This window comes from Frankia sp. R82, from assembly GCF_023716925.1.
Taxonomy (GTDB): Bacteria; Actinomycetota; Actinomycetes; order Frankiales; family Frankiaceae; genus Frankia.
In genome coordinates, this window is the sequence record NZ_JAMQQG010000285.1 from 1 (window position 1) to 53,536 (window position 53,536).

A 53,536-nucleotide genomic window follows, 5' to 3' on the forward strand; every position below is an offset into this window, starting at 1 on the left:
GACGGTGCGGCGGCGGCGCTCGGGGTGGCCCGGCGGCGCCCGGAGCCGGCCGGCGCGGCCAGCGTGATCTACACCTCGGGGTCGACCGGACGGCCGAAGGCGGTCGTCGGTACCCACCGTGGTCTGGCCAACCTGTTCGGTTCGCATGCCGTCGACCTCGTCGCCCCGGCGCTGCGCGCCGCCGGGCCAGAGCGGGACGCCCTGCGAGTCCTGCACGCGGCCTCGTTCAGCTTCGACGGCTCGTGGGAGCCGCTGCTGTGGCTGCTCGCCGGGCACGAGGTACACGTCGTGGACGAGCGGACCGCCCGCGACGCCGCCGCCCTCGTCGCCCACCTCGAGCGGATCCGCGTCGACGTGCTCGACCTGACCCCGACCTACCTGCAGGAACTGATGAAGAACGGCTTCCTGCGCCCGGACGGCCACCGGCCCGGCGTGCTGCTCGTCGGTGGCGAGGCGACTCCGCCACCGCTGTGGGAGCAGCTGCGCGCGATCCCCGGGATGGCCGTGCACGACCTGTACGGCCCGACCGAGTACTCCGTGGACGCCTACGGCTGGCACAGCACCGGCGACGCAGCCGGTACAGCCGGCGCCGGGGCAGCCGGGACGGCCTGGGCGGCGCCGATCGCCAACACGCACGCCTACCTGCTGGATCCGGCGCTCGAACCGGTCGCCGACGGAGTGCCCGGTGAGCTGTACCTGGCCGGGCCGGGCCTGGCCCGTGGCTATCTCGGCCGGCCGGAGCTGAGTGCGGGCCGGTTCGTCGCCGACCCGTTCGGCGCCGCGGGTGAGCGGATGTACCGCACCGGGGACCTCGCCCGCCGCCGTCCGGACGGCTCGCTCGCGTTCCTCGGCCGCGGCGACGACCAGATCAAGCTGCGAGGCCTGCGCATCGAACTCGGCGAGATCGAGCGGGCGCTGGAGGCGGCGCCGGACGTCCGCCAGGCCGCGGTCTGCCACCGGCCGGACGCCCCACCCGCGCTGCAGCTGGTCGGCTATGTCGTACCCGCCGAGGTCGTAGCCGCCGAGGTCGTACCCGCCGAGACGGCGACCGCCGTGGCCACGGCATTGGGCGAGACGGCCCGGGACCATGTCAGCCGCGTGCTGCCCGGCTACATGGTGCCGCAGGCGGTCGTCGTCCTGGACCGGCTGCCCCGCACGACCAACGGCAAGCTGGACCGTGCGGCGCTGCCCGAACCGGTCGCCACCGCGTCCACCGCCGGCCGCCGGCCGCGGGACGCGCGCGAGGGGCTGCTCGCCGAGCGGTTCGCCGCCGTCCTCGGCGTCGACCGGGTCGGCGTCGACGACGACTTCTTCACCCTCGGCGGCCACTCGCTGCTGGTGATGCGGCTGTGCGCGGCGATCCGGGCCACCTTCGGCGTGGAGATCACCCCCCGGGCGGTCTTCGAGGCCCCGACGGTCGCCCGCCTGGCCCGTCGGATGGACACCGCCGGCGCCGCCCGGCCGGCGGTGGGTCGCCGCATCCGCCCGCAGCAGCTGCCGCTGTCCCACGCCCAGCAGCGGATGTGGGTGCTCGGCCAGCTGGAGGGGCCGAGCCCCACCTACAACATCCCGCTCACCTGGCGACTGACCGGCCCGCTTGACCTCGCCGTCCTGCGCACCGCCGTGGACGATGTGGTGGCCCGGCACGAGGCGCTGCGCACCGTGTTCCCCGCCCTCGCCCCGGAGGGCGAACCGGTCCAGCGCATCCTCGATCCGGCGCAGGTACACGTCCCGTTCGAGGTGATCGACCGGACGGCGCCGGCTCAGCCCGGGCCGCAGGATTCGGAGCTCGCGGACCTGCTGGTGGCAGCGGCGGCCCACCCGTTCGACCTCGAACGGGAGGTACCGATCCGGGTGACCGTCGTGCGCCGCACGCCGACGCTGCACCTCGCCCAGCTGCTCATCCACCACATCGCCGCGGACGAGGGCTCCGACCTGCCGCTCTCGCGTGACCTGTCGACGGCCTACCGGGCCCGGGCTGCCGGCGGCGCCCCGGACTGGGCGCCGCTGCCCGTCCAGTACGCCGACTACGCGCTGTGGCAGCGTGACCTGCTCGGAGACGAGTCCGACCCGACCAGCCCGGCGGCGGTGTCCCGGCGGTTCTGGCGGGCCACGCTGGCCGGCCTGCCCGTCGAGCTTGCGCTGCCCACCGACCGGCCGCGCCCCGACGAGCCGACCCACGCCGGCGGGATCGTCACGGCATCCATCGACGCGGACCTGGTCACGGCGCTGCGTGCCCTCGGCCGGGAGCATGACGCGAGCCTGTTCATGGTCGTGCGCAGCGCGGTCGCGACGCTGCTGCACCGGCTGGGCGCGGGCGTCGACGTGCCGATCGGCACACCCGTCTCCGGCCGGGTCGACGCCGCCCTGGACGACCTGGTCGGGTTCTTCCTCAACACCCTGGTGCTGCGCACGGACCTGTCCGGCGACCCGTCGTTCGCCGACCTGCTCGGCCGGGTCCGGGCCGCTGACCTGGCCGCCCTCGACCACCAGGACCTGCCGTTCGACCGGGTGGTGGATGCGGTCAACCCGCCGCGGCTGCTGGCCCGGCACCCCCTGTTCCAGGTGATGATCGTCTATCTGGCGGCGTCCGACGTCGCGGACGGGCTGGACCTCGCCGCCGCGATCGGCCAGCCCGAGCCGGTGCGCCGGGCCACCGCGAAGTTCGACCTGTCCTTCGACGTCGTCGAGCGGCACCCGGACGCCGGTGGCGGCCTGACCATCGGCGTCGCCTACAGCGACGACCTGTTCGACCGCGCCACCGCCGAGCGGCTCGCCGCCTGCCTGCGCCACCTGCTCGCCGCACTGGCCGACGCCCCCACCGCACCGATCGGTGCCCTCGAGGTCACCGACGATGCCGGCCACCCGGTGGTCTTCCCCACCCGGCAGCTCGCCGCACCGATGCTCGAGCGTCCCATCGACACCGCTGGGACCGCTGCGGCAGAGACCGAGGCCAGGATCGGTGCCGAGGCCGGTGTCGGCGTCGAGGGACCGCCGAGCCGGCGGGCGGCGGCGAACGAGATCGAGTCGGTCCTGGTCACGACGTTCGCGTCGGTGCTTGGGGTCGACGAGGTCGGCGTCGACGATGACTTCTTCGCCCTCGGCGGCGACAGCATCGTCGCGATGCGGCTGGTCACCCGCATCCGCGCCGCCGGGTTCACCGTGACCCCGCGGCAGCTGTTCGGCCATCGCACCCCGGCGACCCTCGCCACCGTCACCCGTCGCCGCGCCGTCCGTCCGGCGCGTCCCGCTCCTCCCGCCGCGGAACGCGCCGCCCACCCGGACACGTTCGCAGCCGGCACCTCCGCCAACGGCACCTCCGCCGGCACCGGGTCTGCTGGCGCCGGGACGGGCGGTGAGCAGGTGCTGCCGCCGACGCCGGCGTTGCAGTCCGCGCGGGGACGCGACGAGCGGACCGGGTCGCGGCCGGCGTTCGCGTCGTTCACCTCACCGGTGCTGCTGCGCACGCCGGCCAGGCTGGACCTCGACACCCTGGTCGCGGGGCTCGCCACGGTCATCGACCGGCACGAGGTCCTGCGGGCCCGGCTGGTGCGGGTGGCCGGGGCGGGGGCCGACGGCGGCCCGGCCTGGTCGCTGGCGATCGCCGCACCCGGCAGCGTGGACGTGCCCAGCCTGGTCCGCCGGGTCGACGCGACCGAGTTCGCCGCAACCGTCGGCCACGATGCCGGCCACGATGCCGGTTTCGGCAGCCGCAGCGGGCTGGCGATGCTGGCGGGGCTCGCCGCGACGACCAACGCCGAGATCGACCCGGACCGCGGCCGGATGCTGCGTGCCGTCTGGCTGGACGCGGGCACCGCGGCGCCCGGTCGGCTGCTGCTGATCATCCACCATGCCCTGATCGACGGGGTGTCCTGGCCGGTCGTGCTCGAGGATCTGGCCACGGCGGTCACCGCGCTGCGCGCCGGGGCGTCCCCGGATCTCGCGCCCGTCGCCGTCGCGTTCGGTGACTGGGCCCGCCGTCTCGACGCCCGGGCCCACGATCCGCGCACCGAGGAACGCCTGCCGTTCTGGCAGGACCTGCTCGCCGGTGCCACCCCGGTCACCTGGTCGTCCGCCGTGCCCGCGGCGCCGGACCCACCGCCGGCTGGGTCGGCTGGGTGGTCCGGGTCGTCCGGGTCGTCCGGGTCGGCTGGGCCGTCCGAAGGAGCAGTGGCAGTGAGCGTGCCGCCGGCACGGGCCACGGCGCTGCTGTCCACGGTGCCGGCCGCGCTCGGTATCGGCGTGGACGAGCTGCTGCTCGCGGCGCTGTCGCTGGCCGTCGCCGAGCAGACCCGGCCGGACGCCACCGGCCGGTCGGGGCTCGTCGTCGCGATGCAGGCACACGGCCGCCAGGAGCATCTCGTTGACGACGCCGATCTGACCCGGACGGTCGGCTGGCTCGCCGAGATCCACCCGTTCCTGCTTGAACGGTCCGGTGCCGACGACGGCGACGAGAACCTCGACGGGACGGTCGCGCGGGTGCGGGCGCTCATGGCGCAGATCCCCGACGGCGGGACCGACTACAGCATGCTGCGCTACCTCAACCCGCGCACGGCGCCCCAGCTCGCGACCGCGGCGGCTCCCACGATCTACCTGAACTACGTGGGGCGGCTGACCCGCGGCCAGGTCACCGACTGGTCGGTCGCGGCCGAGGACGAGGCGCTGTTCGCCGACTGGAACGCGGACCAGCCCGACCCGTTCCCGCTGAGCCTGATCGTGCGGGTCCTCGACGGTCCGGACGGCCCCGAGCTCACCGCCCGGTGGACCACCGGCGACGGCGCACCGCCGGCCGCCGTCGTGTCCGCTCTGGCCGCCGCCTGGCAGCGGGCCCTCGACGCTCTCGCCGACCGCGCCGGCCGCCTGGGGACGGCACCGCCCGCGCCCTGACCTGCCAGCCGATGAGGCCGAAGAGGCCGATGAGTCCGAAGAGAGAGAACCAGTGCCAGATCCGACGCGATCCCTGGGGGAGACCATGGCCAGCTCGTCCGACGCCTACCGTGAGTCCGTCCAGGATCTGACCCTCGGACCGCTGCCCAGCTGGGGCACCGACTGCGTCCGCACGATGATCGACACGCTGACGTCCACCGACGAGCTGTTCCCCTGCGTGTTCGCCGTGGCCGCGGCCAACCGCGGCGGCCTGCGGTTCGGCTTCGTCGACGACCTCGACGACTCCCGGACCTGGTCGGTCCTGCCGGACATCCTGGCCACCTACCTGGCCGTCTACCAGGGGATCTCGCGCAACACGTCGCTGGTCGTGTTCTTCGGCTCCGGCCGGGACGAGGCCCGGGACGGGGCCCGGGACGAGGCGGCGCGGGTGCTGGACAAGGCGCGGGCCCGCGACATCCTCGCCTACGAGCAGCGGTTCTGGTCGCTGCTGCAGTACCTGCACGACGGGGACGGCGAACCCTGGCCGTTGGACGTCCCGACCGACACCGACGATGCCGGCTGGGAGTTCAGCTTCCGCGGCTCCCAGCTCTTCGTCGTCTGCAACACGCCGGCCCACCAGCGGCTGCGCAGCCGGAGCAGCCCGGTCTTCACCATCACCTTCCAGCCGCGCTGGGTCTTCGAGGGCCTCGAGCCCCACACCCCACGCGGTGCGGCCGCCCGCCGGACGATCCGCGCACGGCTGCGCACGATGGACGAGGTCGACTCGACCCCGTTGCTCGGCGCGTTCGGCGACCCGGCGAACCGGGAGTGGAAGCAGTACTTCCTGCGCGACGACGCAACGGTCGCCGACGGCTGCCCCTTCCTCGCCAGCCGCCGTCCGGCCGGTGTGACCAGACCCGTGCAGGTGACCGCACGGCCGGCCGCGGTGCCGACGTCCGTGCCGCTGGCCACGTCCACGGCGGGTGTGGGGGTGACGGCCGGAGCGGAGCCGTCCGCCCGGCTTTTCACGGTGGTCGTCAACGCCGAGCAGCAGTACTCGGTGTGGCCGGCGGGACGGGCCAACGCGCTCGGCTGGTTCGACACGTCCGTCACCGGAACGCGGGAACAGTGCCTGGACAGCATCGCGGCGACCTGGTCGGACCTGCGCCCACGCAGCCTGCGCCGCCGGATGGCCGGCGCGGCGGACGCCACGGTCAGGGACACCGGAACCCGCGCCGGCGCCGGCGCCGGCGGCCAGCCGCTACTGCCCATGACGACCATCGAACGCGCATCGGTCTCGGCCCCCTCCGCCTGACGGCCGGGGCGCCACCCCGTGCATGTTCACCGTGAGACACGGTCATCGTGAAACCGAAGGGAAACCCTGGCGATGGTCGCGAACCCGCCCCACTCCGTGTCGCCGCCGGACGGCACATCCCGGCCGGACCGGGCGCCGCTGTCGGGCGCCCAACGCCGGTTCTGGTTCCTGCACCAGCTCGACCCGACCGGCCACACCCATCATCTGACGCTCGGCCTGCGCCTGACCGGGCCGCTGGACGTCGTCGCCCTCACCGCCGCGCTGCATGACGTCGTCGACCGGCACGAGATCCTGCGCACCGTCTACCCGCCGGACGCGGTGGGGGAGCCGACGGCGCTCACCCTCACCCGGCTCGGCGTCGACCTGCTGACCGTCACCATCCGTGACCTTTCCGTCGACCTGCGGGCTGCCGCGGCAGCCGGTGCCCCACTGGACGCCACCGCCCAGGTTGACCCGATCGACCTCATCGACCCGACGGACGAGGGGGCGCTGCGGGCGGTGCTGGCCGCGTTCGAGCAGAATCCGATCGAGATCACCGACGAGATTCCGCTGCGTGCCCAGCTCGTCCGGGTCGGCCCGAACGACCATGTCCTGCAGCTGGTGCTGGCCCGGATCGCCGGTGACGAACCCAGCTTCGAGATTCTGCTCACCGACCTCGCCGCCGGCTACGCGGCCCGGTGCCAGGCCCGGCGGGCCGAGCTCGGCCCGCCGTCGGCCCAGTACGTCGACCACGCCCGGTGGGCGGCCACCGCCGAGCGGCGTGCGGAGGTCGCCGACCAGCTTTCCTGGTGGCGCGAGGAGCTCTCCCCGCCGCCGCCTCCGCTCGTCCCCGCCCTCGCCGGCGGATCACCCGCAGTCAGTGGGACCGGCCCGATCGGCCCGACCGATGTGGGCGGGGTGGCGGCGGGCGGGCGCGTCACGGTGCAGCACCGGGTGACCCTCACCCCCGAGGTCACCGGGCGGCTGCGGGCCCTGGCCGCCGCCCGCGGGACCGAACTGTCCGAGGTGCTGCTCGCCGCCGGGATCGTCCTGGCGCACCGGTGCACCGGCCAGTCGGACATCGCCGTCGGCACCTGCCTGCCGGGCCGCGACCGGTCCGGGTCCGCCGATGTCGCTGGCAACTTCGACAACCTCGTCGTGCTGCGCACCCGGGTGGACGCCCAACAGACCTTCGGCGATCTGGTGGACGTGGTCCGCGAGCGCGCCCGGGCCGCCCGGGCTCACGGGGACGCCCCGTTCGACGAGGTGGTCCGCGCGGTGCGCGGCGAGACCGCCGGATTCGGCTCCTCGGCCGGGCGCCTGGTGTCCGCCGCCGCCCGCGGCACCGCCGCCCTCGGCACCGCGGCCGGTGGGGGACTCGTCGACGTGCTGGTCGGCTACCAGCCCCGGCTGCCCGGGGAGGTCACCCTCGAGGGTCTGCACGTCGAACCGCTGCGGCTGCGCACCGGCGGCGCCGGCCTGCCGCTGGCCCTGCTCGCCGAGGACGACGGCAACGCCGCGCCCGGCACGCCCGGCACGCCCGGCACCGTCACGCTGACCGCCGTCGTCGACACCGGTGTGTTCGCGGCCGCCGACGCCGAACGGTTCGCCGGCCGCCTCGCCCGGCTGTGCGAGCAGATCGACGCCGCAGCCGTCCTCGGTGAACTCGACACGATGACCGCCGCCGAACGTCACCTGGTCGTCGACGAATGGCCCAGTGGACGGGCGGACCCGCTGGTCGACCGCTCGCTCACCGCCCTCGTCGCCGACCAGACCCGCCGAACCCCGAACGCCGTCGCCGTGGTCGCGCCTGGCGTCACAGCCCCTGGCGTCACAGTCCCTGGCGTCACAGTCCCGGCGGGCTGCGCGCTGCCAGGCGCGGCCGTCATGCTCACCTATGCCGAGCTCGGACGGCGGGCCGAGGCGGTGGCCGCGGTGCTGCGTGACACCGGGGTCGGCCCCGAGACGACTGTCGGAGTGTGCGTGCCACGGTCGGCCGCGCTGATCGTCGCGTTGCTCGGCGTCCTGCGGGCCGGCGGTGCCTTCGTCCCCCTGGAGCCGTCCTGGCCGGCGCGCCGGATCGCCGAGGTCGCGCAGAACGCCGAGATCACGGCCGTCATCACCGCCGCGGACACCCCGGCCTTCGCCGGTGCGCCCGCCGCCGTCCTGCGACTCGACCTCACCGGCCGACTCGACCGTCCCGACAATGCCGACAATGCCGATGGTGCCGATGGTGCCGATGGTGCCGCCCGGACGGAAACGGTTCCGCGGAACACCGTGATCGCCGGCTCCGACGGGGACGCGGATGTGGACGCCGAGCCGGGCGTCGACCTGGAGAACCTGGCGTACGTCACCTTCACCTCGGGATCGACGGGGGAACCGAAGGGGGTGATGATCCGGCATCAGGCGATCTGCAACCGGCTGCGCTGGCAGGTCGACCTGCTCCGGCTGACCGGGGACGACGTCGTGCTGCACCGCGCGCCGCTCGGCCTTGACATCTCGATCAACGAGATCTTCCTGCCGCTGGTCGCCGGGGCCCGCCTCGTCGTCGCCCCGCCGGGAGCGGAAAGCGATCCCGGTGCGCTGCTGGAGATCGTTCGCGCACATGCGGTCACGTTCTGCTATGTCGCGACGTCCATGCTCGAGGCGATGCTCGACCATCCGGGCGCAGCGGCGGCGGGACGGTCGCTGCGCTACGTCTGGTGCGGCGGCGAGACGATGGACGACGAGCTCTACCGCCGCTTCCGCGAACGATGGAACGCCTGGATGTTCCACGGCTACGGGCCCGCCGAGGCGACGATCGGCGTGTCCTGCCGGGTGTTCGAACCGGCGACGGCAGCGGCCCATGTGACGATCGGACGGCCGAACCCGAACACCCAGCTGCGGGTCCTCGACGCCGACTACCACCCGGTGCCGGTCGGCATGGTCGGCGAGCTGTTCGTCAGCGGCTTGCCCCTGGCCCGTGGCTACCTCGGCGACCCGCGCCGCACCGCCGACCGGTTCGTCCCCGACCCGTTCGGCACGGCGCCGGGCAGCCGGATGTACGCCACCGGCGACCTGGCCCGTTTCCGCGCCGACGGGGAGATCGAGTTCCTGGGCCGCGCCGACACCCAGGTGAAGATCCGCGGCTTCCGGGTCGAGCTCGCCGAGATCGAGCACGTGCTCGGCCGTCATCCCGGTGTGCGCCAGGCCGTCGTTGTGCTCACCCACGGTGGCGGCGCCGCCAGCGGCGCTGGCAGTGGCCTCGGAGCCGACGAGTCGGGCGGCGACGAACTGCGCGCCTACTGGACGCCCGACCCCACCGCCGCCGTCCTGCCGGATGCAGCGGACCTGCGGGAATGGCTCGAACGGCGGCTGCCGGGACACATGGTGCCGGACGTGTTCGTGGCCGCCGCGGGTCTGCCGCCGACGTCCGGGGCCCGCACCGAGCACGTCGAGCCCGCCCCCGGCCTGCAGCGGCAGATCGCCGACGTCTGGTCCCAGGTGCTCGACGCCACCCGGGTCGGTGCCCGGGACGACTTCTTCGCCCTCGGCGGCCACTCGCTGCTGCTCCCCCAGGTCCAGGCCCGGCTCGGCCGTGAACTCGGCCGCCGGGTCCGACTCGCCGAGCTGTACGCACACACCACCGTCGAGGATCTCGCCCGCTGCCTGGGCGCCAACCCGGCGGCCGCAACCGGCGCCCCCGCCGGAAACCACCCCCGCCGGAAGAGGATCTGATGACGGCCGACAACGCCACGACCCTGCCCGATCCGACCACCCCCCTGGCCGCCGACCCACCTCCGGTCGCTCCGGCGCCGGATCCGGCTGACCTGGCCGGCCAGGTGATCGCGGCCCAGCACGGGTCCGACGCGCATGCGCTGGTCCGGTCGTTCGCGACCAACCCGGCGTTTCGGGCGGCGCAGTGGGAGGAGCTGACCACCGAGGGCAACCCGTGCCGGCGGCCCGTCCGCCCGGCGGACCTGACCTGGCTGAACTACGCCGCACCGCTGCGCGGCGACCAGCTGCTGAAGCTCTCCGGCCTGCTCGGCCACCGGATGCTGCGCAACATCTACGACGCCGACCTGCTCTACCTGCCGGCGCGGCGCAGCGATGCCGCCGACCGGGATGCCGCCGACTTCTACCACCCGGACAACCGGCTGCGCGGCGCCCTGGCCCGTCCGGTGCTCGAACGCCATCTGTTCTCGTTCCTCGAACCGCAGCGACCCGACCTGGCGACGACCACGCTCGACGCGGTGCGCGCCGAGCTGCACGGCTACTGGGAGCAGCGCCGCGACCATCCGGGGGACGCGTTCGTCGTGCTGCGCGGCACCCGCGACCGGCGGGAGGCGACGACGTTCGCGTTGCTGCAGCTGGCCGCCTACCTGCCGGCCACGCGCAACGCGACCGCCCGGGCGGCGCTCGGCGAGTACGACCTCGCCCAGCCGTCCGCGCGGGCCCTGCTGCTCGACGACTACCGCCGCTGGGCGAGCGACGGGCCGGCCTGGGCGGCACTGCTCGCCTCCGCCGGGCTCACCACGACGGTCGGCGCCTACTGGCAGCTCTACCTGAACACCTCCCTGGCCCGGGGCAACCACCTGCACCAGCTGTCCCGTGCGCCCGAACGGCATGCCGAACTGCTCGGCGCCTACGTCCACCAGCGCATCGACGATGCCGCTGTCGCCGGGGTCTGGGCCGACGCGGTGGAGGAGGCCTTCGGTACCCGCCCGGCCCTGTTCACCCCGGACGGGGCGCCGGCGGTGACACCCGCGGCGCTGGACGAGCTGGTGAACGCCCTGCTCGCCCCGCTGCTGACGGTGGGGGGTGAGGACGCGGTGCGGGCCTTCCACGGCGGGTTCGCCGACGCCGCCCATCTCGCCCGCCGCCACGACCGGGATCTCGCCGAGCAGCTCGCCTGGGCGGACGCGATCGATGAGCACAAGGCCAGGGCCGAGGCGATCAACGCCTACCTGGCCAACGAGCGGATCGAGGTCGATCTGGACACCTTCGTCGAGTCCTGCGACGAGACGTCCACGACCCACGTCCACGACGAGCACCGCCTGGTGATGATCGAATCCGGGGACATGCACTTCTGGAACAACGTCACCCACAAGATCTCGCTCAGTGACGGCGACAAGATTCTGATCCCCAGGTCCAGGCTGCACGGCTCCACGGTGCTGTCCGGCTCCTGCACCTACCACCAGCCGATCATCCCCGACGAGATGTACGCCCGCTTCTGATCCGGCCTGGGGGCCGGCCTCGCGTCCCCCGCCGGTCCCGATCCGCTCCGCCCGCGCTGTCGTGCCCGCCCTCGCCGTCCTGCCCTGCCGGTGCCGTCCTGGCTAGTACGGAAGGTAACCACATCTCCGGACAGGGATGTTAGGTAAGGTTTCCTTGCATAGGTAAACCTTACTTGCTAGCGTCCCCTTCGACCGCCTCTGTCTGGGACGTCGCCCTGGAAACGTGCTGCTCAGAGGCAGGCGGTGTGGTCTGGGTCGGTGTCCGGCGCGCGGGACGGTCCGCGGCGCGGACGCTGCCACCGCCGACGCCGACGTGGAACAGAGGGGAGTGGCTGTGCAGCTGAGCGTCAAGGGCTCCGCTCCATGACCAGGGCCGACGCCGCGGGGGCGGGTGCCGCTGCCGGCGGGCCGGAGACCCTGGCCTACTGGAACGACTACAGCGCACCCCGCTCCACCACGACCGTCGTCGCGATGTTCGCCGACCAGGTGCGCCGCCGCGCCGACGAACCGGCACTGGTCGCGCCGTCCACCGGCGAACAGACGGTCCGGCTCACCTATGCCGAGCTCGGCACGCGGGTGTTCCAGCTGGCCCGCGCCCTGCGCGCCCGCGGCCTCGGCCCGGAGGACGTCGTCGGTATCCGGCTCGCCCGCTCGGCCGAGATGGTCGTCGCGGTGCTCGCCGCCGTGGTCGCCGGCGGCGCCTTCGTCCCCGTCGAACCCGCCTGGCCCGAGCAGCGCCGCCGCCGGGTGCTCACCGACGCACACACCCGCCTCGTCATCACGACCGCGGATGCTGGCGCTGCTTCTGCTGGCGGCGCTACCGCCGGTGGCGGGGCGGTCGAGGTCGACGGGGTGCCGGGCGTCGTGGTGGAACTGGCGGCCTGGGCGTTCGGCGACGAGTCGGCCGCGCCGCTGGACCTGCCGATCCCGGGCGACGGGCTCGCCTACATCATGTTCACCTCCGGATCGACCGGAGCGCCCAAGGGCGCGATGATCCGCCACGACGCGATCGCCGAGCGGCTGCGCTGGCAGATCGAGGACCTGTTCGACTTCGGCCCGCAGGACGCCGCCCTGTTCAAGGCCCCGCTGTCGTTCGACATCTCGATCAACGAGATCCTGCTGCCGCTGGTCAGTGGCGGCCGGCTCGTCGTCGCCGAGCCGGACGGCGAGCTCGACCCGGGCTACCTGCTCGACCTCATCGCCGACGAACAGATCACCTTCGTCTACCTCGTCTCGTCGATGCTGGATGTTCTGCTCGAAGCCGCGCAGGACACCACCGACCTCGACTCGCTACGCCACGTCTGGTGCGGCGGGGAGGTGCTCTCACCTGCGCTGTTCACCCGGTTCCGGGAACAGCTCGACACCGCGCTCCACCACGGCTACGGCCCGGCCGAGACCACGATCGGCGTCTCACACGTCGTCTACCGGGATTCGGCCGCGCGGCTGGCCGCGTCGATCGGACGGCCGAACCCGCACACCCAGCTGCACGTCCTCGACGAGGGCCTCACTGCCGTGCCGGACGGCGAGGTCGGTGAACTCTACGTCGCCGGCTTCCTGCTCGGACGGGGATATGTCCACAACGGCGGGCTGACCGCGGCGCGGTTCGTCGCGAACCCGTTTGCCACCGACAGCACCCGGATGTACCGGACCGGGGATCTCGCCCGCTGGAACAGCGCCGGGTGGCTCGAGTTCGTCGGCCGCGCCGACAACCAGGTGAAGGTCCGCGGGATGCGCCTGGAGCTGGAGGAGGTCGAGGCGGCGCTGGCCACCCACCCCCGGGTCCGCCGCGCGGCGGTGGTGCTCTCCCGCGAGGGCGCCGCTCCCCACCTGCTCGCCTTCGTCGTTCCCGGCACCGAGGCCACCGAGGCCACCGAGGCCACCGAGGACGCCGCCGCCGTGCTGGCTGACGACGTGCTGGCCCACTGCGCCCGGCTGCTGCCCCAGTACATGGTGCCGAGCGCGGTCAGGGTGCTCGACACGCTGCCGGTCACCCCCGGAGGAAAAGTCGATCGTCGGGCCCTGATGCCGACCTGACCGCGATCTGCCCAGTCCTCCGACCGCAGTCCTCCGACCACAGTCCTCCGACCACAGTCCTCCGACCGCGGCCGCGCGCTCGCGACAAAAGGAAACGAGACAGCAGTGCGAAAGAAAGCAAAGGTTCTTGCCGCGTTGTGGATGGCGATCGCGGCTCTGGCCATTGCGGCCGGCTGTGGCAGTAGCAGCGGCAGCGAGGATGGCGGGACGGCCTCGGCGGGTACGTCACCGGGTACCTTCCCGGTCACGTTGACGAACAAGTTCGGCAGCACGACCATCAGGTCCGCACCCAGGCGCATCATCGCCCTGAGCTTTGAAGAGGACACCCTCGCCACGCTCGGCATCACGCCGATCGCCCATGCGAAGGACGGCTACGGCGCGGACGGCGATTTCCCCTGGTTGAAGGGCAAGCTCGACCTGTCCAAGAGCACCGGTCTCGAGGTCAGCGGTGACCTCAACCTCGAGCAGATCGCCGGGCTGCACCCCGACCTGATTCTTGCGACGAACTTCTACAACCTGGCCGACTACTACGACCGGCTGTCCAGGATTGCGCCCACCGTCGGCTACACCGAGGATGCCGGGATCGCGACCTGGCAGGAGAACAGCACCCTGATCGGCAGGGCCGTCGGCCGAGAGGCAGACGTCCAGAAGGCCATCGCCGCCACCCAGAAGGTCATCGACGGGGTGAAGTCCGGCCTGCCGGGCCTCGCGGGCAGGACGTTCAGCTACTCGTACTACTACGAGCCGGGTGGCCTCGCGGTCATCGACGACCCGGAGACCGTCTCCGTCCAGCTCTACTCCGACCTCGGCCTCACACTCGCCCCGGGGGTGACGGCGAACGTCAAGGACCGCTCGCTCAGCATGGAGAAACTCGACGCTCTCGACGCCGACTTCGTGCTCATCGGCTACGCCACCCCCGCACTGAAAACCGAGATGAACGCGAACAAGCTGTTCGCCGACATCCCCGGAGTCCGGGAGGGCCGCGTTCTGCAGGTCGACGCGTTCACCGCCGGTGTGGTCAACAACCCGACCATCCTGAACATCCCGTGGCAGCTTGACCGGCTCAAGCCGACCCTGACCAGGGTCTCCGCCGGCAGCTGATCCACCGATCCCGCAATCACACACAACCCCGTAATCGCCAGGGGCACTTGGTCCCGTGACTCTCCGGGGTCTTGACTTTTCCGGGTCTTAACTTTTCTGGCCCCGGGCTTTCCTGGCTCCGGACGAGGGTCGGCCGGTCTCCGGATGACCGCCCGATCCTCCTCCGGCACTACCGCCCGCGCGACGCAGGCCACCACCATGCGCCGCGCGAGCTTGCTTTGCGTCAGAAACGGGTCGGTCGGGGTAACACGATCCGGAATATTCGGACGGAATCCGGCGGCACTCCCGGGTATATCTTCGCCCGGGTGCTTCCCCGCCGGCTCCGGCAGGCGGACCATCGTTTCATGACGCTGACCTACGGGGTGCCGAGTCGCTGCGACATACCCACCGTCGTCACCTCGCGGCTGATCCTGCGGGGCTGGCGGCCCGAGGATCTCTCTCCGTACGCGGCGATGAACGCCGACCCGGAAACCATGCGTTATCTTGACGGCCCCTTCGGGGTGGACGCCACCGAACGTCTGGTCACCCACCTCATCGGCATGTGGGCGCTGCGCGGCCATGGCATGTGGGCGGTCGAGGAACGCGGCAGCGGCGAGTTTCTCGGCCGCGCTGGTTCCTACATAGCGCAGGGCTGGCCCGGCATCGAGGTCGCTGTGTCCATCCGCCGCGACCACTGGGGGATGGGCCTTGGCACCGAGGCGATCCGCGCCTCCCTGGACTTCGGTTTCGAACGACTCCCCGTCGACGAAATGATCACCTCGACGCACCGGGAGAACGTGGGCATGAACAGCATCGCCCACCGCCTCGGCATGACCTTCCGCGGTGTCGCCGACGTCGGCCCCTGGCGCGCCAGCAACGTCTATGCCATCACCCGCAGCGAATGGTGTGCCCGCCAGACGGCGGCTTCGGCGGCCTCGGCCGAGGCCGCATTACAGCATGTTCGGCAGAGCGGCCCTTCGTCGGATGAGTGCGCACCGGGTGGGTGTGCGCCGGTCGAGCGCCGTCACGGCGAGCAGATGTCGCGAAAGCGCACTCCCGGCAGGTAGTACCGCCACGACGACGCATCCAGCCCACCGCCCGTACTGCGGCAGGCATAGGGCACGATCGTCCGTGCGACAAAGCGATCGACCGCGGCGAGATCCCACAGCCGGATCGTCCCGTCATTGGCCCCGGAGGCCAGCACCTTCCCGTCCGGCGAAAAGGCAAGCGACAAGGGTGAAAGGACATGCCCGGCCAACGGCTGTCCGATGGGTTTCAGCCTCGGCCAGGTGGCCGGATCGCTGCTGCCCCGTGGCCGGCCGAGCGAATCCGCGTCCGTCGCCCACAACCGCACCCCACGGCCAGCATCGGCGCTGGCCAGAATTCTGCGGTCGGGGGAGAACGCCGCCGCCCGCACCGCACCGGTGTCGATGTCGGCTTTGGCGATCCCCGGCTTTTCGGCGCCGCAGCAGATCCGCACGGTGAGCGCTCCCGTCGCCGGACCCGGCCCCGCGTCACCCTCGGCCGTCTGCCGATCGTCCTGCTGCGCGCCGCCGGCCGGTGCGGCCTGGCTGATGGGCGTGATCTGCCCGAGCCGGGCATCGGCCTGAATCCGGCGGTCAGGGGACGGCACGAGCAACGGGCCGAACACCCCGGCATCCGTGGCGCCGACGGCGCCACCGTCCGGAAGGCTGCTCGTGCTGCTCGTGCTGCTCGTGCTGCTCGTGCTGCTCGTGCTGCTCGTGCTGCTCGTGCTGTATGGGCCGGTGGAGGTGGCGAGTCGGGGCGCGGCCAGGGTGGTCAGATCCCAGGTGAGCGTGATGCCGATGGAGTCGACCGCGGTCAGGCCCTGGCCGTCGGCGGTGAACCGGACCGCGGTGACGGGTCCGTGCAGTCCGGTCAGGGGATCGCCCAGCGCCTCGGACTCGTCGTCGTGCAGTCGCCAGAGCCGCACCGCCGCATCCGCCGCACCGGCGGCGAGCACGATCTCGCCACGACCGGTACGGACGAACGCCAGGGCTGTCACCGGGGCGCCGACGGTGATGACGCCGGTCGGGTCGGCCGCGAGACTTTGCAGGAGGCTCTCCTGGCTGGCCAGGTCGGGATGGACGCTCGCGGCGGCCAGGGCGAGTCGCAGCGCCTTCACCCGGTCGGTGGCTCGGGTGTCGTCCGCGGCGGCCAGCAACGAGTGTGCCAGGGTGGCGATCCTCGCCTGGTCGGCGCCACGCTGGGCGTCGCGGGCGTAGACGGTCTGCACCCCGGCGAGCGTGGCGCCGGTCAGGGCCACCGCCAGCGCGGTCGACAGCAGGCTGATGGTCCGCCGCCGGCGGCGACGGACCCGGCGGGCCTCGTCCTCGGCCTGCTGGTTGCAGGCGGCGAGGAACTGGCGGCCGGCCCGGTTCAGGTTGACGACGGGCTCGGTACCCTTGCCGAACTGACTGTGCGCGCCCCACAGAGTCGTCGTGGCTCCGATGAGCCGGTCGGCGTCCCACAACGGCCCACCCCGGGCCCAGGCGGCGGCGGCTCGTTCCACCTGCCCCTCGGCGAACAGCGCCTCCTCCTTGTCCCGGATCACCGAGTCCAACGGCTGCCAGGCTGTCAGCAGCGCCTCGTGCACCACGCCCACCGCGGTGGTGCCAAGGCTCTCCCCCGGAGTCGACAGCAGCCGCTGTTCGACGAAGATCCCGAACGCCGTCCGCAGCGCATCCGACGACAACTCCTCGAAGTCGACCCGGCGCCGGGTCCGCCGGCCCGCCTCGTCGATCGTGGCGAGCTCCGCCATGCTGGCGAGAATCGCCTGGCGTGGCAGCCCGGCCGCTTCCACCGCCTGCTCCAGCACCGCATCGGCCCGGCTGGCCAGCGCGCCGCGCACCCCGCCAAGCTGGTCGTACCGCGCCGCCGACAGCACGTCTCCGCGCGAGAGGCCACGGGCCAGCTCCTCCAGGGTGAACGCCAGCAGCGGTAGCGCATCGCCGGCCTCGGTGTCCTCCACCATCCGGCTGACCAGCTCCGGCGCCACCCGCAGCCCCGCCACCCGCGCCGGCTCGGTGATCACCACGCTGAGCATCTCGCGGGCCAACGGACGCAGCGGGAACGTGTGCAGGCTCGCATTCCGCAGCTCCGGCACGGCGAACCACTGGTCCTGAAACTCCGACCGCACCGCCACCACCACCCGCACCGGCCCCGAGAGTCCCTCGGACAGCAGCGTGGCGAACTGCGAACGGGCCTGCGGCGTCGTCCGGGTGAACAGCTCCTCACCCTGGTCCACGACGATCAGCAGCCGGTCCCGAGCCGGCCCGGAGCCCGCCTCCAGCAGCTCCTCGGTGATCGACGCGAGCGCCCCCGACTCCTCCCGCAGCCGACGGTCGACCTCGGCGGCCGTCCACAGCACACCCACCGAATCGGCGGCGTTTGTCAGCGCCAACGCCAACTTGTGGGTCGGATCGCGACCGGGCACGAACGGCTGGGCGATCACCCACCCCGGCTCCTCACTGAACCGTGCCGTCAGCCCAGCACTGACCAGCGACGACTTTCCGCACCCCGACCCGCCGACGACCAGCAGCAGCCGACGGTCGCTCAGGGCCCGCAGCCGGTGCGCGAGCCGGCGCAGCTCGTCGTCCCGGCCGTAGAAGACCCGAGCCATGTCCCGGGTGAACGGCCGCAACCCCGGAAACGGTGACCGTTCCCACGCGCCCCGCCCGCCCGCCGCATCAATGCGCCGCAACGCCACATCCAGATCTTCCGCCCATTGTGGATTGTCGACGGCCACCGCGTACTGCCGGTCGGCCAACAACGGCGAGGACGCCTCCGGCTGCGCCCGCAGCGGTACCAGCAGGCTGCCCACCTCGTGCGCTATCCCGATTTCGTACGCGCACCACGGCGAGGCGTTGTAGGCATCCGTGAGCACACAGACAACCGCGTCGGCGGCCCGAAGCTCCTGATGCAGACGTTCCTTCCAGAGATCACCCGGCGGGATTCCCTCCCGGATGTTGCGGGCCAGAAAAACCTGATGCTGGTGCTCGGACAGCCTCCCGTGAACCTCGTCGGCCAACTTCCCGTCGGCGCTGGCGTGGCTGACGAAGATTCGCGCCACTGCACATCTCCAAGAATCGCCGTTTACCGTGAGCCACGCCGCCCGCATCCGCTCCGGTGCTCGCGGTCGTACCCGTGTCTGTATCTGCCGTCCGTCGGAGCCGCGTCATCTCGACCATGCGCCGTCCGGACCTGCCTGCCGCACAAGAATATGGGTATCGGCCGTCCGCTCTCGTTGCACCCCCCGTACGAACCTGTACGGACCTGTCGTCCAGCCGAATCCGGCACACCATCCCGCGCTCGATCGGTGCCCCCGCTCGATCGGTGCCCCCGTCCGATTCGTAGCCCTGTCCGATCTGCACCCGCGTCCGATCTGGGCGGGAATTGAACCACGTTCATGGTCCGTACCCCGGAAAATCGCCGAACCGTGAACGTCCAACGCCGAGAACGTGCCCATTCGATGGCGAGATGGTGAACGTCGGGTGATGGGGTTCGGTCGGCCTGTCTGCCAGGCACAGGCGGAGGCTTATTCGTCTTTCGTCCCGGCGGAAGGATTCATCCACCCCACCAGGCCACCGACGGCGGCAACGGCCTGCGGCGGCGATGTCGGTCGTCGAGACCACCGCGACGGGGTGGCGCGACCTCGGAGAGTGCCCATCGGACATCGGAGGGCAACAATGGGTGGCGGTGCATGCCGGCCGGCGACCGCCTGGCGGGCCAGCCACAGCCGCCGGCTGTTGCGCGTCGCCGCGGACAGTGCGGGTGACGGGGACCCCCGGTGGGAAGCACACCGGATGGACGTCGGCGGCCCACTGCGCGATCGCGATTCGTCCGAGAACGTCACCTGAACGACACCTGCACCTGCGAATTGCCCGCTACACGGGCACGTGTCCCGCTCGGGCGCCGCCAACGCGACCGGAATTCGGCGGTCCGGTCGCGCAGCCGGACGGCGTTCGTGGCATGCTCGGAATCCGATGGCGAAGGGGCGCGTCACCCAGTCCGTGCTGTGAGGGCAGGACGGTGGGGCGACGTCCTTGATGGCGGTCGCCCGTTTCGGCGGGATACGGCCATCGGCGCCGTTGTCGTGGCGGTATTACCGTCGTGGCTGACCCTGAGTCCTCATCGTGGAGGTTCGTTGTGAAGCGTGTCGGTGCGATCGTTCTGCTGGTTGCGCTCGTGGGTGGCGGTTTCCTCTTCCGGCGGCAGCGCGGCAAGCAGGACGCGTAGTTTCGTCCCGCTACCAGCGGGATTCTTTCTTCCGCGCCCGGCGCGGTCCCTGCCCCTGTGCTGTGCGGGGTGTCCGTGGTCGTGGGTGAGGACAGGGCGGTCCGTCCGTGCACAGATTTGATGCTGACACGGCCGATCTGCTGCGGGCGGTCTTCGACGCCACCCGGTTGCGGCTCGGGTTCGACCAGGTGCCGCTGGACGGGCCGGCCGCCCCGGCGGATCTTGCCGCGCGGGTCGGGCAGACCATCACCGCAGGCGGGCTCGGCGGCCGGCGTGCGCTGGAGCTGTTCGACGAGGTGCTGGCCCGGGCCTGCATCTCGGCGGACCATCCGCGCAATCTCGCCTTCATTCCGGCCGCGCCGACCAGATCATCGGTGATGTTCGACCTGCTGGTCGGCGCGTCGTCCATCTACGGCGGAAGCTGGATGGAAGGCGCCGGCGCGGTGCACGCCGAGAACGAGGCGCTGCGCTGGCTGGCGGATCTCGCCGGGCTGCCTGCCGGAGCCGGCGGCGTGTTCGTTCCCGGCGGCACGGTGGGCAACCTGTCGGCGCTGGTCGCGGCGCGCCATGCCGCCCGCGTCCGGTTGATCGCGGCCGGCCGGCCGCTGCCGTCGACGTGGCGGTTCGTCTGCGGTGACGAGGCGCACTCGTCGCTCTACCAGGCCGCCGCCGTGCTTGACGCGGAGATCGTCCCCATCTCCACCGGTCCGGACGGCCGCCTGACCGGCCCGCTGCTCGCCGCTGCCCTGGACCGGCTCGCCCGCGAGTCCGCCTCGGATGACAGCGTGGGCCTGGGTGGCGAGGCGGCGGGTCGGGATGCGGCGTCGCTGGGGGTGTTCGCCGTGGTGGCGACGGCGGGGACGACCCAGTTCGGGACGGTCGATGACATCCGGGGCATCGTCGACGTCGCCCGCACCCATGACCTGTGGGTGCATGCCGACGGTGCCTACGGGCTCGCGGCGCTGGCCGCGCCGTCCGCCCGTGCGCGCTTCGACGGCATCGCCGATGTCGACTCGTTCATCGTCGACCCGCACAAGTGGCTGTTCGCCCCGTACGACGCCTGCGCCCTGCTCTACCGGGACCCCGCCCAGGCCCTCGCCGCGCATGGACCGCAACGTGCCGGCTACCTCGAGGTACTGGACTCGGCCGCCAACTGGAACCCGTCCGACTATGCGGTCGGGCTGTCGCGGCGGGCCCGTGGTCTGCCGTTCTGGTTCTCGCTGGCCACCCATGGCACCCAGGCCTACGCCGACGCGATCGAAACCACTCTGACCACCACCCGGGCGGCCGCCGCGCAGATCGCCGCCCGCCCCGAACTCGAGCTCGTCCGGGAACCGGAACTGTCCGTCGTGGTCTTCCGCCGCCGCGGCTGGACGGAACCCGACTACCACCGCTGGAGTGGCGGCCTGCTCCGCGCGGGCTTCGCCTTCACCCCCCCGACCTGCATAGACGGCGAAACCGTCGCCCGTTTCGCGATCATCAACCCCCGCACCACCTCCGAGGACATCGCCGCCATCCTGTCGACGATGCTCTGAGACGGATGCCCTGACCCGCTCCGCAACGCGCTGCGGGCGGCGCGGGAACGGATGATCCGTCCCGCGCCGCCCGAGCCATGCTGCTCGTGGTCGGGATCGACCACGAGCCTGGTGAGTTAGTTGCCGACGGTGAAGCGGCGGTTGCGGTTGCGCGGGTGCTCGATCTCGTCGATCACCGCGATCGCGAAGTCCTCGGTGGAGATGCCCATCTGCCCCTTGGCGTCGACCACCGGACGGTCGTTGCCGGTCCGGTAGGCGCCCCGGCGCTGGCCACGCCCGAAGTTCTGCGGCGGCGGGGCGATCGCCGCCCACCGCACACCCCGGGCACCCCGGTAGGCGTCGAGGGCGTCGACCTGGTCGAGCGCGTCCTTGCGCTCGGCGGCGGGGAAGTCGGAGATGTCGACGAGGCGCTGCCCGTTCTCGTCCTCCAGCGTCCCCGCGCTCGACACGTGCACGACCAGCGGCGCAGCCTCGCCGAGCCGCGGCAGCACATCGACGAGGGTGCGGGCCGCGTTCGCGTGCACCGGGCGGTCCACCCCACCGACGGCGACGACGACGGCGTCCGCGTCCTGGGCCAGCCGCTGCACGGTGTCCCGCGACGTGACATCTCCCTCGACGGCGTTCGCCTTCCGCGCGAGCTTCTTCACCCGGGTGGCGTCCACCTCGACCGCGGTGACCTCATGCCCCCGCTTGATCGCCTCGTCGGTGACGCGACGCCCGATCTGACCCGCGGCACCAAAAACCACAATCCTCGCCATGCCATTGCCTCCGACTCGCCGGTAGCGCAACTGATGGATAGTCCTGCGATCCGTTCGACGTGCTGCTCGTGCTGCTCGTGCTGGCGGTGCTGGTTCGCGTTCCTTTTTCGTCCTTCGTCCTGGGAGAAGGCGGCCGGCGCGCCGTTGAGCCGACCGCCATGGTCAGCAGCGCTTGCTCACTGTCCGCGGAAACTATGCTCACGCTCCGCATCGCCCGGCAAGTTGACGTCGGCACCTTGCATGTCGCAGCCACCCTCGCTCGCCCGGAGCGGGTAGCTGCCTGAGCTCGTAGGCGGATCCGCCCACGAGCGATGCGGCCGGTGCCAGGGGAGTGCCACGTTGACGGTGCAATAGTGGCTGCCGGGCAGCGCACCCGGTCGCGCCGCTGTCTCGGTGGGCCGTCGAGGGCCGTCCGATCCCTGCTCGTCGAGCCCTTGATCGTGCCCTGTCGAGGGGTGGCGAAGGCGTCGAACGATGGCATGGACAGCCTGCGTGACGAACGGGGCGCCGTGGGCGACGGCTACGCCGAGCCGCCAGTGCCGCGGGAACGGCCTGCGCTCTGCTTGGCTGATGGGCGGTGGAGGTGGGATTTGAACCCACGGAGGGGTTGCCCCCTCACACGCTTTCGAGGCGTGCGCCCTCGGCCACTAGGCGACTCCACCGTAGGTGAGCCTACCGGACGCGCCGGGCATGTGGTTCAGCGGGGCCGGCCGGGATGTCATCCCAGGCCCGACCGGCCAGATCCCGAGCCGCGCCCGGGCCGAATCCCGGTGGAACGGGGCAGGTGGGGGGACCGCCCCTGGCGCGCCGTCCATGAACGCTCCGGTTGTGGCCGAGCGCCAAGCGCCGAGGGCGACCGCGGGAACACCATCCGGGGCGACAGGGCGGCTATCCGTCGCCGGCGATCGACACCTGCCAACTGGCATGACACACCGTGACCAGAACAGCCTCGCAGGCCGAGGCAATCTCGGGCGTGTCGATCAACGTGGTCCTTCTACAGGGGTCAAACCGAAATTTTGTCCGTTTCATCCCTATGGAAGGACCCATCTGTCCCCACCAGACCGCCGACGCCGACAACCGCCCGTGACAGCAGCGCTGTCGGCCGCCGAGGCCAGCCCGCCGGGGCGACGTGACCTCGGACGGTGCCCGGACAACATCGAAGAGCAGCAACGGCTGGCACCCCACCGGCCAACGGTGACCTGGCCGGCCGACGACAGCCCGCCCGTCCGGCCGCTACTACCAGCCCGGCCAGCTACCAGCGTGCTGTCCACGGACAGCCACGGAAAGCTACGGACGGCGCGCTAGCGGATGGTGGCGCGGCGGCGGGTGGTGAAGAAGTCGGTGAGGAGGGTGGTGCATTCGGGGGCGCGGATGGCGGGGATGACCTCGGGGCGGTGGTTGAGGCGGCGGTCGCGGACGACGTCCCACAGGGAGCCGACGGCGCCGGCTTTGTCGTCCACGGCGCCGTAGACGAGGCGGGCGATACGGGCCAGGACGAGGGCGCCGGCGCACATGGTGCAGGGTTCGAGGGTGACGACCAGGGTGGTGCCGGCCAGGCGCCAGGAGCCCAGGGCCCCGGCGGCGGCGCGCAGGGCGATCACCTCGGCGTGGGCGGTGGGGTCGCCGTCGCGTTCGCGGGCGTTGTGGCCCGTTCCGAGCACGGTGCCGTCCGCGGCGAGCACGACCGCGCCGACCGGGACGTCGCCGGAGGCCAGCGCCAGGCGCGCCTGGTCGAGCGCCAGGCCCATCGCGGCCTCGTGACCGTCGACCCGGCCCAGGCGTTCCGCGGAACCGTGCCGCCCGGAAGGGGTGGGGGGTTCCGCGGAACCGGGTCGTTCGGTGGGGAGACCGGGGTCAGCCACGGGCGTCGTCGAAGATCTCCCCGGCGCCGGCGCGTTCGCTCAGGGCACTGATCAGGTCGGCGGGGAGCATGCCCTCCTCGCCGATCAGTTCGAGCAGGGCCTCCTCGGAGGTGCCGAGGTCGGCGAGCAGGTCGAGGTCGCCGACGGGGGAGGCCTGCAGCAGGGCGGAGGCGTCGTCGTCGTCCTCGTCGTCGTCCTCGGTGGTCAGGCCGGCCATGGATGGGAGCGCGTCGGAGAAGAGGCGCTCGGCGAGGTCGGAGCTGACCAGGGCGCGGCGGTCGGAGAGGAAGACCTTGGGGTCGTGGTGGTCATCGCCCAGACGGACGACGGCCAGGTACTCGTCGTCCTCCTCGAGGAACGCGACGACGGTGCCGTCGCCGAAATCGCGCATGGCGTCGGCGAGGGCGTCGAGGTCGTCGAGGTCCGCGGGGTCGAGCTCGTGCACGGACCAGTGGCTGTGTTCCCGAGCGATCGCGATTGCCTTCGTGGTCACGGTGTGCCCTCACGTCCCTTCTGCGACCGGTCGGTGCTCGACCGGCCAACACCCACCCGACGGGGAGCGACCCACAGGTTTGACGGCAATTCGACCGGTCCGGTGTCCTGGTCGTCCAGCCGTCGGGCTGGGCCAGTCACTGGGCCGGTGCCCCGAAGCGCCGATCCCGAACCCCGAACGTCCGGTCACCGCAGCGTCAAACCCCAGGTCAGTGCGGCAGTCGGCTGGTTGGCCGACGTGTCCCACCGCGCTCCACCGGTGATTGTCCCTCCGGCGGCCGGACCCTGGTGGTCCGGTTCACCCCAACGGGTGAGTTCTATCGTGCCGGTGCCCTGATTCCCACACCCTGGTCCCCTGAGCAGGACACATCCGGGTGGTTCCCGCGTAACGGACGGAGCCGGCCGCCGGTCCGCGGGGCACCGGTGGACGGTGCGGGGTGGACGGCGGCGACCCGGGAGATACCCGAACGGATCCGGGGGCGGCGTCCGGCGCCGGCTCCCGCCGTGGCACTGTAGAAAGCGCGATGACGACATCATTTCCGCGTAGGTTCACCGCCCGGACGCAGGCCGCCCTTGCCCTGGAGCGGTTGGCGGCCGAGGCGTCCCGCCGGCTTGGCCGCGGCTCGGGCGAGATGATCGGTGGGAAACTGGCCCTTCGGGTGTCCCCGGGGGCCCTCGCCGAGGTCGGGTCCCGCCGTCCCAGCGCCTGCGTGTCGGGCACGAACGGCAAGACGACGACCACCCGGCTGCTCGCCCGGGCGCTGGGCACCCTCGGGCCGGTCAAGTCGAACAGCGGCGGGGCGAACATGGCGCCGGGGGTCTTCGCGGCCCTGTCGAAGCCGCCGTACGACACGCCGGCGGCCCTCGAGGTCGACGAGATCTGGCTGCCGAAGGTCACCCGGGAGATCGGGCCACGGGTCGTGCTGCTGCTCAACATCAGCCGCGACCAGCTCGACCGCTCCAACGAGACCCGCCGAATCGCCGCCATGTGGCGGGAGCTCGGCGCCGAGCTGCCCGACACCACCGTCGTCGCCAACGTGGACGATCCGCTGGTCGCCTGGGCGGCGGCCGGCTGGTCGCGACAGGTGTGGGTGTCGGCCGGGCAGAACTGGACGGCGGACGCGATGGTCTGCCCGCAGTGCGCCCGCCTGCTGCACCGCAACGCCAACGGCTGGTGGTCCGAGTGCGGGCTGGCCCGGCCGGAGCCGATCGTCTCGGTGATCGGTCCGCGGGAGCTGCTCTGGTACGGCCGCACCATCCCGGCTCGCCTGGACCTGCCCGGGCGGGTCAACCTCGGCAACGCGGCGATGGCCGCCGCCGCCGCCCGCGAGTTCGGCGTCGAGGTCGAGGCGGCGCTGACCGCGATGACCGGCCTCGGCGACGTCCAGGGGCGGTACCAGGAGGTCGTCCTCGGCGAACAGGGCCGGCGCGGGCGGCTGCTGCTGGCGAAGAACCCCGCCGGCTGGGTCGAGATGATGGAGCTGCTCGCCGACGCTCCTCCCCGTCCCGTCATCATCGACTTCAACTCGCAGACCGCCGACGGCCGTGATCCCTCGTGGATCTGGGACGTCCCGCTCGAACGGCTCGCCGGGCGGCAGGTGCTCGTCACCGGGGAGCGCAAGGAGGACATGAGCGTGCGCTTGGCCTACGCGGAGGTGCCGCACAGCGTGCACCGCAGCGCCGAGGACGCCGCCCTCGCCGCCAACGAGAAGCTCGTCGACGTGGTCGCCAACTACACCGCCTTCCGCGACCTGCTCGTGCGGTGCACCCGATGAGCGGCGGCGGTGGCGCGGGGCATGGTGCGGGTCGGGGGCCGGGGCGAGGAGCGTCGGCGACGCGGATCGCGCTGATCTATCCGGAGCTGCTCGGCACCTACGGGGACGGCGGCAACGCGATCGTCCTGGAGCGGCGGCTGCGCTGGCGCGGCCTGCCGGTCGAACGGGTCGACGTCCCCGCCGGCTCCCCGGTGCCCGAAGGGTGCGACATCTACCTGCTCGGCGGCGGTGAGGACGCGCCGCAGGTGCTGGCCGCCGACGGCATCCGGCAGAACCGGGCCATCTCCCGGGCGGTGCGCGGTGGCGCGGCGGTGCTCGCGGTCTGCGCCGGCTACCAGGTGATCGGTCAGAGCTTTCCGTCCGGCGGGGAGATCCACGAGGGGCTGGGCCTGGTCGGGATCGAGACCCGCCGCTCGTTCGCCGGGCCGGACACCCCCCCACCCGGTCGGGCCGTCGGCGACATCGTCGTCGAGCCCGACCGCCGGCTCGGCCTTCCCACCCTGTACGGGTACGAGAACCATGCCGGACGTACCCGGCGCCTGCCCGGCTGCGAGGGCTTCCCCCTCGGCACGGTCCGCCGCGGCATCGGTGACGGCTCCGGCGGCGGCACCGGTCCAGGCAACGGCTCTGGAGGGCCGGGTGGTCCCGAAGGGACCGGTACGGCCGGTGCGGCCGGTACGGGTACCGACGGGATCGTCGACGGACGGGTGCTCGGGACCTACCTGCACGGGCCGGTGCTGGCGCAGAATCCGGCGCTGGCCGACCTGCTGCTCACCTGGGTCCACGGCGACCTGCCGCCGCTGTCCGGACCGCCCGAAACCGTTGCGCTGCGGGAGGCTCGCCACCGCGCACTCGCCGCCGGCTGATCCCGCGACAACACCTTCGAGGCGGTCGGGCCACGGTTGTCCGATCACACATTCGCGGGGTTTCGGCTGGGGCGGTGTGGTTCCGTGGGACCGTGGCAGCCAATCCCCTTGCCGGCTGGTGGGGCAAGAACAAACGAACCGGGTACATCGTCGCGGCGGTCGTCGTGGTGCTGTGGGTCTTCATCCAGCATGACAGCGGCCCGAAGACCAAACGCGACACGATGCCGAAGGACTACGGGTCGTCCGGCCGGGAGCTGTACGTGCACGCTCCCAGCAGCCCCAAGAAGCCGATTCCGCTCGTGCTGATCCTTCACGACGACAACACCTCGGCCAAGACCTTCGACCACGACAGCAAGGCCGGCTCCGTGGCCAACGAGAAGACGTTCGCCGTCGCCTACCCCGAGGCCGTCGGCGGAACCTGGCGCATCGACAGCCCGGACGGGCCCGACGCCCGCTACCTGCGCGACGTCGTCGACTATGTGTCGACGAAAAAAAGCCGGATCGATCCGAATCGGATCTACATCTGGGGAGTCGGCGAGGGCGCCCGGCTGGCTCTGACCGCCGTCTGCGCCCCCGGCACGCCCGCCTTCGCCGTCGTCGGCGTCGTCGGCCAGTTCACCCAGGAGCCCCAGTCTCCCTGTGCCGGCCGCGTCCCGGTGGAACGTGTCGCTGAGACGGACTGGGACAAGAAGGTCAGCGAAGCCCTCTGGAAGGCCTCCTCGGGCCATCGCCTGACCACCTGAGGCCGGGAGCGCACCTGAGCGCCGCAGGACTGGTTGGGGGGCCCGCCGACGCCGCCGGGAGGGGGTAGCGGCGTCGGCGGGCCCGGGCCGAACGGCTCCGAGGGTCCGCCGGCCTTCCGCTGCGGATGGGGGGGGGATCCGAGGGAAGGCCGGCGGGATCGGTGGCCGTCCGGCCGGACGGACGTCAGATGGGGGGGAGATCTGACGTCCGTCCGGCCGGACGGAACAAACGGCTCCTGCCAGACAGGGATGGCAGCCGGGTGCGGTGATCGGGATCCGCTGGACCGGGGACATCAGCGGCCAGGCGGGGGTGAAGCCGGATCAGCGACGATGGTGACCCGGAACGGGCAGCATGCTGCTGCCGGACGACCGGCCGGGGGAGCAGACCCGACAGGGCGCAGACGGTGCGAAGGTGCCGAGCGAGGACGGGACGTCGGCGTCTGGTGCCCTGACCGCGGCCGGAGGGGGTGGTCGCGGGGGGCCGTCACACGTCGGTGTCTGGTGCCGTGCTTGGCATGCGCCGCCGTCCTGCCAGGGGGTGCCGCCAGCGTCAGGGGAAGACGCGGTCGGTGGCCCTGCCTGGACGGGCAGTGGTGTCCGGTGCCGCGGTCAGACCCGGCCCACGTAGTAGGACGTGGTGTAGATGGTCTGGAGCTTCACGACATCGCCGGTGTGCGGGGCGACCCACATCTTGCCGTTGCCGGCGTAGATGCCGACGTGGTAGATGTTGCCCGGCGTGCCGAGGAAGATCAGATCTCCGGGCTGCTTGTTGTACATGGAGATCCGGGTGGTGGCGGCGAACTGGGCGTCCGTCGTGCGCGGCAGGGTCTTGCCGAGCTGCCGGTAGATGTACTGGACGAGACCGGAGCAGTCGAAGGAGCTCGGCCCGTCGGCACCGTAGACGTAGGGCTTCCCGGCCTGCAGCGAGGCCAGGTAGACGGCCTTCTCTCCGACGGAGTTCGCCGGCAGCGGGACGTCGACGTCGACGTTGACGTCGTCGATGATCGCACCGCGGGTGTGCGAGGCCACCGGGGCGGGCTGCTCGACCCGCAGGGTGGCGTCGTTGGCCGCGTGGGCGGACTGCAGGGCGTCCGTCCCGTCGAAGATCGCGGTGACGTTCGTCGTGGTCAGGACCCGCGCCGTGTAGGACGTGTAGCCCTGGTCGTTCGTGTAGAGGTGCTTGAAGGTCGCCCAACCGGTGGGGAGCTTCACCTGCACCTTGACGAGCTGGTTCGCCAGCGGCTCGTGGGTGGCCTCGTTGAACAGTGAGAAGCCGATGTCCACGGGCTCGTTCGGGGCAACCGACACGTCCGGGTTGGTGACCCGCAGACCGACCTGGACCTTGCCCGCCAGGGGCGGCGCGTCCGCGGTCGTGGTCATGAGGGTGGTGCCGGCGGAACCGTCGGAGCTGATCGCCGCGGCGGCGATGCTGCCACCGAGGGCGGCACGCGAGCCGATCTGCGCGGCGAGGGTGACGGGGGCCGTGTTCGTCGACTCGTCCCGAACCGTGTCGGCGTGGACGTCGGTGGCACAGCCCGCCAAGGCCACTCCGGAGACTGCGACAGTCCCGGTGGTCATCGCGGCGAAGGCGCGCGCCCGGCCCCGGCTACGGGCGACCGGCGTGGGGGACGGGGCACGGTGACGACCGCGACCCGCAGCGCGCGAATCTTCGTCGAGCTGCACACTCTGTGCGGACAACGATGTATTCCTTCCCGTACGCCTGCGAAGTGAGCTGTCGGGTTCGGGCTGGGCTGCCCGGCCCGCAGCGTGACCTTCACGCTGCGGACTTCACCCCTAGGCCGGCACCGTGGCTCGGTGCTGACCGGTGTGGAGGGTGGGTCCCCCGCTCCTGCCCCAGATGACGACTCGGAGGGGACACCGGGGCCGGGGGCAGGATTCGGCGTTCGGCCCGGTGTTGTCGTTTCGTCGGCGTGAGACTAGTCCACTCGGATGGTGCGGGTAAACACTAGCTCCTCCCAACTACAGGCAGTGTGCACTGATGTGCCCCCCATCGGGGCACCGGTAGTGCCGCTCAACCGGGCCGGGCGGCCGGTTCCGGCTCTCCGAAACGCCTGGCTGCGGGGCGATCGCCGACCCCCGCGCCGATGCCGTGACGTCGCGAAATCGGGGATCCGCAGCCGGGGAGCCCCGACCGGACACCCACACAGAGACACGGCTGTGATCGCGTGCGGTAACCGCCGATCCGCGCCCTCGGCCGACGGCGGCCGGGCCCCGGCTCATGCCCATCAGGCAGATCCGAGGGGCCCGGACGGACCGGTGGGCCGACGGGCCCGGCCACGCCGCGACAGGAAGCCGGCCGCGTCGAGCACCTGGAGCTCGACGGCGAGCTGGTGGACCTCGCGGGGCAACGAGCGGTGGTGGGCGAGGGCGGCGATGGCGGCGCGGGCGTGGTCGGCGAGTTCGTCCAGCGCGTGCTGGCGCTGGCGCATCCGGGCCCGCTCCTCCTGGATGGTGCGAACCGTCTCCTCCTGCCAGTTGCGGGTGTGGGCGAGGAACTCGCTGGCGTCCTTGGCCTGACGCTCGGCCTCCTCCAACCGGCTCAGCAGACCGTCGAGGACCTCCAGGCGCCCGGCCAGCTCGACGATCAGATCGCCGCGGTCGGGCATGGTGGTGGTCTCTGGCCGGATGGGGTCAGACGAGGGCATGAACTCCCCTGGGGGTGGGGGATGGGGGGCTGTACCGAGCCGCGGATGCGAGACCCGGCCGCTCCGACACGGATGGTTACGGTAGCCGACGGCGGCGACCGAATGTAACCCATCGTACGGATACATCGGCACTGTCAACCGATAGTAAAAATGAGCCATGGACCTCCGGCTTGCGATGCTTTTTGCGGCCCACCGGCGGCTTGGATACCGTTTGTATGATCATGCGCCCGATCGGCGATCGGATCGGTCACCTGAGTGCGCCGAGTCATGGCGGGCTAAAGCCAACCGTTACGTTTGAACGCCCGGTACAACAGCAGACAGGCGACCGCCATCACACTCAGCGCCGCGGGATATCCCCAGGTCTGGCGCAGCTCGGGCATGTGCTCGAAGTTCATTCCGTAGATTCCGGCCAGTGCCGTCGGAACGGCGGCGATCGCCACCCAGGCGCTGATCCGGCGCATGTCCTCGTTCTGCGCGATGGTGAGCTGGGTGAGCGTGGCCTGCAGCACCGAGGAGAGTAGCTCGTCGAAGTGCGAGATCCGCTCGCTGACCTGCTCGAGATGGTCGGCGACGTCCCGGAAGTAGCGGCGCATCGCCACGTCCACCGTTCGCGGCCGGTCCAGGATGAGACTGCGCAGCGGGCCGGCCAGTGGCTGGACGGCGTGCTTGAGCTCGAGCAGCTCCCGCTTCATCTGGTAAGCGGCCTCGGTGGACGGGGTGTGCTCGCGGCGGAACACCCCGGCCTCGATCTGGTCGACGTCCACCTGGATCTTCTCGACGGTGTCGACGTAGTCGTCGACGATGCTGTCGCAGATGGCGTGCAGGACGGCGGTCGGGCCATGGCGCAGCATCTCCGGTGCGGCCTCCAGCCGGCCGCGCAGCTTCGACATCTCGCCGTGCTGACCGTGGCGCACCGTGACGACGAAGTCCTCGCCCAGAAAGATCATAATCTCGCCGGTGGTGACCACCTCCGAGGTCCCGGTCACCTCGGTGTGCGCGACGTAGGTCGTGGTCTTGAGCACCATGAACAGGTGGTTCTCGTACTGCTCCAGCTTGGGTCGCTGCCTGCCGGTGACGGCGTCCTCGACGGCGAGCTTGTCCAGTCCGTACTCCTGCGCGACCTCGGCGAGCTGCTCGTAGGTCGGTTCGAACAGGCCCAGCCAGGCGAAACCGTCCCGTTCGTCGCGGGCGAGGCGCAGCGCGTCGGTACTGTTGACGTCCATCGTCACCCGTCGGCCGTTGCTGTAGACCCCGCAGGCCATCACCCGTCCGTCCGGCACGGACTCCCGGATGATCGCGCTGGTCCGGGTCCGGCGCCGCTTGCGCCCGACCCGGACCAGCGACACCGCCGGTCGGCTGAGCGCGCCGGCCAGCCGATGGGCGTTCGCTGACGCGTGCTCGAGCGCGTCCAGCACCGGGTGCTCACCGTGCGAGCCTGACGGGCCGGACTGATCCGGATGGTCATGCGGGGTGGGCGGGGCGGGCGGGCGGGCCCGTCCGCCCGCACCTGCCGCGCCGTTGTTGTCCGCGCCGTTGTTGTCCGCGGCGTTGCCTTGTGTCATCGCCTCGTCGCCCCCTTCCGGGTCGTCGGCGTACCGTTGGTCGTTCTGACGTACCGGTTGCCATCGTGACAAGGCGCCCGGCCCGGCCCGGTCCCGGTCGGGTGAGATGATCCGTCTCGGACGGTCCGCACGGATGTGCGGAGTCTGCCAGCGTGAGATGAAGAGCGTGACGGCGAAGGCAAGCGTGACGGCGAAGGCAAGCGTGACGGCGAAGGCAAGCGTGACGGCGAAGGCAAGCGTGACGGCGAACATGGTCGTGGCCGCCTGCGGGCGGCCCGGTGCCAGCCACGGAGGTACGGGTGACCGAGATCGAGGTACGCAGGCTGCGGGTGTTCGCCGATGAGACCGGCGCGGCGGGCAGTCTGCTCGCGGTTGTGCTCGATGCGGCCAAGCTGTTGCCCGAACAGCGGGAACGGGCCCAGATCGCGCGGCGGCTCGGAGTGCCTGCGACCGTCTTCATCGACGACGTGGAGCAGGCGGAGCTGGCCGTCCACACCCCTGACCGGCAGGTGCCGACGGCGGGGGACGCGCTGGTCGGCGCCGCCTGGTTGCTCGCCCGGCTACTCGGCGGGCACCCGCCGATCCTGCGCCTGGCCGGTGGGGATGCGGCGAGCTGGCAGGATCAGGGCCGGGTGTGGACCCGGGCCGCGCTCGCCGGGTTCACCGGCTGGACGCACCACCAGGTGGGCAGCCCCGCAGAGGTGGAGGCGCTGACCCTGCCGCGCCCCGCGCAGGACGATCTGGTGCAGATCTGGGCCTGGCTGGACGAGCCGGCCGGGGTGGTGCGGGCGCGGGCGTTCGGGGAGCGCCACGGTGTGGCCGAGGACGAGGCGTGTGGATCGGCGTCCATGCTGCTCGCCGCCCGACTCGAACGGCGGCTGACGATCCGCCACGGTGTCGGCTCGATCGTGCTGGCCGCACCCGGCCCGGAGGGTTTCGCCGACATCGGTGGCCTCGTGGTCGAGGAGGAAGCCGTCCACCTTGACGACCTCGACGGTTTTCTCGCCGGCTGAGCCGGCGCCTGACCCGCACCGGCCGCTCGACGAGGGATCCGTCCGGCCGTCAGACCGGCGGTTCGGCCGGGGAGCGCAGTGCGCGGGTCCACGCGCCCTCGGCGATCTCGCCGCGGGCATCAATGATCGCCCAGTCGACGATGTCGACGCTGTGGATGCGCAGCGGAAGCCCCATCCGGACGTGGGCGAGCGATGGGTGTGCACCGTCGCTGAGACTGCGCCCGCGCAGCAGAGCCGGGTGCGGCCAGCCGGTCACGCGTGCCCAGGGCCACTCGGCCGTGTCCGCCACCGCGATCTGATGCCGGACGAGCAGGCTGCCCAGCGACGGAAGATCGTGGTTGAGGAAGCGCCGGCGAACGTCCGCCAGGCGCGACCGAGCGGCGAACACCGCCTGCTCCCGGATCATCTGGCTGCGGGCTGTCTGATCCCGAGCCGGCTGGTGCTGCACAGTCTGGTATTGCACCTGCCGGCTTTGGACCTGCTGGTCGTGCGCCGACCGGTTGTGCACCGACTGGTCCGGGGTCAGGGGGGCATTCCTGGCGACCATGACGTTCATAGTAGTCGAAGTCTCTCGCAGGGTACACATCCGCCCTTGCGGACAGCGCACATCATTCGACATGCGATCACTCTCCGTAGCAAATTTCCGGATGCGGTCGGCGCGGGCGGGGCGTATGTTCGACGTGTTGGCAGTGATCCGTCACTCTATCCGTCTGTTCGGCGAGGTGATCATGGCTGAGGCGTTGGCGACCCTGGTGGATTCGGCGCACGCAGATGCCTTCCATCTGATCGAACTGGCCACCCGACCCACCGGCACCCCTGCGCCGACAGGCAGCCCCGTGTCGACAGGTAGTTCTGTGTCGACAGGTAGTTCTGTGTCGACAGGCCCGCCTGCGCCCGCCGGCTCGCCAGCGGCCGGCCCGGCCGAGGATGATCCGTCGAGCGATCCGCGGCAGGTGCTGCGGGCCAACGACGTCGCGGTCGCGGCGATCTCGGCCCATCTGAGCGCGATGGAGGCCGTCGTCTACCCGGCGTGCTCGCGCAACGTGCCGGGCGGGCGGGCCCGGGTCGCCGAGCTCAGCCGGCTGGCGCGGCGCTGCGCCTCGGTGATGCGGGGCATCGAGCAGCACGTGCAGGGAGACCTCAACCATCCGGCGACCGGCATCACCAGCCTGCGCCGAGACCTCGCCGCGCTGTTCACCGAGCATGCCCAGACCGAGGATGCGCTGCTGCGCGAGCTGGACGCGGCGCTGACCGACAACGAGCGCACCCGGCTGCGGGAACGTTTCTCCGACGCGATGCGGCACGCCCCGAGCAGGCCCCACCCCTACCTCGGCCACGGCGGTCCGTTCGGCGGCAGTATCACCGTCCGACTGCTCGGCACCATCGACCACCTGCTGGACGTCATGGACGCCCGCGAGGTGGCCGGGGCCCCCGTCCGTGCGCCGGCGCCCGCCGGACTGTGGGGTTGGTACCTGCTCGGCCGCCCGACCGCACCGGCCCCGGAGTGGCCCGCCACCGATACCGGAAGCGCCACCGGTGGCACTGCCACCGATACCGGAAGCGCCGATGCCGTGGCCACCGGCGAGGCCCGATCGTCGGATGGCGGGTAGTCGATCGGGGGGCAACGGCCCTGACCGTATGGTGAAATGTTGCTGACCTTGGTCGGGTAACGGCGGTGGTGACGAGCCCGTTCGGTGTTCCCTTCCACGTGTCGGCCGCTGGGCATGCCATGCTTCGGGTCCAGGATGGGTCGATATGGCCCGCGCGTCGTGCACTGCCGAGGAGATGTGTCCGGAACCGAGAGCGCCGTCGCCCGGGCGCCCGTGACGCCAGCAGAAGTCATCTGGCCGATCCTGCTGGTCGAGGATGACGACGGGGATGCCTTCCTCGTCTCCGAACTGTTGGAAGAGGTGTCCGCCCCGGTCGCCCTGACCCGGGTGCGCACCGTGGCCGAGGCGCTGCTCGGCAGCGCCGGCGCCGCCTGCATCCTGCTGGATCTCGGCCTGCCCGACAGCGAGGGCCTGTCCGCGCTGCGGCGGCTGCTCGCGGTCGAGTCCGGCGCGCCGGTGGTGGTGCTCACCGGCCTGGTCGACGAGTACCGCGGAGAGCAGGCTGTTGCCGCGGGCGCGCAGGACTATCTGGTCAAGGGCCAGGTGGACGGGCGCGATCTGGTTCGCGCCGTGCGTTACGCGATCGAGCGCACCCGGGCCGACACGGCTGCCCAGGCGCTGCGCGAGTCCGAGCTGCAGGCCAGCGAGCGGGCCCGACTCGAACGCGGCCTGCTGCCTCGCCCGCTCTACGCCGACGACCGGCTGCACCACACCGCCCGTTACCGGCCCGGCCAGCGCCAGTCGCTGCTCGGCGGTGACTTCTACGACATGGTGGCGACGCCCGACGGCGTCCTGCACGTCCTGCTCGGTGATGTCTGCGGGCACGGCCCGGACGAGGCCGCCCTCGGGGTGAGCCTGCGGATCGCGTGGCGAACCCTGGTGCTCGCCGGGGTGCGGGAAGCCGACCGGCTGGGGTATCTCCAGCGGGTGCTGGTCAGTGAACGAGATCGCGACGAGATCTTTGCGACGGTCTGCGAGCTTTCCATTGCTCCGGATCGCGAGCAGGCCCGGATGCGCCTGGCCGGGCATCCGCCCCCGGCGATCCTGCATCCCCGGCTGGCCGCTCTGCCGGGCGACGTCGTCAGCCCGGCCCTCGGCATCCTCGACGAGGACCTGACCGAGGAGGTGCTGGTCGACCTCGGCCCGCGCTGGGCGTTGCTGCTCGCCACCGACGGCCTGCTGGAGGGCCGCGACGGGCCCGACGGCGAACGCCTGGGCTGGGACGGTGTGCTGCCCGAGATCGCCGAGCTGTGGCCGCAGAGTCCCGACAGCCTGCTGGACAGCCTCATCGACCGGATCGAGGCCCGCAACGGCGGCCCGCTCACCGACGACGTCGCGCTGCTGCTGCTGATGCGGGGCGACGACTGATGTCCGCTGCCTCGTCCGGGCTGCGCAGCTGGCGGTTGCGGCGGCGGCTGGGAGCGACCTACGTCGTCGCGGCGGCGGTGCTGTTGGTGGTCGTGGGCGTGATCTCCTGGTCACTGGTGCGGGTGACCGATGCCATCCACACCCGCAGCGACGTCATGGCGCCGGCCCTGCTGTCGTCCACCCAGCTCGTCGCCAGCGTCGTGAACCAGGAGACCGGCCTGCGGGGCTATCTGCTGCAGGGGACGGAGAACTATCTCGAGCCCTACACCGCCGGGCGGGCGGAGGAACGCCGCCAGCTCGCCGAGCTGCGCCGCCTGCTGGCCGGCCGGCCGGAGCTGCTGACCAGGGTCATGGCACTGGACGGGCGCATCCGCTTCTGGCACGGCGAGTACGCCGACCCGGCGCTCGCCGCGGTGCGGGCCAGGGGCACCGTGGCCGCCGACCAGGTGCCCCTGGCGCGCGGCAAGGCCCTGTTCGACGAGGTCCGCGCCAGCGCCGACAGTCTCAACACAGTGCTGCGCAGCCATGCGGACAAGGCCCGCTCGGACGTGCGGAGCGCGCTGAACTTCCTGGTGACGGCCCTGTTGATCGGCGCCGCGGTACTGGTTGCCCTGTTCGCCGTGATCTACTGGGCGCTGCGGATCTGGGTCACCCAGCCGGTCGAGCAGGTCAGTAGGGACGCGCGCACCGTTGCGTCCGGCAGCCTGGACCATGTCGTGGAGCCCACCGGGCCGCCGGAGATCGTCGCGCTCGCCGCCGACGTCGAATCGATGCGCCGCCAGCTCATCGGCGAGCTCGGCGTTGCCCGGGCGGCCCGCGGTGAGGTCGAGGCGCAGGCCGAGGTGCTGCGCCGCTCCAACCGTGACCTCGAGCAGTTCGCCTACGTCGCCTCGCACGACCTGCAGGAGCCGCTGCGCAAGGTGGCGAGCTTCTGCCAGCTGCTCGAACGCCGCTACGGCGACAAACTCGACGAACGAGGCGCCCAGTACATCGGCTTTGCCGTCGACGGCGCCAAGCGGATGCAGCAGCTCATCAACGACCTGCTTGCCTTCTCCCGCGTCGGGCGCACCACCGAGAGCTTCGTCGACGTGCCGCTGGGCGAGCTGTTCACCCGCGCCACCACCACCCTGTCGCTGACGATCGAAAGCCTCGACGCCGAGGTCACCGCGGACGAGCTGCCCGTCGTGCGCGGCGACCCGGCGCTGCTCACCCAGTTGCTGACCAACCTGATCGGCAACGCGCTGAAGTTCCACGGCGCCGACCCGCCGCGGGTGCGGATCGGCGTGGTCGAACACGCCGACACCTTCGAGTTCTCCTGCGCCGACAACGGCATCGGCATCGAAGCCGAGTACGCCGAGAAGATCTTTGTTATCTTCCAGCGCCTGCACGGCCGGGAGGTGTTCGCCGGTACCGGCATCGGGCTCGCCCTGTGCCGCAAGATCGTCGAGTTCCACGGTGGACTGATCTGGCTGGACACCGAGGCCAGACCCGGCACCACGTTCCGCTTCACCCTGCCGCGCGGCGCCGCTGTTCCTTCCTCTTCTCCCCGCGCCCCCGCCGTGCCGGCGACCGCCCCCGCATCCGCTTCTCCTGTCGGCCCTGTGTCTGCCGGCGCTGCACCTGCCGGCCCTGTGTCTGCCGGCTCTGTCGACCTCGTCCGCGCCGACCAGGCTGCCCGACCGCCCGGAGAACACCGTGACTGAACTGATCGTCCCTGTCGAGGTCCTGCTCGTCGAGGACGACCCCGGGGACGTCCTCATGACCCGTGAGGCGTTCGCGGACCACAAGCTGCGCAACCACCTCAACGTGGTCAGCGACGGCGTCGAGGCCCTTGCCTTCCTGCGTGGCGAGGGCGAGTACGTCGGCGCCCCCCGGCCCGACCTGATCCTGCTCGACCTCAACCTGCCCCGCCGGGACGGCCGCGAGGTCCTGCGCGAGGTCAAGGCCGACGAGCAGCTGCGACGGATCCCGATCGTCGTGCTCACCACCTCCGAGGCCGAGGAGGACGTGCTGCGCAGCTATGACCTGCACGCCAACGCCTACATCACCAAGCCGGTCGACTTCGACCGCTTCGTCGCCGTCGTGCGCCACATCGACGACTTCTTCGTCACCGTGGCCCGTCTCCCCGGCCAGTGAGGACGCGGCTTCCGGCCGACCGCCGCGGTAGGGCCGGCCGCCCGATGCGGTAGCCAGTGGATCGCCTTGCGGCGCGGACGGCGCGTGGTCGCCTACAGTGCGAACATGTCGACCGGACCTCGACCCGCCCGTGTACAGCGCCAGGCCCTGGCTGACCTGCTCATCGAGTACGGCCCGGGCCATCCCACGCTGTGCGCGGGCTGGACGAACCACGACCTCGCGGCGCATCTCGTCACCCGGGAGCGAATTCCGTGGGCCGCTCCCGGCCTGGTGATCAGCCGGCTGCACGGCATCACCGAACGGGCCGAGCGTTCGACCATGCGCGCCCATCCGTACCCGGCCCTGGTGGACGCCCTGCGCGCCGGTCCGCCCTGGTGGCAGCCCACCCGCTTCGGCCCCCTGGACGATGCCGCCAACCTCGTCGAGTTCTTCATCCACGCCGAAGACATCCGCCGTTCCACTCCGCGCGTGGACCTTCGCTCCACCGCGCGTTCCGCGGCCCGCTCGACGGTGGGTTCCCTGGCCCGCTCCACCGCGGCCAGCTCGGCCGAGGGTTCCGACGCCCGTTCGACGGTGGGTGCCGGGACGCACTCCGGCGCGGGCACCGGGGCCGACTGGAAGCCGCGCGAGCTCGACGACGCCAGCCGCAACGCCATGTGGAACGCCCTGCGCCTGGCCGGGTTCGCCGGCTTCCGTCGCGCCGGTGTCGGCGTGATCGCCGAACGCACCGACCGACCCGGCCGCCGCACCCTGCACGGCGGTGACTCCGCCGTCGAGATCGTCGGCCTCCCCGAGGAGATTCTGCTGTTCGCGTTCGGTCGCGGCCGGGTCGCCCAGGTGGACCTGCGCGGCACCACCGCCGACATCGACCACCTGCGCTGCGCACCCATCGGCCTCTGAACGCACGGCCGCACAGCCGTGCGGGATGCGGGATGCGGGATGCGGGATGCGGGCATGTGCCGCAGAACTCCGCCACCAGCGGGCGATCGGCTGCGAGGCTGGGAGCATGGTGGCGAAATCCCGTCGGGCCGCGCGGGTGGTGCTGGTCGATCCGGCGGACGCGGTGCTGTTGATCCGCTCCCACGACCCGACCCTGGAGGCGGCGCCGTCCTGGTGGCATGTGCCGGGCGGCGGGCTCGACCCGGGCGAGACACCGGAGCAGGCGGCGGTCCGGGAGGTGTTCGAGGAGGTCGGGTACCGGCTGGCCGAGCCGGGCCCACCGGTCGCGACCCGCCGGACGTCGTTCACCTATCTGGGGCAGGACTACCGGCAGGCGGAGACGTTCTACGCCGTGCGGGTGCCGCGGCGGCTCGAGCTGGACGGCTCGAGGTGGACGGTGACGGAACAGCGTTCGATCCTCGGCTGGTCCTGGTGGACGGTGCCCGACCTGCGCGGGACCACCGACACGGTCTACCCGACCGGCCTGGTGCGCCTGCTCGACGTCTGGCTGCAGGGAGGTCCGCCGAGGACCCCCCTGCGCCTGTGACGTGCCGTCAGGTAATCACCACAGAGAGGCGTAGGTGGCCGCGCCGTTCGGGTTCTCGTCGGGGTTCAGCAGCGACGAGTGGACGTTGCCCGGCGCGGAGTCGCTGAAGTACGACTCGTAGGCGAGGATGTCCTTGTTCGCCTTGAACGTGGCGTACATGTCGCGGATGTAGACGGGGTTGTCGCCGCCGGCCTGCCCGGCCCGCCCGGCGCCGGTGTCGGACTTGCCGACCAGGCCCCATTCGGGCACCGAGAACTGTTTGCCGTGCTGACGGGCGAACGCGATCGCCGAGCACAGACCCGTGGCTTCGGCGCACTGGGTGGCGAAGGCGGCGTCGGTGGTGCTTGCCGGCCAGTGGTCGTAGGTGTCGACGCCGATGATGTCGACGTAGGCGTCACCCGGGTAGACCGACCAGGCTCCGCCGCTGTGCGCGTTGAGGGCCCAGTCGATGCGGGCCTGCGAGTCGGTCGAGCGGATGGCGCCCACGACCTGGCGGAAGCAGGTCACCCAGGTGGTGGGGTTCGTGTTCGACACCGACCAGGGGAACCAGTTGCCGTTGAACTCCCAGGCGAGCCGAACGATGCTCGCGGCGCGCCCCTTGGCGACCAGCCAGCGGCCGAAGTCGGCCCAGTGGCCGTTGTAGGCACCGCTTGCGCAGGAGCCCAGGTCGCCCTGACCGGTGGGGAAGAACGGCTGCGAGATCACCCAGGTGCCGGCGAAGGTCGAGAGCTTCTCCGGGCTCGAACCCAGCCAGGGGTTGGTGATCGTCTGCCAGCTGGACCGGTCAGTGAAGGTCATCGCCGCGGTGACCGGAGAGCCACGGAAGGCCGCCCACGCGTTCACCTGGGTCAGGGAACCGGCGGCCACGCCACTGAGCCCACCGGGGATGGCGCCGCCACCCGAGACGACCGGGGGCGCGGCGACGGTGGGTGCCGGTGCGCGGGTGGTGGTGCTGGTGCGCGGCGCGGTGGTGGTTGCGGCCGGCTGCGGGACCGTGGTGGTACCGGCCGTACCAGTGGTCCTGAGCGTGCCGGTGCCGGTGCCGGTGCCACCTGCGGCCGGGCTCGGCGAGGGCGTGGTGGTGCCGTGCGCGGTGGTGGAACCGGCCGGGGCGGTCGGGTTGGGGGTGGGCCGACCGCGGTGCTGGTTCGGATGCGCGGCGGCGGCTTCGACGGTGGCCGAGCCGTCACTGGTGTCGGTCGTGGGGGCGAGGTTCCAGCCGATCGCCGCGGCCAGGACGGCCAGCACGCCGAGTGAGGCGATCCAGGCCGGGTGGCGCGAACGACGGCGTCGACGACGTGAGCCGGCGCGGGCCCTCGGCGGACTGGACGCGCCCTCCGATCGGTGCTTCACCGCGAGATCCCTCCGTGCGTGGCGTGTCGGCGTCAGAACCCCCCCGGGTCCCGGCTTCGCAAGCGAAGCGGATGACCTCCATGTCGCGCAGCGGCCAGAGATGTGGATGTGGGTGGCGGCCGGGGTACCCCCTCGGTGCCCCAGCGGTCGATCTGGTCAGATATGACCGGACACTACACGGGCGAAATTCCAGACGACGTCCCAGCTAGGGCAGTATGTCTTAGATGTCCGCGTACGGACCGACCGAGGGATGTGTCTCCCTTGTTGTTTGGGTGGGATTCGCTGTTCGGGTGATGCGCCGGGGGTCTCCGGGGGCCCTTTCGAGGGGGCTCCGACGGCGCGGACGGGCCAGGTCGCGCAGGTCGGAACCGCCCGTCGGCCGACGGAGGTCAACAAGGTCCGGTTGTGTCACAATGTGCGCGCGGAACGATGCGCGCGGAACGATCGGTCGCCTTCCCAGGAGCCAGGAGCACACCGGATGTCCCAGCCACCCGAGTACCCGTCGGGCAAGGATCCGCAGGGCGGCTACGAGCAGGGGCAGGGCGGCTACGGGCAGCCCGGCCAGGGCCAGGGCCAGGGCCAGGGGCCAGGCGGCTGGAGCCAGCCAGGTTCCGGTCACGAGCAGGGCGGTTACGGCCAGGGCGGCTACGAACAAGGCGGCTACGGCCAGGACGGCTCCGCGCAGCCGGGCTACGGCCAGCCCGCCTACGGCCAGCCCGGTTACCAGCAGGGATATGACGCGCAGGGCTATGGGCAGCCCGCTGGCGGTTATGGGCCGCCCCCGGGCGGCTACGGGGCGCCGCAGGGGTACGGGGCGCCGCAGGGGTACGGGGCGCCCGGTGGGTTCGGGCCACCGCCGCCGTTCGGCCAGCCCGTTCCGAACTACCTGTGGCAGTCGATCCTGGTCACGGTGCTGTGCTGCCTGCCCGCCGGCGTGGTCGCCATCATCTACGCGACGAAGGTCGATCCGCGTCGGCAGCTCGGCGACATCGACGGTGCCCGGGACGCGTCCAGGAAGGCGCGGATGTGGTGTCTCATCTCGTTCCTGCTGATCCTCATACCCGGGATCGTTCTGCTGATCCTGGGGCTCGCCGGCGCCTTCGACGACAACTCGAGCAGCGCGTTCTCCACCCTTGGCCCACTGGCGACCTGAGTCCCACGTGCCTGCCCGGCCCGAACCCGCCGATCCTGCGGATCCCACCCCCGGCCCCGGCGGCACCGGCGACCTGAGCTGGGCCGCCGGAGCCGACCCGGACGGCGCCGTCGTGCCGGAGGCGGTCCTGGCCGGGGAGGCCGATGGCCCGATCCTCGAGGTCGGGCCGTCCGGCGAGGCCGAGTGGGAGCGTCCGGTCCGGACCTATCTGTGGCAGTCGCTGGTCGCCACCCTGTTGTGCTGTCTGCCGACCGGGGTGATCGCGCTGGTGTACGCGTCGATCACGCAGAACCGACTGCAGGCCGGGGACGTGCCAGGGGCCCGTCAGGCGTCGGCGCGGGCCCGGCGCTGGTGCGTCATCTCGATGATCGCCTTCGTGGCGGTTCTGCTGACCTACGTCGTCGCCGTCGTCATCCTCGTGGCGGTAGCGGGTGACCGGACCTGACGGCCCGGTCACCCGAATCATCCTGACTGCCCGGATCCGCCGGACCACCTGGATCATCCGGGATGGGTGGGCCGTCGGCGGAGACCGTCCAGGCGGGGTGTTCGCGGGCGGCCCACCAGGCGGGGACCGTGCCGGTGCGGATGCCGACCCGGGCGATCGGGTCGCGCGAGGCCATCCACAGGTGGCCGGCGACCCCGAAGAACAGGCCGTAGGCGAGCAGGTCGTGGACGAAGGTCGCCCCGGTGCGCCACGCGACCGGGAACCCGCCAGGCAGATCCGGGCCCCATTGCAACAGGACGCCGGTGCCGAGCATCACCAGGATGGCGCCGGCGACGAACGCGGCGTAGACCTTCTGCCCGGCGTTGAACTTGCCGACCCCGCCCGCGACCGCCGCCCGCGCACGGGCCCGTTGCCACGCCCCGAGCCGCAGCCGGGCGCGCAGCCAGGCCCCGTCGGCGGCGGTGAACCGGTTGAGCGCGCGCACGTCCCGGCGGTAGCCGGTGGTTGCCGCCGCGACCAGCATCGGGACGGGCAGGGCCAGCCCCGCGTACAGATGGATCAGTTCGACCAGCCGCCGTCGGCCCACGAGCTCCGCCAACGGCGGCAGGAGCAGCACGGCGCCGGTGGCCAGACAGCACCCCATCGCCGCCGCGGTCGTCCAGTGCACCAGGCGCGTCGACCGGCCGAACCGTCGGACGGTCGCCAGTCCCGACCCACCGCTCGCCGGGGACGGCCCAGCCGCCGGGGGCGGGGGGTCAGACGGGGTCATCGTCGCGACCGTTGGAGCGGCCGATCCAGCCGTCGACGTCGTAGCCCCGTTCCTCCCAGTAGCCGGGGGTGACGTGGTCGACGGCCTCGATCTCGCCGAGCCATTTGATCGACTTGTAGCCGTACATCGGCGCCACGTAGAGCCGGACGGGCCCGCCGTGGTCGTGGGTGACCGGGCCGTCGATCATCCGCAGGGCCACCAGGACGTCCGGGCGGGTCGCCTGGTCGAGGGTGAGACTCTCGGTGTAACTGCCGTCGAAGGAGCGGAACGTCAGCGCCCGGGCGGTGGGCCGTACCCCGACCTCGGCCAGCAGGTCGCTCAACAGCACCCCGGACCAGTGCACGTTGCCCACCCGCCAGCCGGTGACGCACTGGAAGTCGCGGACGAGGGCGGTCTGGCGCATCGCGCCGAGGTCGGCGAGGGTCAGCGTCCGCGGCCGGTCGACCAGGCCGTGGACGCGCAGCTGGTAGTCGGCCGGCCCGAGCCGGGGGACGCTCGAGGTGACCGAGTAGTACCGGAAGTTGCCGACCGGGAGAAGGTCGGACAGACCGGTCGGATCGTTGCGCCGCACCGGGTCGATGACCCGCTCCAGCGCCCGCTCCGCCCGCGCGCCGACGGCCACCCCGGCGGCACCGAGCGCGAGCATGGCAAGCACGATTCGACGGCCGACCGGCGTGCCCTCGGATGCCACCCCACCAGTGAACACCCGGTTTCTTAACAACCCCGACCGCCCCGGTGCGGCTGCGCTGCCGGCGGGGCGGTCGGGAGGGTCAGGAGGTGACGTCCCGGCGGGCGAGGGCCAGCCCGGCGACGGCGACCGCGCCGGCGGCATAGGCGCCTCCGACCGCCAGCGCGCTGCCGTAGCTGGCGTCGACGAGGCCGCCCTGGCCGACCGCGTCGAACACCAGGCCGGGAAAGACCCGGGTCGCACCGGTCCACGAGTTGGCGATGATGTGCTCGAGCGGGAACATCCAGGCGACGCCGACCGCGAGCGTCACCGCCGTGGACCGCAGCACGACTCCGAGCGCGGTGCCGACCACGCTGAAGCACGTCGCCGCCAGCAGGGCGTTGCGGTAGCTCGTGGCGAGTGCGCGGGCACCGTCCGCGCTCCACCAGGCGGACGTGTCGATGCCGCGGACCCCGGCCACCGCCACCGCGGCGGCCACGCTGAGCACCAGGGCCGCGATCAGCGCCGCCGTGACCAGCGCCAGGGTGAGGACCAGCCGCCCGGCCAGCCAGCCGAGCCGGCGCGGCTCCCGCAGGAACAGGGTGCGCAGCGTCCCCTGGCCGTACTCGAGCGTGATCGCGATCGCGACGACCAGGAAGATCAGCAGCCCGGTGAACGTGCTGCCCCCGGCGAAGCCACGGGCGATGCCGGACGCCGCCGCGAGCTGGTCGGTCGTCACGTCGAAGCCCGACGGACCGTCACCCGCCCCGGGCCGCGGTCCCGGCGTACCGCCGGACGGGTCGTCCGCCAGCGCCAGGACGAGGACGGTCGAGAGCACACTGAGCGCCGCGAGCAGCCCCATCGTCACCACCGTGCTGGGCCGCCACGCCTTCACCAGCTCTGCCTGCAGCGACCGCCACGCCGAACGGACAGTGTTCATCGCCGAGCCTCCTGAACCGTGGACGTGTCGACGGTGGACGTGCCGGCCGGAACCGAGCCTGCGCGGGCTGCGGTGACCAGGCCCTGGTAACGGTCCTCGAGGCTGTCGCGTCGTGGGGACATCTCGATCAGGGTGATGCCGCGGGACGCCGCCGCCCGGTTCACCTCGGCGAGGGCTCGGGCGTACTCCCGGGAGTCGCGTTCTGCCACATCCAGCGTGGTGACGACGTCCTGCGCGCCACGGACGGCGGGGCGGCCGAGGCCGGTGAGCAGGTCGGCCAGTGCCGCGACGTCCTGCGCGAGCTCGGGGCGCAGGACGACGTCGACGGTGTGGCTCGCCATCAGCCGGTCGGTCGGCCCCTGGTAGGCCAGTCGTCCGCCCTCCACGACGATCAACCAGTCGCAGATCTGCTCCACCTCGGCAAGCAGATGGGACGAGACCAGCACCGTCCGTCCTCGCGGTCGCGGTCGCGCGGAACCGGCTGCGGATTCGGTGCCATCGACGGGGGCGGAACGGGCGGTCAGGGAACGGATGAGTTCGCGCATCTGGCGGATGCCGATCGGGTCCAGCCCGTTCGTCGGCTCGTCCAGCACGAGCAGGTCCGGGTCGGTGAGCAGGGCGGCGCCGATGGCGAGGCGCTGCTTCATCCCGAGCGAGTAGGACCGGAACCGGTCGTCGCCGCGGCCGGCGAGCCCCACCTGGTCGAGGATCGCCGTGACCCGCGCGCCCACCAGGGCACGGGGGATGCCGGCGAGCACGGCGAGCGCGGTGAGATTGCGCCGGCCCGACAGCGCCGGGTACAGCGCCGGGCTCTCGATCAGCGCCCCCACCTGGGGCAGGTAGGCGGCGGGGGCCCGCAGCGGCTGCCCGAGGACGGTCCCGTCGCCCCCGCTCGGTCGGACCAGACCAAGCAGCATCCGCAGGGTCGTGGTCTTGCCGGCACCGTTCGGGCCGACGAAGCCGGCGACGACCCCGGTGGGAATCGTGATGTCCAGCCCGTCCACCGCGATGCGTCGGCCGTAACGCTTCGTCAGTCCCCGCACGTCAACAGCGCGGCCGGACGCGCCGAAAGCACCGATGGACGGTCCAGTGGAGGAGCCGGTGACGGGCCCGGCGCAGGCGTCGTCGGGTCCGGGTGGTGCCGTTGCCGCCCCGGACGGGCGGCGGATCGCTGCTGTCATGCGGTGAGCGTGCCGGCGCGGACCGCTCGCGTCGTCCGACGGACGGCGACATCCGGGTACGCAGTTCGGCGCAGCCTGCCTACCGCGCAGCCGGCGTGCGGCTCAGCCGAGGCCAGCCTGGTGGGCGAGGACGGCGAGCTGGGCGCGGTCGCGGGCGGCGAGCTTGACCATCACCCGGCTGACATGGGTGCGGGCCGTCGCCGGGCTGATGACCAGCAGGGCGGCGATCTCGTCGTTGGACAGGCCGCGACCCACCAGGCCCATCACCTCACGTTCCCGGTCGGTGAGGCTGCCCAGGTCGGGGGCGTTGGAGGCCGGTCGGCGGGCGAAGGTGTCGATCACCAGTCGGGTCACCGACGGGGACAGCAGCGACTCGCCCGCGGCCACCACCCGGATCGCGCGCAGCAGGTCGGCGGGTTCGGCGTCCTTGAGCACGAACCCGGACGCCCCGGCGCGCAGCGCCTCGAAGACGTACTCGTCCACCTCGAACGTGGTGACGATGATGACCCTGGTCGCCGCCAGCGCCGGCTCGGCGATGATCGCCCGCAGCGCGGCCAGACCATCGAGGACCGGCATCCGGATGTCGAGCAGCGCGACGTCCGGCCGGGTCGCGCGCACCAGCTCGACCGCCGCGCGGCCGTCCTCGGCCTCACCGACCAGCGCCAGGTCGTCCTCGGTCTCGATGAGCACCCGCAGCCCGAGCCGTACCAGCGGCTGGTCGTCGGCGATCACGATCCGGATCACCGTGGCCCCCGCCGAGCTCCCGCCGCCGGCGCAGCTGTCGTCTGCGGCGTTGCCGGTGGCGTTGCGTGCCCGCCCGCCGGCAGGACGGCATGCACCCGCCAACCGCCGCCCGCGGATTCGGTGTCCGTGGATTCGATGTCCGTGAATCCGGCGGTCAGCGTTCCGCCGAGCTCGGCGGCCCGTTCCCGTAGTCCCGTCAGGCCGTGGCCGACGAGCGACGGACCGGCGCCCGTGGCCGAGCTCGGCCCCTGCGCGCCCGGTCCGCGGGGATGGTCGGTGATGTCCAGGGTGAGCTGGTCGTCGGTGATGGTCACGGTCACCTCGACGCGGGTCGCGCCGCGTGGGGTGTGTCGCAGCACGTTCGTGAGCGACTCCTGAACGATCCGGAACGCGGCCAGGTCGACGGCCAGCGGCAGCCGGTCCCGCTGCTCCGGTGCGCCGACCATCTGCACCTCGACGGGTACTCCGCACAGTCGCACCTCGTCCACCAGCGACGGCAGTCGCCGCAACCCGGTCAGCGGCGCCGCCGGCGCGCCCATCCCCGCTGGTGGGACGTCCACCGTGGGAGGTACGTCCGGCCCACCGTCCGGGCTGGTGGCAGCGGGGCCGGCCGGGGCCGGGCCGGGGGCCGAAGGATCGGTGCTGCCGGGCGGGGGGTGGCCGGCGCGGCCGAGGGCGAGGGTGGCGCGCAGTTCGTCGAGAGCGTCGACGCTGGTGCGGCGGATGGCCTCGAGGGCCAGCTGCGCCTGCTCCGGTCGGCGATCCAGGACGTGCAGGGCAACCGCGGCGCGCAGCGAGATGACGGACAGGCTGTGACCGACCACGTCGTGAACCTCCCGGGCCAGCCGCAGGCGTTCCTGTTCGATGCGGCGCAGCGTGGCCTCCTCCTTGGCCCGGGCAGCGGCGTTGCGGCTGCTGCGCAGCAGGGTGCCGACCAGCGTCGGAACACCGCACACGATGATCACCACGACGACCCGGGCGGACGTCCCCCACCCGGACGACGGAAATCCGCGGATGGTCGCCATGGCCGTCCCGGCGAGAACCACCACGGCGGCGCCGCCCGCGGCCCGCCAGGCGATTCGTCGATCATGGCGCAGGCCCACCCCCACCAACGCCACCACCAGCGGCAGAAACGAGGGTCCGTGCGGATACCCGGCGCCGAGATAGCTGCCGAGCAGCGGTGCGGACACCGCCACCATCACCAGCGGTGACCCGCGCAGCAGCAGCGTGCCCGCGAGCAGCCCGAGCAGCACGAAGGCGAACGCGTCCAGTCGATGCACGTCCTCGACGTTGTGCGACGCCCCCACCGAGCCACCGATCACCACCGCGGCGGCGGCGAGCAACCGTGCGATCTCCCCCGCGTGCGCCGTCGCGCTCCGTCGGACCCGCTGCGCCGCGCCCACCATCACGCGACGGTAACCGTTCGCGGACGGGCCGGACATCCGTCCACGGACGTACCTCGCCTACGGCTGTCCGCGTACGGCGCTAGGCTCCTGCGCGGGTGACGGGTACGTGCTGGCCGGTCACATGGTCGCCGGAACGGGAGGTCGCATGCTGGTGTCGGGAACGCCGCCGGCGCTGCTGTCCCTGTGGTACCTGGCGGCCTGCCTCGCCGAGCGGGGCGACCGGCTGGAGTACCGCCATCCGCTGGTCGCGGTGCGCAACGGCAACAACCTGGTCACCGGCGGGCTGGACGTGGTCCGGGGGGAGCCGGCCGCCTCCGCGGTCATCCGCGGGGAGGGCTGGTGGGCCCGGGCGGTGCTCGGGACGGCGGCGGGCGCCCTGCCGCCGATCGACGGCGCGGCGCTGACCGGCCTGTGGGCCGGCTTCCAGGGCAAGGCCGGAACGCTGGCGCTGCTGCCGCAGCCGATCCGCTTCGCCCGGATCGAGGCCGCGGCCCTGCGGGCGGGCATCGCCTCGACCCTGGCCGGACGGCTGCTGACCTGGTCAGACCCGGTCGTCGAGCATTTCCGGCACCAGCCGGTGATGGGATGATCATCACGATCGAGGGGGTGGACGGAGCCGGGAAGAACACGCTGACCGGGCGGCTCGTCGCCCGGCTCACCGACGCCGGCCGTCGCGTCGCCACCCTCGCCTACCCGCGGTACGCCGCCGAGCCGCTCGGCCCGGCGATCCGCGGCATGCTCGCCAGTGCCAGTGCCAGTGCCAGTGCCAGTGGCAGTGCCAGTGCCAGTGCCAGTGGCAGTGCCAGTGCCAGTGCCAGTGGCACTGGCGGGGACGGGGACGGGGGCGGGTCTGGGGACGACGGTGCCGGGCTTGCGGCCGTCGCGGCCTCGCCGCGGGCCACGGCGCTGATGTTCGCGCTGGACCGGGCCGCGTCCCGACCCGAGCTCGAGGCGCTGCTCGCGATGTCCGACGTGGTGCTGCTCGACCGGTACGTCGCGTCGAACGCCGCCTACGGCGCGGCCCGACTGCCGGCCGCCGAACGGGCCGCCTTCCCCGCCTGGATCGCCGAGCTGGAATTTGGTTCCCTCGGCCTACCGGTGCCTGACCTGCAGGTTCTCCTGCGAGTGCCAACGACGCAGGCCCGCGCGGACGCCACTGCCCGGGCTGCCGCCGACCCGACACGTTCCCGCGACGCCTTCGAGGCCGATGACGGACTGCAGGCTCGCTGCGCCCGGATGTACGCCGATCTGGCCGCCGACAACTGGGTCTCGCCCTGGCTGGTCGTCGACCGCGAGTCCGGCGTCGACACCATCCTGGGCCGGCTAGCCCGCACCGCCGGCTAGCCCGCACCGCCGGTCAGCGCCTGCACCGTCGGCCGACCGGCCAGACGTCAGCAGGCGACGAGGCAGCTCGGCAGGGTGACGGTGGGGAGGTTCAGATCGCCGCTCCTGCCCCCGGACGGACGACGTGGCGCCGGTCGCGCGGGCCCACCCGGCGCCGACCCGCCGCCCGTACCACCCGGATTCGCCCTGGCCGCGTAGCGGGCCGCGGCCGCGGCGGCCGGATCCACGGCTGCCGGGTTCCGGCCGCCCTGGTCCGCGGCTGCGGCCACGTCGACCGGTGAGCCCGCGGTCTTGATGGCACCCGAGGCTGACGGCGCGGGTGCTGCGGCGGAGCGGCTTTCCCCGCCTGCCGACCCGGGGGACGGGCTCGAGGCGGCGGCACTGCCGGACAGGCCCACCCCGCCGGTGTTGCCGGCGGGCGAGGACGAACCCGGCGACTCGATCAGCAGCGCGACGGCCACCGCGGCGACGGCCACGACGGCAAGCGCCACCTGCGCAGCGGGAATCCGGTGAGCAGTGCGATGCAGACCCACGAGCAATCCTCCTGTCAGGCCGGTGAGCAGCCGATCAGACAGGTCGGCAGGGCGATCGCGACGGCCGGCAGACGCACGCCCAGATGGACGTCCACCACCCGCTGCGGCGGCGGCGGCAGAGCGGGACGCGGCGGCGCCGGCACCGGGGCCGGAAGGAGCACCTCGCCCTGACCTGGTGCAACGCCGTTCACCGTGCTTGCCACTGCCTCGCCCGGATCCGATCCGATGCCACCCCCGGGCACGCCACCCCCGGAACCGGTCGCTGAGCCGACGCCGCCGACGCCAGCGGGACCGGCGACTCCACCGGCATCACCAGTGCCGGACTCACCCCCGTCGGGTGGGCCCGCAGGTGCCGGTAGGCCGGCGGACGGGCGCCGGACACCCACCGACGATGCGCCTTCGGACGACGTACCGGGCCTGCCCGGCGACGGGCCGGAAACAGCCGCCGCGGCGGGGACGGCCGGATCGTTGGTCTTTGCGGCCGGCGATCCGGCGACGGGGGAGACGGCGGCCGTGCCGGGCGGTCCGATCAGCGACGAGGACGTGCCGGCACCGCCGGCGCTGGCGGCCCCATCGGTCGGGCTGGCCGCGTTCGGGGAGTTGATCAGTACAGCGATCGCGACGGCGGCCACGGCCACCAGGCCGAGTCCAAGCTGCGGGATGGTGATCCGGCGGCTGCCTTGGGGCAGGCTCACAGCGGCTCCGTCCGTCCAGGTCCGTCCGGCGCGTACAGATGCGTGCGGATGCGTTCAGGTTCGTCCGTTCATGGACGACGGCCCGGACCCTAGCACGTACACGGTGCATTCGGACAGATATGGACGACCCGCCCCCGCCCCCCATCCCACCCGGATGCGTCGGCGATGGCGTCGACGTCCAGGCGGCGGCGGGGAGTGGGAGTCAGGCCGAGGCCATGGCCTCGGTGTAGCGGGCGCCGGAACGGGCCCGGCGGGCCTCGGCCTCGGCGAACTTGTCCGTCTGGCGGCGGGCGGCATCATCGAGTGCCGCGACAAAGGCAACGATCTCGTCGCGGGTCTGTTCGCCGGCGGCGTCCAGACCGTCGAGGTCGGCCAGACGCCACTGGCGCAGGACGGGCGCGACCACGTCGTCATGGTGAATACGCAGGTTGTAGATGCCGGCCTGGGCGATCTGGATGGCCTTGCGGCGGAAGTCGCGGATCCCGACGCCGGGCATCTCGAAGCTCATCAGTTCGTCGCGGATGGCCGCGAGCGTCGCGGACGGCGAGATCTCCAGTGCGGCGGCGACCAGGTTCCGGTAGAAGATCATGTGCAGGTTCTCGTCGGTGGCGACGCGGGTGAGCAGGCGCTCGGCGATCGGTTCGGCGCACACCCGTCCGGTGTTGCGGTGGCTGACCCGGGTCGCGAGTTCCTGGAACGACACGTAGGCCAACGTGCGCAGCGGGCCGAGAGCGGGCCGGTCGTAGCCGTTGCACATCTGGAACATCCGGTCGCGTTCGACGACCTCCGGGTCCGAGCCGCGGGTGACCATCAGATAGTCACGCATCGCGATGCTGTGGCGACCTTCCTCGGCGGTCCACCGGTTGGCCCAGGTGCCCCAGGCGCTGTCCTGACCGAAGCCCGCCACGATCAGACGGTGGTAGCTGGGCAGGTTGTCCTCGGTGAGCAGATTGAGCTCGAAGGAGATCCGGGCGACCGGCGGCAACGCCGACTGGCCGGGCTCCCAGGGCAGCTCGTCGAAGCCGCGTGCCAGGCTCCAGGGGACGTACTCGTGTGGCATCCACTCCACGGCGATGCCGAGGTGCCGCCGCAGGTTCTCCTCGGCAACCGGCTCCAGCTCGCGGAGCAGATCCAGGTCCGTAAGGGATCTCATTGGAAAACAGTTCCAGATCCAGGGCGGTTCAACCATGGCCGCCGGGAGTGGAAACCCGAGCGACGGACTGTTCCGCCGGATCAAGTCGCGTACCCACGCCCACGTGCAACCCGCCGCGCCGGGCCGGCTTCACATGAAATTCTCACACTGTGCCGATGAACTGGGCCTCGCGCACCTGCCGACACCGATGCACCCAGCGGCGCACCTACCCTGAGGGAGTCGGGTATGACCCAGCCACCGGCACGCGGCCGAGCCTCGGCCGACGGCGGGGAGCCGCGGGTCCTCGTCGTTGACGACGAGCCGAACATCGTCGACCTGCTGCGGATGGCGCTGCGTTTCCACGGCTTCGACGTGCTGACCGCCGCGACCGGGCGGGCCGGGCTGGCGCTCGCCGCCGAGGCCGAGCCCGACCTCATGATTCTCGACGTGATGCTCCCGGACGTGGACGGCTTCGAGGTCTGCCGCCAGCTGCGCGCGGCCGGCCAGAACGTCCCCGTCGTCTACCTCACCGCGCGGGACGCTCACCGCGACAAGATCGCCGGGCTGACCTACGGCGGGGACGACTACGTCACCAAGCCGTTCGCCGTGGACGAGCTCGTCGCCCGGGTCCGGGCCGTGCTGCGCCGGACCAGACCGTCGACCGCGACGCCGCGGCTGCGGTTCGCCGATGTCGTGCTGGATCCGGACACCCATCTGGTCACCCGAGCCGGTGAGCCGATCGACCTGTCACCCACCGAGTTCTCGCTGCTGCGCTACTTTCTGACCAATCCCGGCCGGGTGCTCTCCCGCGCCCAGATCCTGGACGCGGTGTGGAGTTACGACTACGTCGGGGAACCGACGGTGGTCGACCAGTACGTCAGCTACCTGCGTCGCAAGCTCGGCCGGCACGGCGGCCCGCTTCTGCACACCCAGCGCGGCTTCGGCTATGCCCTACGCCAACCGCCGGGGTCGGGGTCGGAGCCGGGGGTGGCGCTGTGACGCTGCGGCTGCGGCTGATGGCCGGGCTGGTGGCCCTGTGCGCGCTCGGGCTTGCCGTCGCCGGGGCGGCGAGCGCCGTCGCGCTGCGGGCCTACCTGCTCGACCGGGTCGACGGGCAGCTCACCCGGGTCGAGCAGCTCGGCGGGGCCACCCCGGCGGTGTTGGCCAACCGGCTGCGACTGCTCGAACTCACCGGGATGGACCAGAGCACCGGCCCCACCGACTACCTCGTGGAGATCCGCCGGGCGGATGGCCGGGTCCGCCGGATCACCGGCGATGCGAGCTCGCCGCCACCGCGCATCCTGCTGTTGGACGCCGCCGTCCGCACCGGCCGGCTCGCCAGCGCGGCGCCGTTCACCGTCACCGCGGACGGGTCCCGTTACCGTGCGATCGACCGGGTATACGCGGACCGCACCCAGGTCCTGGTCGCGCTGCCGCTGCGCCCGGTCGCCGACACGGTGCGCCGGCTGGTCCGCATCGAGGTGGCGGTCGGCGCCGCGGTGCTCGTCGTGCTGGCCGCGCTGGCCTGGGCCCTGCTCACCCGGGGCCTGCGC

Annotated in this window: 42 protein-coding genes, 1 tRNA gene, 1 pseudogene and 1 riboswitch; of the genes and pseudogenes, 25 read left to right on the plus strand and 19 right to left on the minus strand. The window is 72.2% G+C overall.

What is annotated here, in order from left to right; genetic code table 11:
* The 7 genes from ND747_RS21510 to ND747_RS21540 all read left to right on the plus strand — a co-directional run.
* Positions 1-4,887 (plus strand): condensation domain-containing protein (locus tag ND747_RS21510; RefSeq protein ID WP_251735804.1); only part of this gene is annotated, 4,887 nt, incomplete at its 5' end.
* An 85-nt stretch (positions 4,888-4,972) separates the two neighbouring features.
* On the plus strand, positions 4,973-6,181 hold the full coding sequence (locus tag ND747_RS21515; protein WP_251735806.1) for a YqcI/YcgG family protein: 1,209 nt from the start codon (positions 4,973-4,975) through the stop codon (positions 6,179-6,181).
* A 72-nt stretch (positions 6,182-6,253) separates the two neighbouring features.
* On the plus strand, positions 6,254-9,877 hold the full coding sequence (locus ND747_RS21520) for an amino acid adenylation domain-containing protein (RefSeq protein WP_251735807.1): 3,624 nt from the start codon (positions 6,254-6,256) through the stop codon (positions 9,875-9,877).
* Positions 9,877-11,376 carry a peptide synthetase gene (locus ND747_RS21525; protein WP_251735808.1) on the plus strand — a complete coding sequence of 500 codons (1,500 nt, stop codon included), beginning with the start codon at positions 9,877-9,879 and terminating at the stop codon, positions 11,374-11,376. Before ND747_RS21520 ends, ND747_RS21525 begins: the two co-directional genes overlap by 1 nt.
* 363 nt (positions 11,377-11,739) lie before the next feature.
* Positions 11,740-13,410, plus strand: a complete 1,671-nt coding sequence (locus tag ND747_RS21530; protein ID WP_251735809.1) for an amino acid adenylation domain-containing protein — start codon at positions 11,740-11,742, stop codon at positions 13,408-13,410.
* A 105-nt stretch (positions 13,411-13,515) separates the two neighbouring features.
* Positions 13,516-14,511, plus strand: coding sequence for an iron-siderophore ABC transporter substrate-binding protein (locus ND747_RS21535; RefSeq protein WP_251735810.1), 996 nt, complete (start codon positions 13,516-13,518; stop codon positions 14,509-14,511).
* Between the two features lie 344 nt (positions 14,512-14,855).
* Positions 14,856-15,557, plus strand: coding sequence for a GNAT family N-acetyltransferase (locus ND747_RS21540; RefSeq protein WP_374216290.1), 702 nt, complete (start codon positions 14,856-14,858; stop codon positions 15,555-15,557).
* On the opposite strand, the gene ND747_RS21545 is transcribed toward ND747_RS21540, so the two are convergent.
* On the minus strand, positions 15,515-18,583 hold the full coding sequence (locus tag ND747_RS21545) for a TIR domain-containing protein (RefSeq protein ID WP_251735811.1): 3,069 nt from the start codon (positions 18,581-18,583) through the stop codon (positions 15,515-15,517). The genes ND747_RS21540 and ND747_RS21545 overlap by 43 nt on opposite strands.
* Positions 18,584-19,856: 1,273 nt before the next feature.
* Here ND747_RS21545 and ND747_RS21550 point away from each other — a divergent pair.
* Positions 19,857-21,284, plus strand: coding sequence for an aspartate aminotransferase family protein (locus ND747_RS21550; RefSeq protein ID WP_251735812.1), 1,428 nt, complete (start codon positions 19,857-19,859; stop codon positions 21,282-21,284).
* A 116-nt stretch (positions 21,285-21,400) separates the two neighbouring features.
* Here the strand turns inward: ND747_RS21550 and ND747_RS21555 are convergent, their stop codons facing one another.
* On the minus strand, positions 21,401-22,042 hold the full coding sequence (locus ND747_RS21555) for an NAD(P)-dependent oxidoreductase (RefSeq protein ID WP_251735813.1): 642 nt from the start codon (positions 22,040-22,042) through the stop codon (positions 21,401-21,403).
* Positions 22,043-22,101: 59 nt separating this feature from the next.
* Here ND747_RS21555 and ND747_RS21560 point away from each other — a divergent pair, with 59 nt between their 5' ends.
* Positions 22,102-22,326 carry a hypothetical protein gene (locus tag ND747_RS21560; RefSeq protein ID WP_251735815.1) on the plus strand — a complete coding sequence of 75 codons (225 nt, stop codon included), beginning with the start codon at positions 22,102-22,104 and terminating at the stop codon, positions 22,324-22,326.
* Between the two features lie 291 nt (positions 22,327-22,617).
* Here the strand turns inward: ND747_RS21560 and ND747_RS21565 are convergent.
* The 3 genes from ND747_RS21565 to ND747_RS21575 all read right to left on the minus strand — a co-directional run bounded on the left by ND747_RS21565 (position 22,618) and on the right by ND747_RS21575 (position 24,397).
* Positions 22,618-22,704: transfer RNA gene (locus tag ND747_RS21565), tRNA-Ser, on the minus strand.
* A 639-nt stretch (positions 22,705-23,343) separates the two neighbouring features.
* Positions 23,344-23,790 (minus strand): tRNA adenosine(34) deaminase TadA, encoded by a 447-nt coding sequence (tadA, locus tag ND747_RS21570; RefSeq protein WP_251735866.1) that lies wholly within the window; start codon positions 23,788-23,790, stop codon positions 23,344-23,346.
* Positions 23,791-23,896: 106 nt separating this feature from the next.
* Entirely contained in the window at positions 23,897-24,397 is a 501-nt protein-coding gene (locus ND747_RS21575) for a tRNA adenosine deaminase-associated protein (RefSeq protein WP_251735816.1), read from the minus strand.
* 523 nt (positions 24,398-24,920) lie between these two features.
* Here ND747_RS21575 and ND747_RS21580 point away from each other — a divergent pair.
* From ND747_RS21580 to ND747_RS21590, 3 genes are all read left to right on the plus strand, one after another.
* A complete protein-coding gene (locus ND747_RS21580) occupies positions 24,921-26,171 on the plus strand; it encodes a Mur ligase family protein (protein ID WP_251735818.1) in 1,251 nt (416 codons plus the stop codon).
* The gene (locus tag ND747_RS21585) at positions 26,168-27,037 is read left to right on the plus strand and encodes a type 1 glutamine amidotransferase (protein ID WP_251735820.1); all 870 of its coding nucleotides are present in this window, start codon (positions 26,168-26,170) and stop codon (positions 27,035-27,037) included. The genes ND747_RS21580 and ND747_RS21585 overlap by 4 nt, the downstream gene beginning before the upstream one ends.
* Before the next feature lie 92 nt (positions 27,038-27,129).
* Positions 27,130-27,780: a PHB depolymerase family esterase gene (locus tag ND747_RS21590; protein WP_308204668.1), complete on the plus strand. Its 651-nt coding sequence runs from the start codon at positions 27,130-27,132 to the stop codon at positions 27,778-27,780.
* Positions 27,781-28,389: 609 nt separating this feature from the next.
* On the opposite strand, the gene ND747_RS21595 is transcribed toward ND747_RS21590, so the two are convergent.
* The 3 genes from ND747_RS21595 to corA all read right to left on the minus strand — a co-directional run bounded on the left by ND747_RS21595 (position 28,390) and on the right by corA (position 32,008).
* A complete protein-coding gene (locus tag ND747_RS21595) occupies positions 28,390-29,478 on the minus strand; it encodes a C40 family peptidase (RefSeq protein WP_251735824.1) in 1,089 nt (362 codons plus the stop codon).
* A gap of 5 nt (positions 29,479-29,483) precedes the next feature.
* A riboswitch (cyclic di-AMP (ydaO/yuaA leader) is annotated at positions 29,484-29,654 on the minus strand.
* 372 nt (positions 29,655-30,026) lie between these two features.
* Entirely contained in the window at positions 30,027-30,446 is a 420-nt protein-coding gene (locus tag ND747_RS21600; protein WP_251735826.1) for a hypothetical protein, read from the minus strand.
* Between the two features lie 275 nt (positions 30,447-30,721).
* Positions 30,722-32,008: a magnesium/cobalt transporter CorA gene (gene corA / locus ND747_RS21605; RefSeq protein WP_374216291.1), complete on the minus strand. Its 1,287-nt coding sequence runs from the start codon at positions 32,006-32,008 to the stop codon at positions 30,722-30,724.
* Between the two features lie 299 nt (positions 32,009-32,307).
* On the opposite strand from corA, the gene ND747_RS21610 reads away from it, so the two are divergent.
* The gene (locus ND747_RS21610) at positions 32,308-33,021 is read left to right on the plus strand and encodes a PhzF family phenazine biosynthesis protein (protein WP_251735828.1); all 714 of its coding nucleotides are present in this window, start codon (positions 32,308-32,310) and stop codon (positions 33,019-33,021) included.
* A 49-nt stretch (positions 33,022-33,070) separates the two neighbouring features.
* Here ND747_RS21610 and ND747_RS21615 read toward each other — a convergent pair whose 3' ends face one another.
* A complete protein-coding gene (locus ND747_RS21615) occupies positions 33,071-33,484 on the minus strand; it encodes a hypothetical protein (protein ID WP_251735830.1) in 414 nt (137 codons plus the stop codon).
* A gap of 226 nt (positions 33,485-33,710) precedes the next feature.
* Between ND747_RS21615 and ND747_RS21620 the strand changes: the two genes are divergently transcribed.
* The 6 genes from ND747_RS21620 to ND747_RS21645 all read left to right on the plus strand — a co-directional run bounded on the left by ND747_RS21620 (position 33,711) and on the right by ND747_RS21645 (position 39,621).
* On the plus strand, positions 33,711-34,631 hold the full coding sequence (locus ND747_RS21620; RefSeq protein ID WP_251735831.1) for a hemerythrin domain-containing protein: 921 nt from the start codon (positions 33,711-33,713) through the stop codon (positions 34,629-34,631).
* 177 nt (positions 34,632-34,808) lie between these two features.
* Positions 34,809-35,999, plus strand: coding sequence for a SpoIIE family protein phosphatase (locus ND747_RS21625; protein WP_251735833.1), 1,191 nt, complete (start codon positions 34,809-34,811; stop codon positions 35,997-35,999).
* Positions 35,999-37,702 (plus strand): CHASE3 domain-containing protein, encoded by a 1,704-nt coding sequence (locus tag ND747_RS21630; RefSeq protein WP_251735835.1) that lies wholly within the window; start codon positions 35,999-36,001, stop codon positions 37,700-37,702. The genes ND747_RS21625 and ND747_RS21630 overlap by 1 nt, the downstream gene beginning before the upstream one ends.
* Positions 37,695-38,135: a response regulator gene (locus tag ND747_RS21635; protein WP_251735836.1), complete on the plus strand. Its 441-nt coding sequence runs from the start codon at positions 37,695-37,697 to the stop codon at positions 38,133-38,135. Before ND747_RS21630 ends, ND747_RS21635 begins: the two co-directional genes overlap by 8 nt.
* A 105-nt stretch (positions 38,136-38,240) precedes the next feature.
* Entirely contained in the window at positions 38,241-39,035 is a 795-nt protein-coding gene (locus tag ND747_RS21640; protein ID WP_251735870.1) for a TIGR03085 family metal-binding protein, read from the plus strand.
* Between the two features lie 106 nt (positions 39,036-39,141).
* The gene (locus ND747_RS21645; RefSeq protein WP_251735838.1) at positions 39,142-39,621 is read left to right on the plus strand and encodes an NUDIX hydrolase; all 480 of its coding nucleotides are present in this window, start codon (positions 39,142-39,144) and stop codon (positions 39,619-39,621) included.
* 15 nt (positions 39,622-39,636) lie between these two features.
* On the opposite strand, the gene ND747_RS21650 is transcribed toward ND747_RS21645, so the two are convergent.
* A complete protein-coding gene (locus ND747_RS21650) occupies positions 39,637-40,974 on the minus strand; it encodes a glycosyl hydrolase (protein WP_251735840.1) in 1,338 nt (445 codons plus the stop codon).
* A gap of 478 nt (positions 40,975-41,452) precedes the next feature.
* On the opposite strand from ND747_RS21650, the gene ND747_RS21655 reads away from it, so the two are divergent.
* Positions 41,453-42,127: a CD225/dispanin family protein gene (locus tag ND747_RS21655; protein WP_251735841.1), complete on the plus strand. Its 675-nt coding sequence runs from the start codon at positions 41,453-41,455 to the stop codon at positions 42,125-42,127.
* Between the two features lie 7 nt (positions 42,128-42,134).
* On the plus strand, positions 42,135-42,572 hold the full coding sequence (locus ND747_RS21660; RefSeq protein ID WP_251735843.1) for a CD225/dispanin family protein: 438 nt from the start codon (positions 42,135-42,137) through the stop codon (positions 42,570-42,572).
* Here the strand turns inward: ND747_RS21660 and ND747_RS21665 are convergent.
* The 6 genes from ND747_RS21665 to ND747_RS21690 form a co-directional block, all read right to left on the minus strand.
* Positions 42,538-43,341 carry a cytochrome b/b6 domain-containing protein gene (locus ND747_RS21665; protein WP_251735845.1) on the minus strand — a complete coding sequence of 268 codons (804 nt, stop codon included), beginning with the start codon at positions 43,339-43,341 and terminating at the stop codon, positions 42,538-42,540. The genes ND747_RS21660 and ND747_RS21665 overlap by 35 nt on opposite strands.
* The gene (locus ND747_RS21670) at positions 43,328-43,987 is read right to left on the minus strand and encodes a molybdopterin-dependent oxidoreductase (RefSeq protein WP_251735847.1); all 660 of its coding nucleotides are present in this window, start codon (positions 43,985-43,987) and stop codon (positions 43,328-43,330) included. The genes ND747_RS21665 and ND747_RS21670 overlap by 14 nt, the downstream gene beginning before the upstream one ends.
* A gap of 124 nt (positions 43,988-44,111) precedes the next feature.
* Positions 44,112-44,948, minus strand: coding sequence for an ABC transporter (locus ND747_RS21675; RefSeq protein WP_251735849.1), 837 nt, complete (start codon positions 44,946-44,948; stop codon positions 44,112-44,114).
* On the minus strand, positions 44,945-46,129 hold the full coding sequence (locus ND747_RS21680) for an ABC transporter ATP-binding protein (protein WP_251735851.1): 1,185 nt from the start codon (positions 46,127-46,129) through the stop codon (positions 44,945-44,947). Before ND747_RS21680 ends, ND747_RS21675 begins: the two co-directional genes overlap by 4 nt.
* 102 nt (positions 46,130-46,231) lie before the next feature.
* A complete protein-coding gene (locus tag ND747_RS21685; protein WP_251735853.1) occupies positions 46,232-46,873 on the minus strand; it encodes a response regulator transcription factor in 642 nt (213 codons plus the stop codon).
* Positions 46,870-48,279 (minus strand): histidine kinase, encoded by a 1,410-nt coding sequence (locus ND747_RS21690; RefSeq protein WP_251735871.1) that lies wholly within the window; start codon positions 48,277-48,279, stop codon positions 46,870-46,872. The genes ND747_RS21685 and ND747_RS21690 overlap by 4 nt, the downstream gene beginning before the upstream one ends.
* Before the next feature lie 145 nt (positions 48,280-48,424).
* Here ND747_RS21690 and ND747_RS21695 point away from each other — a divergent pair, with 145 nt between their 5' ends.
* Together ND747_RS21695 and ND747_RS21700 are read left to right on the plus strand one after the other, a co-directional pair.
* Complete coding sequence (locus tag ND747_RS21695; RefSeq protein WP_251735855.1) at positions 48,425-48,868, plus strand: hypothetical protein; 444 nt, start codon at positions 48,425-48,427, stop codon at positions 48,866-48,868.
* Positions 48,865-49,623: a dTMP kinase gene (locus ND747_RS21700; protein WP_251735857.1), complete on the plus strand. Its 759-nt coding sequence runs from the start codon at positions 48,865-48,867 to the stop codon at positions 49,621-49,623. Before ND747_RS21695 ends, ND747_RS21700 begins: the two co-directional genes overlap by 4 nt.
* 47 nt (positions 49,624-49,670) lie before the next feature.
* Here ND747_RS21700 and ND747_RS21705 read toward each other — a convergent pair whose 3' ends face one another.
* From ND747_RS21705 to ND747_RS21715, 3 genes are all read right to left on the minus strand, one after another.
* A complete protein-coding gene (locus ND747_RS21705; protein ID WP_251735859.1) occupies positions 49,671-50,156 on the minus strand; it encodes a hypothetical protein in 486 nt (161 codons plus the stop codon).
* Between the two features lie 14 nt (positions 50,157-50,170).
* A complete protein-coding gene (locus ND747_RS21710) occupies positions 50,171-50,851 on the minus strand; it encodes a hypothetical protein (RefSeq protein WP_251735860.1) in 681 nt (226 codons plus the stop codon).
* 202 nt (positions 50,852-51,053) lie between these two features.
* On the minus strand, positions 51,054-52,004 hold the full coding sequence (locus ND747_RS21715; protein ID WP_251735862.1) for an acyl-ACP desaturase: 951 nt from the start codon (positions 52,002-52,004) through the stop codon (positions 51,054-51,056).
* Positions 52,005-52,229: 225 nt separating this feature from the next.
* Between ND747_RS21715 and ND747_RS21720 the strand changes: the two genes are divergently transcribed.
* Positions 52,230-52,982 (plus strand): response regulator transcription factor, encoded by a 753-nt coding sequence (locus ND747_RS21720; RefSeq protein ID WP_251735864.1) that lies wholly within the window; start codon positions 52,230-52,232, stop codon positions 52,980-52,982.
* Positions 52,979-53,536 (plus strand): annotated as a pseudogene (locus tag ND747_RS21725) (two-component sensor histidine kinase); the annotation flags it as partial. The gene ND747_RS21720 and the pseudogene ND747_RS21725, both read left to right, overlap by 4 nt.

What these genes read in the sequence shown, in the direction of transcription:
- ND747_RS21515 (WP_251735806.1), top strand. Translation starts at nt 4,973, where the DNA reads ATGGCCAGCTCGTCCGACGCCTACCGTGAGTCCGTCCAGGATCTGACC.
- ND747_RS21520 (WP_251735807.1), top strand. Translation starts at nt 6,254, where the DNA reads ATGGTCGCGAACCCGCCCCACTCCGTGTCGCCGCCGGACGGCACATCC.
- ND747_RS21525 (WP_251735808.1), top strand. Translation starts at nt 9,877, where the DNA reads ATGACGGCCGACAACGCCACGACCCTGCCCGATCCGACCACCCCCCTG.
- ND747_RS21530 (WP_251735809.1), top strand. Translation starts at nt 11,740, where the DNA reads ATGACCAGGGCCGACGCCGCGGGGGCGGGTGCCGCTGCCGGCGGGCCG.
- ND747_RS21540 (WP_374216290.1), top strand. Translation starts at nt 14,856, where the DNA reads ATGACGCTGACCTACGGGGTGCCGAGTCGCTGCGACATACCCACCGTC.
- ND747_RS21555 (WP_251735813.1), bottom strand. Translation starts at nt 22,042, where the DNA reads ATGGCGAGGATTGTGGTTTTTGGTGCCGCGGGTCAGATCGGGCGTCGC.
- tadA (WP_251735866.1), bottom strand. Translation starts at nt 23,790, where the DNA reads ATGGGCCTGGCGCTCGACCAGGCGCGCCTGGCGCTGGCCTCCGGCGAC.
- ND747_RS21580 (WP_251735818.1), top strand. Translation starts at nt 24,921, where the DNA reads ATGACGACATCATTTCCGCGTAGGTTCACCGCCCGGACGCAGGCCGCC.
- ND747_RS21585 (WP_251735820.1), top strand. Translation starts at nt 26,168, where the DNA reads ATGAGCGGCGGCGGTGGCGCGGGGCATGGTGCGGGTCGGGGGCCGGGG.
- ND747_RS21600 (WP_251735826.1), bottom strand. Translation starts at nt 30,446, where the DNA reads ATGCCCTCGTCTGACCCCATCCGGCCAGAGACCACCACCATGCCCGAC.
- corA (WP_374216291.1), bottom strand. Translation starts at nt 32,008, where the DNA reads ATGACACAAGGCAACGCCGCGGACAACAACGGCGCGGACAACAACGGC.
- ND747_RS21630 (WP_251735835.1), top strand. Translation starts at nt 35,999, where the DNA reads ATGTCCGCTGCCTCGTCCGGGCTGCGCAGCTGGCGGTTGCGGCGGCGG.
- ND747_RS21640 (WP_251735870.1), top strand. Translation starts at nt 38,241, where the DNA reads ATGTCGACCGGACCTCGACCCGCCCGTGTACAGCGCCAGGCCCTGGCT.
- ND747_RS21645 (WP_251735838.1), top strand. Translation starts at nt 39,142, where the DNA reads ATGGTGGCGAAATCCCGTCGGGCCGCGCGGGTGGTGCTGGTCGATCCG.
- ND747_RS21655 (WP_251735841.1), top strand. Translation starts at nt 41,453, where the DNA reads ATGTCCCAGCCACCCGAGTACCCGTCGGGCAAGGATCCGCAGGGCGGC.
- ND747_RS21665 (WP_251735845.1), bottom strand. Translation starts at nt 43,341, where the DNA reads ATGACCCCGTCTGACCCCCCGCCCCCGGCGGCTGGGCCGTCCCCGGCG.
- ND747_RS21670 (WP_251735847.1), bottom strand. Translation starts at nt 43,987, where the DNA reads ATGCTCGCGCTCGGTGCCGCCGGGGTGGCCGTCGGCGCGCGGGCGGAG.
- ND747_RS21675 (WP_251735849.1), bottom strand. Translation starts at nt 44,948, where the DNA reads ATGAACACTGTCCGTTCGGCGTGGCGGTCGCTGCAGGCAGAGCTGGTG.
- ND747_RS21680 (WP_251735851.1), bottom strand. Translation starts at nt 46,129, where the DNA reads ATGACAGCAGCGATCCGCCGCCCGTCCGGGGCGGCAACGGCACCACCC.
- ND747_RS21690 (WP_251735871.1), bottom strand. Translation starts at nt 48,279, where the DNA reads ATGGTGGGCGCGGCGCAGCGGGTCCGACGGAGCGCGACGGCGCACGCG.
- ND747_RS21695 (WP_251735855.1), top strand. Translation starts at nt 48,425, where the DNA reads ATGCTGGTGTCGGGAACGCCGCCGGCGCTGCTGTCCCTGTGGTACCTG.
- ND747_RS21700 (WP_251735857.1), top strand. Translation starts at nt 48,865, where the DNA reads ATGATCATCACGATCGAGGGGGTGGACGGAGCCGGGAAGAACACGCTG.
- ND747_RS21715 (WP_251735862.1), bottom strand. Translation starts at nt 52,004, where the DNA reads ATGAGATCCCTTACGGACCTGGATCTGCTCCGCGAGCTGGAGCCGGTT.
- ND747_RS21720 (WP_251735864.1), top strand. Translation starts at nt 52,230, where the DNA reads ATGACCCAGCCACCGGCACGCGGCCGAGCCTCGGCCGACGGCGGGGAG.